Source organism: Klebsiella sp. BIGb0399, assembly GCF_003752615.1.
GTDB classification, from domain to species: domain Bacteria; phylum Pseudomonadota; class Gammaproteobacteria; order Enterobacterales; family Enterobacteriaceae; genus Klebsiella; species Klebsiella lignicola.
In genome coordinates this window covers 719,136-776,806 of the sequence record NZ_RKHT01000006.1, presented here as the reverse complement: position 1 = coordinate 776,806, position 57,671 = coordinate 719,136, and the positions used below count along the sequence as shown (strand labels likewise).

Here is a 57,671-nt window from a genome sequence, read left to right as displayed (position 1 = left end):
GGCCAATGCGCGGGTTGGCCAGAGTGCCTGATGGGCGCTCAGCGCGCCCCAGGCAAAAAAGAGGATGGTCAGCGCCAGGTAGCGTAAGACGACATAGCGGGAAAACGAGATCGCGATGGCCCCGAGGATACATCCCTGAATGGTGCTCAGCGTCGGCAGCACCGGCAGTACCAACAGCGGAAATATTCCGGCAATGACGCACCCTGCCAGCTGTGATAAACGCATGGAGACCTCCCTGTTAGCGGGAAGTATTGCGTGAATGCGGGAGAGCGTCAGCTGTCGTCCATCGGCTATGGATTGCGGTTTCCACAGAATTGGTCGGAGTGCTGCAAAGCGGAGAATAAACTGCGAGGAGCAGCAAATTGCGGGCATAAAAAAAGCACCAGTGAGGTGCTTTTTTTATCTTCGGAGTACGTGGTCGCCGTCTGGCGAGACTTACTCTTCGTAAATATTGGCGCGGTCGCGTAGTTCTTTCCCAGGCTTAAAGTGCGGAACGTACTTACCTTCCAGTTCGACTTTATCGCCAGTTTTCGGGTTACGCCCGGTGCGAGGTGCTCGATAGTGCAAAGAGAAGCTGCCGAAACCGCGGATTTCAATGCGCTCACCTTGAGCAAGCGTTGAGGCCATATGCTCCAGCATCTCTTTAACAGCATCTTCAACCGCTTTCGCAGGAATGTGAGATTGCTGGCTGGCAAGTCGTTCTATCAATTCGGACTTGGTCATTATTCCTCCGGTTTCCTTCAAGGCAAATTAGCTAACTGCTTTAAACAAGGGCGGCCGTAGCCGCCCTTTGTGCATGATTACAGGACGAATCCTGCAATCTGTCAAGTAAACTCGTCATAATTCAGGTTGTTGTAACCTGAATGACTAAGATTACTCGCCTTTAGCTGCTTTGAAAGCTTCAGCCATTGCGTTGTTAGAGAAGTTTGCATCTTCCTGTTTGTTAACAGTTGCGATTGCATCTTTCTCATCAGCTTCGTCTTTAGCACGAACAGACAGGCTGATTGCGCGGTTTTTACGATCAACGCCGGTGAACTTAGCTTCAACGTCGTCGCCAACGCTCAGAACCAGAGTTGCATCTTCAACGCGGTCGCGGGAAGCTTCAGAAGCGCGCAGGTAACCTTCAACGCCGTCAGCCAGTTCTACGGTTGCGCCTTTAGCGTCAACTGCAGTGACTTTACCGTTTACGATTGCGCCTTTCTTGTTCAGTGCAACCCAGTTGTTGAACGGATCTTCTGCGAGCTGTTTAACGCCCAGAGAGATACGCTCACGCTCTGCGTCAACCTGCAGAACAACTGCTGCGATTTCGTCGCCTTTTTTGTATTCACGTACTGCTTCTTCGCCTGCAACGTTCCAGGAGATGTCAGACAGGTGAACCAGGCCGTCGATGCCGCCGTCCAGGCCGATGAAGATACCGAAGTCAGTGATAGACTTGATTTTACCTTCAACACGGTCGCCCTTGTTGTGGGTTTCCGCAAACTGCTGCCACGGGTTGTTTTTGCACTGCTTCAGACCCAGGGAGATACGACGACGTTCTTCGTCGATATCCAGAACCATAACTTCCACTACGTCGCCAACGTTAACAACTTTGGACGGGTGGATGTTTTTGTTGGTCCAATCCATTTCGGATACGTGAACCAGGCCTTCAACGCCTTCTTCGATTTCAACGAAGCAGCCGTAGTCGGTCAGGTTGGTCACGCGACCGGTCAGTTTGGTACCTTCCGGATAACGCTTAGCGATAGCTACCCACGGATCTTCGCCCAGCTGTTTCAGGCCCAGAGATACACGAGTACGCTCGCGGTCGAACTTCAGCACTTTAACAGTGATTTCGTCGCCAACGTTTACGATTTCGCTCGGGTGCTTAACGCGTTTCCACGCCATGTCGGTGATGTGCAGCAGGCCGTCAACGCCGCCCAGATCAACGAATGCGCCGTAGTCAGTGAGGTTCTTAACGATACCTTTGACTTCCATGCCTTCCTGCAGGTTTTCCAGCAGCTGATCGCGTTCTGCACTGTTTTCGGATTCGATAACAGCACGACGGGAAACAACAACGTTGTTACGCTTCTGGTCCAGCTTGATTACTTTGAACTCAAGCTCTTTGCCTTCCAGGTGCAGCGTGTCGCGAACTGGACGAACGTCAACCAGGGAGCCTGGCAGGAACGCGCGAATACCATTCAGCTCAACAGTGAAGCCACCTTTAACTTTGCCGTTGATGACACCGACTACAGTTTCAGCTTCTTCGTAAGCTTTTTCCAGCGTGATCCAAGCTTCGTGACGTTTAGCTTTCTCACGGGACAGCAGGGTTTCACCGAAGCCGTCTTCTACTGCATCCAGAGCAACGTCAACTTCGTCACCAACCTGGATTTCCAGCTCGCCCTGGGCGTTTTTGAACTGCTCTGCCGGAATGGCAGACTCAGATTTCAGACCGGCGTCAACCAGTACGATATCTTTGTCGATAGCAACAACAACACCACGAACGATGGAACCCGGACGGGTTTCGATTGTTTTTAAGGATTCTTCAAATAGTTGAGCAAAAGATTCAGTCATGTTTAATCTTCAGGTTTCATATTTAACGTCCACCTGGCTCCGTGCCGGATGGGGTTGTTTAACATACCCGCTAACACTCCATTGCTGCGGGGGTACTGCTATAATTCGGAGGCCGTGTCGCTTAACGATCAGGCGACTGCCAGTTTTTCGCGCGCATAGTGTAGCGCTTTTTCAATTACTTGCTCAATGTTTAGTTCAGTAGAATCGAGAACTAACGCATCAGCAGCCGGGACAAGCGGCGCCACGCTGCGATTTCGGTCGCGATCGTCACGCTCTTTTATCTCGGACAAAAGACGTTCAAAGTTAACACTAAAGCCCTTATCCTGCAACTGCAGCATGCGCCGATGGGCGCGCTCTTCAGCGGATGCATCAAGGAAAATTTTCACTGGCGCATCGGGAAATACTACGGTTCCCATGTCGCGTCCGTCGGCAATCAGGCCCGGCAATTCGCGGAACGCACGCTGGCGACGCAATAAGGCTTCGCGCACGCGTGGAAACGCCGCCACTTTCGAGGCGGTATTGGCGACTTCCTGAGTACGGATCTCAGCGCTGACGTCTTCGCCTTCAAGCACCACTTCGAGACTGCCGTCAGTAGAGATAAAACGCACGTCCAGATGCGCGGCCAGCGGCACCAGCGCCTCTTCAGATTCAACATCTACATGGTGATGCAGCGCGGCGAGTGCCAGCACGCGATAGATGGCACCGGAATCCAGCAGATGCCAGCTCAGCGCTTCTGCCATTGCCTTGCACAATGTGCCCTTACCCGCACCGCCAGGCCCATCAATGGTGATTACCGGAATCGTTGCCGTCATCTTTTTCTCCTTCAGCAAGGCGCATAGAATGTAAACGCCGCGCATTATACGCATCTATACGCGGGAAAGTGAGCATTGCTTGCAAATTACGGACTACCAGAAAAGGATCGCAGAAGAATTGCGCAATTATAGCGGGCTGATGGAATATCAGCCCGGGAGATGACAATGTTTTACTTTTTGTTTTACGTCTTACCGAAGCGCATTACGCCAGGGTGCTGATTCGCGCCAGCTGCTCGAAGTAATCCGGGAAGGTTTTCGCCGTACACTTCGGGTCGAGAATCGTCACCGGCGTATCGGAAAGCGCCACCAGCGAGAAGCACATTGCCATACGGTGATCGTTATAGGTGCCAATCTCCGCAAACTGCAGCGTCAGCGGAGGCGTAATGCGGATGTAATCCTCGCCCTCTTCCACTTCAGCGCCCACTTTACGCAGTTCAGTTGCCATCGCAAACAGACGGTCGGTCTCTTTGACGCGCCAGTTATAGATATTACGCAGCGTGGTGGTCCCTTTTGCGAACAGCGCCGCGGTGGCGATGGTCATTGCCGCATCCGGAATATGGTTCATATCCATATCGATGGCGTTCAGTTCGCCGTGGGTACAGGCAATAAAATCGTCGCCCCAGGTAACGGTAGCGCCCATTTTTTCCAGCACGTCAGCAAAACGAATATCGCCCTGAACGCTGTTACGGCCAATACCGGTCACTTTCACCGTGCCGCCTTTAATCGCGCCTGCAGCGAGGAAGTACGATGCCGATGAGGCATCCCCTTCAACCAGGTAATCACCCGGCGACTGGTACTGCTGATTGCCTTTAACCACGAAACGCTGGTAGGCCTGGTTTTCGACCTCAACGCCGAAGGTTTTCATCAGATGCAGCGTGATATCGATATACGGTTTTGACACCAGTTCGCCTTTAATGGCGATAACAGTATCCTGCGGCGCCAGCGGAGCCGCCATCAGCAGCGCGGTCAGGAACTGGCTGGAGACGCTGCCGTCCACTTCCACCTGGCCGCCGGCAAAACCGCCGCGCAGACGCAGAGGCGGGTAGTTTTCCTGCTCCAGATAATCAATTTGTGCGCCGCCCTGGCGAAGGGCATCGACCAGGTGACCAATCGGGCGTTCTTTCATGCGCGGTTCGCCGGTCAGCACGATATCGTTGCTACCCAGACACAGCGCCGCCGCCAGCGGACGCATGGCGGTTCCGGCGTTACCGAGGAACAGCTCGAGGGCATTACCGGCCTGCAGCGGACCCGCGTTACCGACAACGTCACAACGGGTACGGTCAGAAGACAGGGTGTAATGAACTCCCAGGGCGCTCAGGGCATTCAGCATGTGGCGTACATCGTCGCTGTCCAGCAGGTTGGTCAGCACCGTGGTGCCACGGGCTAATGCCGCCAGCAGCAAAGCGCGGTTAGAGACACTTTTTGACCCAGGCAGGTTTACGGTGCCATCCACTCGCGCAATGGGTTGTAACGTCAGGGATTCCATCAAACTCAACTCTCAAACAAACAGAATAAAAACCCCGCAGACCGGCTGCGGGGATGAAAAGCAGAACGGTGATCAGCCGTGGCGGCGTTCAAAGTCCTGCATAAAGTCGGTCAGTGCCTTCACGCCCGCCAGCGGCATCGCGTTATAGATAGAAGCACGCATCCCGCCAACCACGCGGTGGCCTTTCAGCGCATGCAGACCTGCAGCGAAGGACTCTTCAAGGAACAGCTTATCCAGCGCGCTGTCAGCCAGCTGGAACGGCACGTTCATCCGCGAGCGGTTAGCCGCGGCGACGTCGTTACGATAGAAGCCGCTGTTATCGATGACACCGTAGAGTAAATCGGCTTTTTGCTGGTTGATGTTGTCCATAACGGCAACACCGCCCTGCTCTTTCAGCCATTTGAACACCAGGCCCGCCAGGTACCAGGCAAAGGTCGGCGGGGTGTTGAACATCGAGTCGTTGGCATCCAGCACGGAGTAGTCAAGGATCGAAGGACACGCGATGCTGGCTTTACCCAGCAGATCTTCACGCACAATCACCAGCGTCAGGCCTGCCGGACCGATGTTTTTCTGCGCGCCCGCGTAGATCACGCCGTAACGGCTGACATCGATAGGGGAAGACAGAATGGTGGAGGAGAAGTCCGCCGCAACAACCACGTCGTCGGCAAAATTGGGCGTTTCATTAATCGCGATGCCATCGATGGTTTCGTTCGGGCAATAGTGCAGGTAGGCTGCACCCGGCGTCAGTTGCCATTCGCTCATCGGTTTCACCGCGCGCAGGCCATCAACCGTCACTTTGGCGTCAATGCTGTTCGGTGAACAATATTTCTTCGCTTCTTTGATTGCGCTGGCGGCCCAGTAGCCGGCATCAACATAGTCAGCGGTGGTTTTATCACCGAGCAGGTTCAGCGGAACACCGGCGAACTGCCCGCGACCGCCGCCGTGGCAGAATAAAACTTTATAGTTGGAAGGGATATTGAGCAGATCGCGAAAATCCTGTTCCGCCGTCTCGGCCACCTGGATAAACTCTTTACCACGGTGGCTGATCTCCATCACCGACGTACCCAGCCCCTGCCAGTTGCACAGTTCTTGCTGCGCCAGTTTGAGAACTTCCGCCGGCAGCATTGCCGGGCCCGAACTAAAGTTATAGACCTGAGCCATTTCCCCTCACCACGTTGCTATGTTATTTGCTCGCGAACCGCCGCGGGCTATCAGTAATCCCTGTATCGGTGCACCACATCTATTCCACACGCGTCAAGATGACAGGTCCGGGCGTGACCAGGCGCTGAGAGTAGCAACCAGGGTAAGCAGACTGAGCCAGCAAAGAGGCGGTTGGAAAGAGGATGTATATATCGGTTTTATCATTCAGTGACACGCACCGCAATGGGTAAAACTGGCCGGGGGTGAAATGCGTTCCCCGTCACACAAAAGAATCTGCCATCTTGACGTCATAAAACCGACATAATTGCTGCCATTGCGCTGGAATTACCGCCTCTGCCTTCAACCCTGCTGCATTTATCCTTCCCCTGGAAATTGAGCCGATCGAACGATAAGAAAGCAGTGATGCATTCCTCTGCGCAACGAGATAGCGCCTGTCATCTAAAAGCCGTATCATTGCGCGCTTTACGTACGATAAAAGTGATCGCCATGACTCAAACATTTATACCCGGAAAAGACGCCGCCCTGGAAGACTCCATCGCGCGCTTCCAGCAAAAGTTGCTCGACCTCGGATTTGATATTGAAGAGGCCTCATGGCTGAATCCGGTACCGCACGTGTGGTCCGTCCATATCCGCGATAAAGCCTGCTCGCTGTGCTTCACCAACGGCAAAGGGGCAACTAAAAAAGCGGCGCTGGCCTCAGCGTTGGGCGAATATTTTGAACGCCTGTCCACCAACTACTTTTTCGCTGACTTCTGGTTAGGCGAAACCATCGCCAACGGGCCGTTCGTCCACTATCCGAATGAAAAATGGTTCCCGCTGACCGAAGATGACGAAGTGCCGGAAGGCCTGCTGGATCCGCGCCTGCGCGCCTTCTACGATCCTGACGATCAACTGACGGCCAGCATGCTGGTCGATCTGCAGTCCGGTAACGACGATCGCGGGGTATGCGGCCTGCCGTTCACCCGCCAGTCCGATGGCGAAACCGTCTATATTCCAATGAATATCGTCGGCAACTTGTATGTATCAAACGGGATGTCAGCGGGCAACACCGCGAATGAAGCCCGCGTCCAGGCGCTGTCAGAAGTCTTCGAGCGTCACATTAAAAACCGTATCATTGCCGAAAGCATCAGCCTGCCGGAAATCCCTGCCGAGGTGATGGCGCGCTATCCGGGCGTGGTGGAATCTATCGCCAAACTAGAAGCAGAAGGTTTCCCTATCTTTGCTTACGATGGCTCGCTGGGCGGCAAATATCCGGTTATCTGCGTGGTGCTGTTTAACCCGGCTAACGGCACCTGCTTCGCCTCTTTCGGTGCCCACCCGGACTTCGGTGTCGCCCTGGAGCGTACCGTTACCGAACTGCTGCAAGGCCGCAGCCTGAAGGACCTCGACGTCTTCACGCCGCCAACCTTCGATGACGAAGAAGTGGCCGAACATGCCAACCTTGAAACCCACTTCATTGATTCCAGCGGTTTGATCTCCTGGGATATGTTCAAGCAGGATGCCGACTATCCGTTTGTCGACTGGAGCTTCTCCGGTACGACGGAGCAAGAGTTCGCCACCCTGATGGCCATCTTCAAAGAAGAAGATAAAGACGTATATATCGCCGACTACGAGCACCTGAGCGTCTACGCCTGCCGTATCATCGTGCCGGGAATGTCCGACATTTATCCGGCAGAAGATCTGTGGCTGGCGAATAACAGCATGGGCAGCCATCTGCGCGACACAATCCTTTCGCTGCCAGGCAGTGAGTGGGAAAAAGAAGATTATCTGGCGCTGATCGAACAGCTGGACGACGAGGGGAACGATGACTTTACCCGCGTACGCGAGCTGCTGGGCCTGGCAACGGGTAAAGACAACGGCTGGTACACCCTACGTATTGGTGAACTGAAAGCTATGCTGGCACTGGCCGGCGGCGATCTGGACCAGGCGTTAATCTGGACTGAATGGACCATTGAATTCAATGCCTCCATCTTCAGTGCTGAACGCGCCAACTACTATCGCTGCCTGCAGACGCTGTTGCTGCTCAGTCAGGAAGACGAGCGTCAACCTCTGCAGTACCTGAATGCCTTTGTGCGCATGTACGGGGCTGACGCGGTTGAAGCCGCCAGCGCGGCGCTGAGCGGTGAAGCTCCGTTCTACGGCCTGCAGCCGGTTGATAGCGATCTCAAGGCCTTCCCGGCCCATCAGTCTTTACTGCAGGCATACGAAAAACTGCAGCGCGCAAAAGCGGCCTTCTGGCATAAATAAACGCTAGCGTGCAGGACATCAGCGGGGCCGTAAATGGCCCCGTTTTTACAGCTTCACAGGCAACCGCGCAGAATTGTGGACGCAACGTTAATTTGTCGTAAATTTTTTTCACGCTTTAAATTACGGTTGTTAATTTTAATAAAAGTACCCCATTTTAATTAACCGTCATCCGCCCCCAAAAATGAAAAAAATCAACATAAGTTGTAAATTTTAAAATTTATTTTTTCAATAAAAATCAAATATTTAATATCAATAAATCACAAAACCATACATATAAAGGGCTTATAGTTCCGGTAGGATATGATCTACATCAAATTCCCTTCTATAATGCTTTGTTAGTATCTCACCGCCAACTTTTATAAAGAGAGAGTTAGTGTGAAAGCTGACAACCCTTTTGATCTTTTACTCCCTGCTGCCATGGCGAAAGTTGCCGAAGAAGCAGGTGTCTATAAAGCGACAAAGCACCCGATGAAGACGTTTTATCTGGCGATTACCGCTGGTGTGTTCATCTCAATCGCTTTTGTCTTCTATATCACTGCGACAACCGGCACAGCCGCAATGCCTTTCGGGATTGCCAAGTTGATCGGTGGGGTCTGTTTCTCCCTGGGCCTGATTCTTTGTGTTATTTGCGGTGCTGACCTGTTTACCTCTACCGTACTTATCGTCGTGGCAAAAGCCAGCGGACGAATTACCTGGGGTCAACTGGCAAGAAACTGGCTCAACGTCTATGTTGGTAACCTGATAGGCGCATTGTTGTTTGTATTGCTCATGTGGTTGTCTGGCGAGTATATGGCCGCCAACGGTGGATGGGGCCTCAACGTCCTGCAAACCGCTGACCATAAAATGCATCATACATTTATTGAAGCCGTGTGCCTGGGTATCCTGGCGAACCTGATGGTCTGTCTGGCGGTGTGGATGAGCTACTCCGGTCGCAGCCTGATGGATAAAGCCATGATTATGGTATTACCCGTCGCCATGTTCGTTGCCAGCGGCTTTGAGCACAGTATCGCTAATATGTTTATGATCCCGATGGGTATCGTAATCCGCGACTTTGCAAGCCCGGAATTTTGGACCGCTATCGGTTCAGCTCCGGAAAATTTCTCTCACCTGACCGTCATGAACTTCATTACTGATAACCTGATTCCGGTAACTATCGGGAACATTATCGGCGGTGGTCTGCTGGTTGGGTTGACATACTGGGTCATTTACCTGCGTGGCGACGACCATCACTAAGGGTCGTTTCAGGCAGTAAATAAAAAATCCACTTAAGAAGGTAGGTGTTACATGTCCGAGCTTAATGAAAAGTTAGCCACAGCCTGGGAAGGTTTTGCGAAAGGTGACTGGCAGAAAGAAGTCAACGTACGTGACTTTATCCAGAAAAACTACACCCCGTATGAAGGTGACGAGTCCTTCCTGGCTGGCGCAACTGACGCGACAACCAAGCTGTGGGACAACGTAATGGAAGGTGTTAAACAGGAAAACCGCACTCACGCGCCTGTTGATTTCGACACTTCCCTTGCATCCACCATCACTTCTCATGACGCTGGCTACATTGAAAAAGCCCTCGAGAAAATCGTTGGTCTGCAAACTGAAGCTCCGCTGAAACGTGCGATTATCCCGTTCGGTGGCATCAAAATGGTTGAAGGTTCCTGCAAAGCGTACAATCGCGAACTGGACCCGATGCTGAAAAAAATCTTTACTGAATACCGTAAAACTCACAACCAGGGCGTTTTTGATGTTTACACCAAAGACATCCTGAACTGCCGTAAATCCGGTGTTCTAACCGGTCTGCCAGATGCGTATGGCCGTGGCCGTATCATCGGTGACTACCGTCGCGTTGCGCTGTACGGTATCGACTTCCTGATGAAAGACAAATACGCTCAGTTCCTGTCTCTGCAAGAAAGACTGGAAAATGGCGAAGATCTGGAAGCGACCATCCGTCTGCGTGAAGAGATCTCCGAGCAGTATCGTGCTCTGGGTCAGATCAAAGAAATGGCAGCAAAATATGGCTGCGATATCTCTGCGCCGGCAAAAACTGCACAAGAAGCAATCCAGTGGACCTACTTCGGTTACCTGGCTGCCGTTAAATCTCAGAACGGCGCGGCAATGTCCTTCGGTCGTACTTCCAGCTTCCTGGATATCTTCATCGAACGTGACCTGAAAGCCGGTAAAATCACCGAGCAAGACGCTCAGGAAATGATTGACCACCTGGTCATGAAACTGCGTATGGTTCGTTTCCTGCGTACTCCTGAATATGATGAACTGTTCTCCGGTGACCCGATTTGGGCAACTGAATCTATCGGTGGTATGGGCGTTGATGGCCGTACTCTGGTTACCAAAAACAGCTTCCGCTTCCTGAACACCCTGTACACCATGGGGCCGTCTCCGGAGCCGAACATCACTATTCTGTGGTCTGAAAAACTGCCACTGAGCTTCAAAAAATTCGCCGCGAAAGTGTCCATCGATACCTCTTCTCTGCAGTATGAGAACGATGACCTGATGCGTCCGGACTTCAACAACGACGACTATGCTATCGCTTGCTGCGTAAGCCCGATGGTTGTTGGTAAGCAAATGCAGTTCTTCGGTGCGCGTGCAAACCTCGCGAAAACCATGCTGTACGCTATCAACGGCGGCGTTGATGAAAAACTGAAAATGCAGGTTGGTCCTAAATCTGAACCGATCAAAGGCGACGTCCTGAACTTCGACGAAGTGATGGATCGCATGGATCACTTCATGGACTGGCTGGCTAAACAGTACGTCACCGCGCTGAACATCATCCACTACATGCATGATAAGTACAGCTACGAAGCTTCCCTGATGGCACTGCACGACCGTGATGTTGTTCGCACCATGGCATGTGGTATCGCAGGTCTGTCCGTTGCGGCTGACTCCCTGTCTGCTATCAAATATGCGAAAGTTAAACCGATTCGTGACGAAGACGGTCTGGCGATTGACTTCGAAATCGAAGGCGAATACCCGCAGTTTGGTAACAACGACTCTCGCGTTGATGACATGGCAGTTGACCTGGTTGAACGTTTCATGAAGAAAATTCAGAAACTGACCACCTATCGCAACGCTATCCCGACTCAGTCCGTTCTGACCATCACCTCTAACGTGGTTTATGGTAAGAAAACCGGTAACACCCCAGATGGTCGTCGCGCTGGCGCACCGTTCGGACCAGGTGCTAACCCGATGCACGGCCGTGACCAGAAAGGTGCTGTTGCCTCTCTGACCTCCGTTGCTAAACTGCCGTTTGCTTACGCAAAAGATGGTATTTCTTATACCTTCTCTATCGTTCCGAACGCACTGGGTAAAGACGACGAAGTTCGTAAAACCAACCTGGCTGGCCTGATGGATGGTTACTTCCACCACGAAGCGTCAATCGAAGGCGGTCAGCACCTGAACGTCAACGTTATGAACCGCGAAATGCTGCTCGACGCGATGGAAAACCCGGAAAAATATCCGCAGCTGACCATCCGTGTATCTGGCTACGCAGTACGTTTTAACTCCCTGACTAAAGAACAGCAGCAGGACGTTATTACCCGTACCTTCACTCAGACCATGTAATTGGTGCTACCCAATGGATTTCGGGTTGCATCGCGGCGGCAAGTGCACGAATCCCGATGAGCTTACTCAAGTAAGTGATTCGGGTGAGTGAACGAAGCCAACAAAGATACAGCCTGAAAGACGATGGGTACTGACTGAAATCGCAAAGTAAAAAGCGTATAATAAAGGCTCCACGTCAGTGGGGCCTTTTTAGCACCTACCCCTGTCTCTTTTGTCCGTTATCTATACTCAATGGATAACCGCCAAAACAGACTTAACACAGCCGGTTTGAGCTGTGCATCACAGGCCCCGGACGGGCCGAATCTGGAGATATCACCGCAATGTCAACTATTGGCCGTATTCACTCCTTTGAATCCTGTGGCACCGTCGATGGCCCAGGGATCCGCTTTATTACCTTCTTCCAGGGCTGCCTGATGCGCTGCCTGTATTGCCATAACCGTGACACCTGGGATACCCACGGCGGTACCGAAGTCACCGTCGAAAGCCTGATGAAAGAGGTGGTGACCTATCGCCACTTTATGAATGCTTCCGGCGGCGGCGTCACGGCATCCGGCGGTGAAGCCATTCTGCAGGCCGAGTTTGTGCGCGACTGGTTCCGCGCCTGTCAGAAAGAAGGCATTCATACCTGTCTGGATACTAACGGCTTCGTCCGCCGCTACGATCCGGTCATTGATGAACTGCTGGAAGTCACCGACCTGGTCATGCTCGACCTCAAGCAGATGAACGATGAGATCCACCAGAATCTGGTTGGCGTGTCGAACCATCGTACCCTGGAATTTGCCCGCTATCTGTCGAACAAAAATGTCAAAGTCTGGATCCGCTACGTCGTGGTGCCAGGCTGGTCAGATGATGATGACTCCGCCCATCGCCTAGGTGAGTTTACCCGCGACATGGGCAACGTCGAAAAAATCGAGCTGCTGCCTTATCACGAGTTAGGCAAACATAAATGGGTTGCGATGGGTGAAGAGTACAAGCTTGATGGCGTGCATCCGCCGAAGAAAGAGACGATGGATCGGGTGAAAGGCATTCTGGAGCAGTATGGCCACAAGGTGATGTACTAACTCCCCTGCCGTTTTAGCCATTTCCGGGGCTGCATCAACGTTGCCCCGGAAGCGCCCCTCTTCTTCCTTCTACTCTTGCCAGCAAACGTATAACGCCTACCGGCAATATTTCAGCTGTAATCAGGCGTGAGCCACCGGGGTCGGATGATGACCGGCTTTGCGCAGCAGCGTCAGCAGATAAATAAACGACACGCTGGCAATCATAATAAACAGCAGATTGTCGGAGAAGCTCTGCATCAGCATCGCGGTGAGGGTTGGCCCAAGCAGGCTCCCGATGGTATAGCTCATCAGCAACGCCTGGTTCATCGCCACCAGCTGATGGCGTTCGACTTTTTCACAGGCCCACGCCATCGCCACCGGATAGAGCGTGAAGCCCGAGGCGCCAAGAATGAATAACGCCGGCGCCATCGCGGCACCGCTCAGCATTGCCAGGCAGCCCAGAATGACGATAAAGACCTGTACCCGCAGCACCAGCAAACGGCCGTAGCGGTCAGCCATGCGGCCAATTGGCCATTGGCCAAGGATCCCTGCGCTGACCATTACCGCCATCCAGAAACCAATCCCGGCGTCACTCACGCCCTGATGGTTCAACCACAACGGCATCAGGCCATACAGCGACCCCAGCACGATCCCCGATATAATGCAGCCATTAACGCCATGGCGCGCCTGACGCAGTCTGAGCATCGGCCAGATACGAGCCGGCTCATGCGGTTCATCGCTTTGATTAACCACACGGGTAAACAGCAGAGGCAGGATCGCCGCCAGTGCCATCGCGGTGACCCACGGCAATACGCTCATCAGGTCCGTCGGCAGTTTGCTGACCATCAGCTGGCCCAGCACGGTCCCCACGTAGTAAACCATCATATAGGCGGCGAGCAGACGGCCGCGGCTACGCGACGTTCCGCTACACACCAGCGCACTTTCCACCACCACCCAAATCATCGCGCAGCCAACGCCGGCGATAAAACGCCAGCTTAGCCAGGTCCAGAAACCAATAGTGATCCCCAGCCCCACGCAGCCCACCGCAAAAATCAGGGAAGCCAGATAATAGCTCCGGTTAAACCCAAGACGCTTAATCACCCATCCAGCCAGCAGCGTACCGACCAGGTTACCGGTGAAATAGGATGAACCGACCATACCAACCTGCCATGTCGGCATATTTTCATGGGCGAGCCAAAGCGGGACGAGGGTGTTTAAAACCGCTATCGCCAGCGTCAAAAGAAGCAGGCCGCAGAGCAACATTTGCACCGGCCGGGTGTAGATGGACATGGGTATAACCGTGAGGAAGTTTAGATTTCGTGCGCATCATGCCACTGCAAAAAACATTGTCAATCCGCCAGAAATCAGGCGGGACGCGGTTTCACGAGCAACGATAGAAGTTTTTTATCCAGCGGAACGGCAACAGAATTATTCTTTATATTATTCCATTGTTTTTATTAATTTATTGGAAAATAACGGCGGGAATATCAGTAGAAAAATTTCATGAATCAATCGCACTTTTTAATTACGCCAGAGCAGGACGCCCTGGCGTAATAGCAATATCAGCTGGCGATCGCCATACCGACGGTCATATGCAGACCATAGAACACACCACGCCCGAGCATCTCACCAACCAGCACCAGTACGAATGCCAAGCTTAACAGCGGCACCGCCGGTTGATAGCCTTTAAGCAGCGGGATCACCCAGCATGCCAGCGCCAGCGCTAACGCCACCACACGCCAGGCCATCAGCGAGCCGTAATCCGGTACCAGCGCAGAAGCCTGCTGAATGGAGCTGTGGATCGTCGACAGCTCGCTGCCTTGCATCAGGGCGACGATGACGCTCGCCACCAGCGCCAGCAAGGTGATAACCGGCAGCAGACGCATTGCCCAGCCGTCAACGCCAGCGACGCGCAGCAGCAGATACCCAAGCAGCGGCCCCCCGATTAACAGCGTCAGGAAGAAGCTCAGCGGCGTCCAGACGCTATACCAGGTCGGGACGGTATCAATGGTGTTGTACACCCGCACCATCATCCAGACGAAGATAACGCCCAGCACCATCGTCGCCACCAGCCAGAGGTTACGCAAGCCGACCGGCAGCTTTTTCATCACTGCCAGCAGCCAGCCAATACCGCCTACGGCGAAGAAGAGCGCACCGCTCGCAATTTCGTTACTCAGTGACGAGGCACCGATGCGGTTAAGCGAGTTAAAGGCCCGCATGGGCGATCCCAGATGCATTGTGGAGGCGATAAAGCCAATCCCCATCAGCACCCATAAACCGAACATGCTCAGCACTACGCGCTGTTGCTGCTCGCGCGATAAATCACCTTTCATCAACGCCAGTGCCAGGACGATAAAACCCCCGGCGACGCACTGTCCAAAGACCGTGAAGATCATCAGCGGCCATTCATGCCATCCACTTCCCATCTCACACCTCCTTCGGGTTGGCCAGATAGCCGGTTGTATCACCGCACGGACGACTGTTAGCGTTCGGTTTGATGACAATACTGGGTTTCGTAAAATGAGCTGATGGCAGCGGAGCTACCGCAGCCAGCTCACCGTGTTTTTTACGCAGCTCTTCAATCGGACCAAAGTCCAGCGCGCGCAGCGGGCAGGATTCGACGCAGATCGGCTTTTTGCCGTCGGCGACACGTTCATAGCAGCCATCACACTTGGTCATGTGTCCTTTCGCCGCGTTGTACTGCGGCGCACCGTACGGACAGGCCATGTGGCAGTAGCGGCAGCCAATACACACATCTTCATCGACGACGACAAACCCGTCATCGCGCTTGTGCATGGCGCCACTCGGACAGACTTTGGTGCAGGCCGGATCTTCACAATGGTTACAGGCAATGGATAAGTAATAGGCAAAGACGTCCTGATGCCAGACGCCATTGTCCTCCTGCCAGTCGCCGCCCGCGTACTCATAAATACGGCGGAAGCTGACGTCAGGCGTTAAGTTTTTGAAGTCTTTACAAGCCAGCTCGCAGGTTTTACAACCGGTACAACGAGCAGAATCGATAAAAAATCCGTATTGAGTTGTCATCGGTTATTCCTTACAGCTTTTCGACCTGGACCAGGTTAGTGTGCGATGGATTGCCTTTCGCCAAAGGCGATGGCCGTTGGGTGGTGAGCACGTTGATGCTCCCCGCCTGATCCACACGTCCTGCGTCCGGGTTATACCAGGCGCCCTCGCCCAATGCGACCACGCCAGGCATCATGCGCGGCGTCACTTTGGCTTCGATATGCACTTCACCACGATCGTTGAAAATACGAATACGATCGCCGTTGGTGATGCCACGTTTCTTCGCATCGAGCGGGTTGATCCACATTTCCTGGCGACAGGCTGCCTTCAGCACATCAACGTTGCCATAGGTCGAGTGCACTCGTGATTTATAGTGAAAACCGGTTAACTGCAGCGGGAATTTCGCGATCAGCGGATCGTTATAGTTTTCAAAACCGGGGGTGTAAATCGGCAGCGGGTCGATCACATCGCCCTCAGGCAGCTCCCAGGTCGCGGCGATGTTGGCCAGCGCCTGCGAGTAGATCTCAATTTTGCCCGATGGGGTGGTCAGCGGATTGGCCTGCGGATCGTCACGGAAGGCTTTATAGGCAACGTGATGCCCTTCCGGGTCGCGCTGTTTGTAAATCCCCTGTTTGCGGAAGGTGTCGAAGTCCGGCAAATCCGGGATCGCCTTGCGGGACAGCTCATGCAGATGGCGCATCCACCCTTCCTGGGTACGGCCTTCGGTAAACTTCTGCTCCACGCCCATGCGTTTTGCCAGCTCGGCGGTCATGTCATAAATGGTCTTGCATTCAAACCGCGGTTTAATCACCTGGTCGGTGAAGATCACGTACGACATGTTGCCGCAGGAGGCATCCAGCGCGAAGTCCATCTGCTCGGAAGCGGTGCAGTCGGGCAGCAGAATATCGGCATATTTTGCCGATGAGGTCATGTGGCAGTCGATCACCACGATCATTTCGCACTTCTTGTCATCCTGCAGGATTTCATGCGTGCGGTTGATATCAGAGTGCTGGTTAATCAGGCAGTTGCCGGCATAGTTCCAGATCATTTTGATCGGCACATCCAGCTTGTCTTTGCCGCGGACACCGTCGCGCAGCGCGGTCATTTCCGGACCCCGTTCAATCGCGTCGGTCCACATAAACATTGAAATGCTGGTTTCAACCGGGTTTTCAAACGTTGGCATACGCTCAAACGGCAGGTCGTAGGAGCCTTCACGCGCGCCGCTGTTGCCGCCATTGATCCCGACGTTACCGGTCAGAATCGCCAGCATTGAAATCGCGCGGGTGGCAATTTCACCATTGGCATGACGCTGAGGTCCCCATCCCTGGCTGATATACGCCGGTTTGGCAGTCGCAATTTCGCGAGCCAGCTGCACGATACGATCGACCGGAATACCGGTGATCATCGAGGCCCACTGCGGGGTTTTGGCAATACCGTCGCTACCCTGGCCAAGAATATAGGCCTTGTAGTGGCCGTTAGCTGGCGCATCGGCAGGTAACGTTTTTTCGTCGTAGCCGACACAGTATTTATCGAGGAATGGCTGATCGACACGGTTTTCGGTAATCATGACCCAGGCCAGCGCGGAGATCAGCGCGGCATCGGTACCGGGACGAATCGGGATCCACTCATCTTCGCGGCCCGCACCGGTATCGGTATAACGCGGATCGACGATGATCATCCGGGCATTGGATTTCTGCCGCGCCTGTTCCAGATAGTAGGTCACCCCGCCACCGCTCATGCGCGTTTCGCCAGGGTTATTACCAAACAGCACCACTAGCTGGCTGTTTTCAATATCCGATGGACTGTTGCCATCGGCCCAGCCACCGTAGGTGTAATTCAGCCCCGCGGCAATTTGCGCCGACGAGTAATCACCATAATGGTTGAGATACCCGCCGCAGCAGTTCATCAGACGTGCGATGAGCGTTTTTCCCGGTGGCCAGGAACGGGTCATGGTGCCGCCGAGGGTGCCGGTGCCGTAGTTCAGATAGATTGACTCGTTTCCGTAGTCTTTAATCAGGCGCTGCATATTGCCGGCAATCGTATCGAAGGCTTCTTCCCAGCTAATGCGCTCGAATTTACCTTCACCACGCTTACCGACGCGCTTCATCGGGTATTTCAGACGATCGGGGTTATAGACCCGACGACGCATTGAACGCCCGCGCAGGCAGGCGCGCACCTGATGCAGGCCGTCATAGTTATCGTCACCGGTATTGTCGGTTTCAACGTATTTGATTTCACCATCAACCACATGCATCCGCAGCGGACAACGGCTACCACAGTTCACGGTACACGCGCTCCAGGTTACCGTCTCATTGACGGGGGCCAGCGCGTTGGCAGCGTGGGCAATACGTGTAAAGGGTAAAGTAAATGCACTGCTGGCCATTGCCAGACCGCCAATGGCCGTGGTTTTCATTAAACCACGCCGGCTTACTTCGGCAGCCAGTAAAGCATCGGGGGCTTTAATTTTCATGGATACTCGCTTTGATTGCTCACAGTTCACTGACAATCGCTATATAGATATTTATATAACGAAATAAGTTTATTATAGTTTTTTATGCTGGATTAACACTGAGGGAGTATGCGGGCATTCACCGGGGGGATTATTGCCCGGCATCAAGAAGGGGGTAAAAAAAAAGCGCCCGAAGGCGCTTTTGAGAGAGCGGTAAAATTTAGCCGATAAATTCAAGGCCGCGCATATAAGGGCGCAGAACTTCCGGAATTTCAATACGGCCATCTGGCTGCTGATAGTTTTCCATCACCGCCACCAGGGTACGACCTACCGCCAGTCCGGAGCCGTTCAGCGTGTGAACCAGACGCGTTTTCTTGTCTGATTTGCTGCGGCAACGAGCCTGCATACGGCGCGCCTGGAAGTCCCAGACGTTGGAGCAGGAGGAGATTTCACGGTAGGTGTTCTGCGCCGGCACCCAGACTTCGAGGTCATAGGTTTTACAGGCGCTGAAGCCCATGTCACCGGTGCACAACGCCACTTTACGGTACGGCAGACCCAGCAGCTGCAGAACTTTCTCCGCATGGCCGGTCATCTCTTCGAGCGCAGCCATGGAATCTTCCGGGCGTACGATCTGCACCATTTCAACTTTGTCGAACTGGTGCATACGGATCAGACCACGGGTATCACGACCGTAGGATCCCGCTTCAGAACGGAAGCACGGCGTGTGGGCGGTCATTTTGATCGGCAGATCGTCTTCGTCGATGATCGCATCGCGAACCAGGTTGGTCAGCGGCACTTCAGCCGTTGGGATCAACGCGTAATTACTACTGTCAGCTTCTTCTTCCAGCGGACGCGTGTGGAACAGATCGCCGGCGAATTTCGGCAGCTGACCGGTACCGTACAGCGTTTCCTGGTTGACCAGATACGGGACGTAGTTTTCGCTATAGCCATGCTGCTCGGTGTGCAGATCCAGCATGAACTGTGCCAGTGCACGATGCAGACGCGCCAGCTGCCCTTTCATGACCACAAAACGGGAACCGGTCAGCTTAACGGCTGCAGCAAAGTCCAGCCCACCGTGCATTTCGCCCAGGGTGACGTGATCGCGGACGTCGAAAGCGAACTCGCGAGGGGTGCCCCAGCGGCTGACTTCAACGTTGTCTTCTTCACTTTTACCCTGCGGAACGTCGTCGTGCGGCACGTTCGGAATGGTCAAGGCGATATCGCGGATTTCCGCCAGCAACACGTCCAGTTCGGCTTTCGCCGCATCCAGCTGTTCGCCAAGTTTGTTCACTTCCAGGCGTAATGGCTCGATATCTTCCCCGCGCGCTTTCGCCTGGCCAATGGATTTCGATCGGGAGTTACGCTCCGCCTGCAGGTTTTCAGTTTCAACCTGCAGAACTTTACGACGCTCTTCCAGAGCGCGCAGTTTATCTACATCCAGCTTAAAGCCCCGGCGTGCCAGTTTTTCAGCGACTGCGTCTGGCTCGGTACGCAGCAGATTGGGATCGAGCATGCTTATCCTGTGCTTATCGAATTAATAAAAGAAAAAGTGGCCGCAGACTACGACCACCGGAATATCTTGATAACCTTACCGCAACGTCTCAGTTAGCGGTAGCGTTTTATGGGGCTATTTTGATCCTGTTCGGTAAGCCAGGCGAGCTTTTCGCCAATTTTACCCTCCAGCCCCCGATTTGTAGGCTGATAATAACGGGTTTGGGCCATTTCCTGCGGGAAATAGGCTTCTCCGGCGGCATAAGCGTTCGGCTCATCATGGGCGTAACGATACTCTTGCCCATACCCCATGTCCTTCATCAGACGGGTTGGCGCGTTGCGCAGATGCACCGGTACATCGTAGTCGGGACGCTCGCGGGCATCGGCCATAGCGGCTTTAAAGGCAGTATAAACTGCGTTGCTTTTCGGGGCACAGGCCAGGTACACAATCGCCTGGGCAATGGCGCGCTCACCTTCTGCCGGCCCCACGCGAGTAAAGCAATCCCAGGCAGCAATCGCCACCTGCATGCCGCGCGGATCGGCATTGCCAACGTCTTCCGATGCAATCGCTAACAGACGACGGGCAACATACAGCGGATCGCCACCGGCGGTAATAATTCGCGCGTACCAGTACAGCGCGGCATCCGGTGAACTGCCGCGTACAGACTTATGCAGCGCGGAGATCAAATCGTAGAAACGGTCGCCTTTATTATCAAAGCGGGCGCTGCGCTCACCGGCAATTTCGGTCAGGAGTGCCGCTTGTAGCACCCGGTTACCGGAGGCGTCGGTCTCGGCCATATCGGCCATCATCTCAAGCGTATTGAGCGCCCGCCGCGCATCGCCGTTCACCAGCCCGGCAATCGCCTGGCGGGTCTCGTCCGGCAGAACGATGTTTTGCCCACCGTAACCGCGCTCCTTATCGTTCATCGCCTGGGTTAATACCTGCTCAATATCATCGCTGGTTAACGATTTCAGCAGATAGACACGCGCCCGGGATAACAGTGCGGAATTGAGTTCAAAAGAGGGGTTTTCCGTCGTCGCACCGATAAAGGTGATGGTGCCGTCTTCAATATGCGGCAGAAACGCATCCTGCTGGCTTTTATTGAAACGATGGACTTCGTCGACAAACAGAATGGTGCGGCGTCCGGCATTGCGGTTTTGCCTGGCACGCTCGATCGCTTCGCGGATCTCTTTCACCCCGGAGGTCACCGCCGACAGGCGTTCGACGTCGGCGCTGGCATAGCGAGCAATCACTTCAGCCAGGGTGGTTTTCCCGGTGCCTGGCGGCCCCCACAGGATCATCGAATGCAGATGCCCGGCTTCAATCGCTCGCGGCAAGGGTTTCCCCGGCGCCAGCAGATGCTGCTGGCCGATGTACTGCGCTAAATTTTCTGGCCGCATACGGGCGGCCAGAGGTTGAAACGCATTGTCGGAAAAATCGAGCGACAGATTGCTCACATTCGCCTCTATTTACGTTGATCGTCCACTGTCACCCCGTTCGGCGGTGTAAACGTGAACTTAGATGCATCGATCGCACCATTTTGCTGTGCTTTCAGCTGGTAGCTGCTGCGCTGGTCATCCTGCTCTACCGCGCTGAACTGGTGAATGGTGCCGTCACGGCCCACATTGATTGTGAACTGCTTCAGGTTGCCGCTACCGCTTTTCGGGGTCAGAACAAAATCATCGCCATTTTGCTTGATATTGTACTGCTGCCAGTCGTTCGCCTGGTTACGGGCAATCAGCATAAACGGCGTGTTGCTGGTGGCGTCTTTCAGCCAGGTCACCGTCGCCTGCTCAACAAACGGGTTATAGAACCACAGCGTTTTGCCGTCGGAGACCAGGATACTTTCATCTGGCTGAGTCATGTGCCAGTTAAAGAGATTAGGGCGTTTCACCCACAGGTCGCCCTGCCCGTCCTGAACCGCATTACCGCTACCATCCGTCACTTTTTGCGTGAAGCTGGCGTGGAAACTGCTCACCTTATCGAGGCGGCCTTTCAAATCACTGGCGGCATCCGCCCAAACCTGGCTGACCATAAAGCCAGACAGTAATGCACAGGTGATTGCGAGTTTTTTCATTGTTATTCCTTAATGTGCGTCACTCCCGACGCGGGAGCCTCTTCTGCCCCTAATTTAGGACCGCCTGAGGCGGCGGGACAGAAGACAATGCTGATTTTGCGCTTATTTACCCAACTTTGCACTTACTCGAAGGGAGGCGGCGCCAGCACTTCACGGTTGCCGTTATGGCCCTGTTCGCTGACGATACCCTGCGCTTCCATTTGCTCGATGATACGGGCTGCGCGGTTGTAACCGATACGGAACTGACGCTGCACGCCGGAAATCGACGCTTTACGCTTTTCAGTCACGAAGTTCACCGCCTGATCGAACAACGGATCCAGCTCTTCCGATCCGTCAAAACCACCGCCGCCGCCTTCGCTTTCGCTATCCGACGTGATGCCGTCGACATACTGCGGACGTCCGCGAGCTTTCCAGTCCTGGACTACCGCGTGAACTTCCTGGTCGCGTACAAACGCGCCATGCACACGAACCGGCATGGTGGAGTTCGGCCCGGAGTAGAGCATATCCCCCATGCCCAGCAGCGATTCGGCCCCACCCTGATCGAGGATGGTACGCGAGTCAATTTTACTCGACACGGTGAAGGCGATACGCGTCGGGATGTTCGCTTTGATCAGGCCCGTGATCACATCGACGGACGGACGCTGCGTTGCCAGCACCAGGTGAATACCCGCGGCACGCGCTTTCTGCGCCAGACGTGCGATCAGTTCTTCTACCTTCTTGCCGACGGTCATCATCAGGTCGGCGAATTCATCCACCAGAACCACGATATACGGCAGCTTTTCAAGCACCGGATGCACGGCATCCATGCTGTCGCCCGGTTTCCAGTACGGATCCGGGATCGGACGTCCCATCCGCGCCGCTTCGGCGATTTTCTCGTTGTAACCCGCGAGGTTACGCACGCCGAGCGCCGACATCAGCTTGTAGCGACGTTCCATCTCGTTCACGCTCCAGCGCAAGGCGTTGGCGGCGTCTTTCATGTCCGTGACCACTTCGGTTAACAGATGCGGGATACCTTCATAGACCGACAGTTCAAGCATTTTCGGGTCGATCATGATGAAACGCACATCTTCCGGCTGCGCTTTATAGAGCATGCTGAGGATCATAGCGTTCACACCGACCGATTTACCGGAACCGGTGGTACCGGCAACCAGCAGGTGCGGCATTTTCGCCAGATCGGCCACCACCGGATCGCCGGCGATATCTTTCCCCAACACCACGGTCAGCGGCGATGGGTTATCGCGGAATTTCGTGCAGTCCAGCACTTCACGCAGGTAGACGGTCTGACGCTTTTTATTCGGCAGCTCCAGGCCAACGTACGGTTTGCCCGGAATGACTTCCACGACGCGAACCGCGACGGTAGAGAGCGATCGCGCCAGATCCCGTGACAGGTTTGAAATACGCGCGGCCTTCACGCCAGGCGCCAGATTCAGCTCGAAGCGAGTGATCACCGGACCCGGAGAGTAGTTCACAACATCGGCCTTGATGCGGAAATCGGCCAGACGGGCTTCCACCAGACGCGCCATTTGCTCAAGTGCAAACGTATCAACCGGTTCGATCTCGGCTGGCGGTGGCGTCAGCAGATCCAGAGAAGGCAGCGGCGTCGTCGGACGCGGCACCGGATGGCTGTTGCCATTACGCATCAGCAGCGGGTGAATCAGGCTCTCCTGCGGCGGCTGAGCGGTGCTCTGCGAAGGCGCATGTGCCTGCTGCTGCGGCTGATAGCTTTGGGCTGCAGGATGAACCTGCGGCGCCATCTGCGGATGCTGCACCGGCTGGTGTACCTGCTGTTGATGCACTGGCTGCTGATGCACCGGTTGAGAAACCTGAGGCTGCATCGCTGGCGGCGGCGTCACCGGCTGCTGGTAGTGCTGCTGATTATGCTGCTGTACCGGCGGCTGCGCTTCTGGCGTCGGGGTAAACAGCGGCGCTTTCGGCGTGTCGTCAACCAGCGCTTTCATCGGTGAAAAATCATAATCTGCCGGGGTGAACGGCGTCGCGCCCTGCGGCTGTTCGCTGCTATAACGCTGCTGCTGAGAAGCCGCAAACTGGCGGGCCAGCTCGGCTTCAGCAGCACCGTCATCGTCGTCTTCATCCGATGCGTAGACTTCCCCGTAGCGCTGCTGCTGGGTCGCGGCAAACTGGCGAGCCAGCTCGTCCTGCTCCAACGCATCGACTTCTTCGTCCGTTAACGGTTCATCATCATAATTCTGGTCGAACTCGGCTTTACGGGCCTGTTCTTCAGCCATGCGCTGCGACGGGAGTTTAATGCCGTAGGATGCCAGCTCACGGCGTGTCGGAACGCGGACATGGTTAGGACGCGGCAGTTTTGGACCAATCCCTTCTTTCACCTGCACGCGCGGCCCACCGGATGCCGGACTGAACAGCGGTGCGGCAGAAGATGCCACAGAAGCAGCGGCTACCGTTGCCGCCGTGGCTGCCGGGCCGGTGGCCTGATGCACGCCGGCAGCAAGTGCGCTGACAGCCGCAGCTTCAGCGGCAGGTGCCGGGGCCGGCGCTGACGTTATCGGCCGAGTGGCGACCGGGCTGGCCGGCTCAGGAATCGGCTGATACCAGGCGGCCAGCTGTTCGCGCTCACGCGCCCGCTTCTCTTCGACTTCTTCGAAATAGTACATCGGCGGACGCTGCGGTTTCACATCCTCCTGCGGCGCTTCAGGCTCAACCGCAGGCGCAGAAGAAACCGGCGGCTCTGGCTGATACGCCGGCTGCTGTACCGGTGCCTGCTCAGGCTGATAGGCCTGATGCTGCGGATAAGTCGGCTCCGGCTGATACACCGGCTGCTGTACCGGTGCCTGCTCAGGCTGGTAGGCCTGATGCTGCGGGTACGTCGGTTCTGGCTGATACACCGGCTGCTGTATCGGCGCCTGCTCAGGCTGGTAGGCCTGATGCTGCGGGTAAGTCGGCTCCGGCTGATACACCGGCTGCTGTACCGGCGCCTGCTCAGGCTGATAGACCTGATGCTGCGGATAAGTCGGCTCCGGCTGATACACCGGCTGCTGTACCGGCGCCTGCTCAGGCTGATAAGCCTGATGCTGCGGGTAAGTCGGATCTGGCTGATAAACCGGCGGCTGTACCGCTTCCGGTTGATACGCCGTTTGCGGCGCAAGGCCGGCCTCTGACTCGGCCCACGCCTGCGGTGCCGCGGTCGCGGCGGCTGCAGAGGTCAGCGGGTCGGCAATATTGTGGCCATTCAGCAACGGGTCGTACGGGTCAAAATCACCAGGACGCGTTGCGCTGGCGCCAGAGAACAGGACATCGTCAGCATCTGCCGGACGTGCTGCGCTGGAACCGGAGAAGAGCACATCATCAGCCGCAACGGGAGCGCCCTTCGCGCTGAACTGCACCTCTTCTTCGGCATCGTCCATGCGCTTGCCGGAGAACAGCGCAGCATCGGTCTTGCGCCCCATCGGGTTAGAGAATTTTTCTGCCAGACGCTGCCGACGCGCTAAGGCGCTGCGTAAAATACGTGCGCGGCGCGACCCTTGCGGTTTCGCGTCGTCGTCGACGTCATCTTCATCATCTTCGTATTCGTCCTCATCCACCCAGGTGTCGTCGCGACGGGTACGGTTGCTGGCGAAGGTAAGGATAGAAAGGATAGCGCCGCCGAGTTTTTCGGCGATGCTCACCCATGACCAGCCGGTAAACAGCGTTAAACCCGCCGCCCAGATACACAGCAGTGCGATCGTGCCGCCGCTGCTGTGCAGCAACGGTTGCAGGGTGGTGCTCAGCAAGCTGCCGATAACGCCACCGGACGCGAAATACCAGATATCATCGGCATTGATTGACGCCAGACCGCAGGAGGTGAGGATCAGCGCCAGTGCGCCAATCAGCCGTAACGAGACGGCGAAATAGTCGATGTACTCGTCGTTCGTCTGGTTACGCCAGGCAAACCAGCATCCGCCGATGATGATCACCGGAATGGTGTAAGCCATCACGCCAAAGATGAAAAATAGCGTATCGGCAAGCCAGGCGCCGGGTATGCCGCCTATGTTGTGAATGGGTTCGTGCCAGGCCGTTTGTGACCAGCTAGGATCCGAGGGATTAAAGCTCAGTAATGCTGCCATCAGCCAGATGGCAAACAGAGAGCAAAGGATGAGTAACGCCTCAAGGAGTCGGCGCCCGCTGCTTAACTTTGTCAGTTTGACTTCTTTGTCTTCGGTGTATTCCTGGCTCAAAAAAGGCTCTCCAGGTATCAGGCTGTTTCCTGCCTGCTGCTAAAACGGACAACAGTGCCGGGTCTCCCCGGCACTGTTGCTGTATGGATTAACAGGAGTGTAATCAAACTGCGACGAGTTTGCACCTGTTCCGTGTTAGCGCGTCTTAATAACCAGACGATTGCTTTGCTTGACTTCTTCCATTACCACATAGGTACGGGTGTCGTTTACACCCGGCAGGCGCAGCAGGGTTTCGCCCAGTAATTTGCGATACGCTGACATATCCGGTACACGGGTTTTCAACAGATAGTCGAAATCACCGGAAACCAGATGACACTCTTGAATTTCTTCAAGTTTTTGCACAGCGGAGTTAAATTGCTCAAACACATCCGGCGCGCCACGATTCAGAGTAATCTCAACAAATACCAGAAGTGATGCATCCAGATAATGCGGGTTGAGCAGCGCCGTATAGCCCTGAATAAAACCCTGTCTTTCCAGTCGACGCACGCGCTCAAGGCAAGGCGTCGGTGAAAGTCCCACCCGTTTAGAAAGCTCGACGTTTGAAATACGCCCGTCTTTTTGCAGCTCATTCAAAATATTACGATCGATGCGGTCGAGATCTTTGCCAGGGCGCTTCTTGCTATCTACCATTATTATTGTCTCTCTGTATTCCTTCCCTACTCCTGTTCCGACTCAGAGCCTTCACTGCCCGAGTCCATCCTGTTATTACCCTTTACGACATTGAGTAACCCAGGGGTACGTGAGAAGCCCGTTGCCTGACGGCAGTCACCAACATCACGCATGGCGTCTGTCCACACCATGCGTAGATTTCGCTAACCCGGATAAAAATGGCATTTGCGTGCATGAAAATTCGCCACACGCGAAACACTTTTTTTTCTTCCATGAATGTTTTCGCAAAAGCACAGGGGATTGTCAAAGCAAAACATCGATTTTTAGTACAAGATGCCAGATATTCATTATACCCCCCCGTTGATTCTCATGTTTTCATCTTATAATTGTCCCGCTGACAGTAGAATTAGTTATATTCCTCGTTCGTAAAATCACCAATTCATCGGCTACTTCTATTGCACACATCGTTAACAAAATCGCTGTGCTCTTTTTTTACGACAACAAATTCCCTACAATCCAGCCCAATGTATGCCAATAAATTATGGGGATCTCATGGGCACGACCAAACACAGTAAACTGCTTATTCTTGGTTCTGGACCTGCGGGATATACCGCTGCCGTCTACGCAGCGCGCGCAAACCTGCAACCAGTGCTGATTACCGGCATGGAAAAAGGGGGTCAGTTGACCACCACGACAGAAGTGGAAAACTGGCCTGGCGATCCGAACGATCTGACCGGCCCGCTGCTGATGGAACGTATGCATGAGCATGCAACAAAGTTTGATACCGAAATTATTTTCGACCATATCAACAGCGTCGATCTGCAGAACCGCCCTTTCCGTCTGGTGGGTGACAGCGGTGAATACACCTGTGACGCCTTAATTATCGCCACCGGCGCGTCTGCACGTTATCTGGGACTGCCATCGGAAGAAGCGTTCAAAGGCCGCGGCGTATCCGCCTGTGCAACCTGTGACGGTTTCTTCTACCGTAACCAGAAAGTCGCCGTGATCGGCGGCGGCAACACCGCGGTTGAAGAAGCGCTGTATCTGTCTAACATCGCCTCCGAAGTCCATCTGATTCACCGTCGTGATTCGTTCCGCGCCGAAAAAATCCTCATTAATCGCCTGATGGATAAAGTGGCAAACGGCAACATCGTGCTGCACACCCATCGTACCCTGGAAGAGGTTACCGGCGATCAAATGGGCGTGAGCGGTCTGCGCCTGCGCGACACACAAAATAGCGACAATATCGAGTCTCTGGACGTTGCCGGTCTGTTTGTTGCTATCGGCCACAGCCCTAACACCGCCATCTTTGAAGGTCAGCTGGCGCTGGAAAACGGCTATATCAAAGTACAGTCTGGGATCCACGGCAACGCCACCCAGACCAGCGTTCCGGGCGTCTTCGCCGCAGGCGATGTGATGGACCACATCTATCGTCAGGCGATCACCTCTGCCGGTACCGGATGCATGGCGGCACTGGATGCCGAGCGTTATCTTGATGGTTTAGCCGACGCGTGCAAATAATCTTTACAAGTCAGTAACAAAGGTAAAGAAGGCGACGAAAAGTCGCCTTTATTTTTTCCTCGTTGTAACATTGCCCAGCCTAAAAACCTCATAACTACACCTGCAAAGTGCGCAATGAATAAAACCCGTCAGCAAGAGTTAACACGTTGGTTAAAAAATCAAAGCATTCTCTCCCGTCGCTGGTTGATGATTTCCCGTGCCTTGGGGGTCATTAGCGGTCTGCTGATCGTCGGCCAGGCCTGGCTGCTGGCGCGGATCCTTCATCGTATGATCATGGAGAATATTCCGGCAACGGCGCTGGTGCTGCCGTTTATTGTGCTGGCATTAATTTTTATTCTCCGTGCCTGGGTGGTGTGGTTCCGCGAACGAGTGGGGTTCATGGCCGGACAGCATATTCGTTGCGAAATCCGCCGCCAGGTGCTCGATCGCTTACAGCAGGCGGGCCCGGCATGGATTCAGGGCAAACCAGCAGGAAGCTGGGCGACGCTCATTCTTGAGCAAATCGATGATATGCACGACTACTACGCGCGCTATCTGCCGCAGATGACGCTGGCGGCCTGCGTACCGTTGCTGATTGTCCTGACTATTTTCCCGATTAACTGGGCAGCCGCACTGATTCTGCTTGGTACCGCACCGCTGATCCCGCTGTTTATGGCGATGGTCGGCATGGGCGCGGCTGATGCCAACCGCCGTAACTTTCTGGCGCTGGCCCGGTTAAGCGGCCATTTCCTCGACCGCCTGCGCGGCATGGAGACGCTGCGACTGTTTCACCGCGGTGAAGCAGAAACCGACAATATTCGTGAAGCATCCCAGGATTTCCGCCAGCGGACGATGGAAGTGTTACGCCTCGCCTTTCTCTCGTCGGGCGTGCTGGAGTTTTTCACCTCCCTCTCTATTGCGCTGGTGGCGGTCTATTTCGGCTTCTCCTATCTCGGCGAGCTGAATTTCGGCCATTATGGCGTCGGGGTGACCTTGATGTCGGGTTTCCTGACCCTGATCCTGGCGCCGGAGTTTTTCCAGCCGCTGCGTGATTTGGGCACCTTCTACCACGCCAAAGCGCAGGCCATTGGCGCCGCGGACAGCCTGAAGACGTTTATGGAAACGCCGCTGGCACAGGATAAAAAAGGTGAAAAAGTGCTCAGTGACAATGAGCTGATTCGCCTTGAAGCGCATGATTTGTTGATTAAGTCCCCGGAAGGAAAAACGCTGGCGGGTCCGCTCAACTTTACGCTTCCAGCCGGCAAGCGCGTGGTACTGGTGGGCCAAAGTGGTTCGGGGAAAAGCTCACTCCTCAACACCCTAACCGGTTTTCTTCCTTACGAAGGTTCGCTGCTGGTCAACGGTATTGAACTGCGCGACCTCGACGCCAGCCGCTGGCATCGCCTGCTCAGTTGGGTGGGCCAGAACCCTCAACTCCCGGCGGCAACCCTGCGTGAAAACGTGCTGCTGGCCTGGCCAGAAGCCACCGACGCACAGCTTCAGCTAGCGCTGGATAAAGCCTGGGTCAGTGAATTTGTCTCTCAGCTGCCGCAAGGCATTCACACGCCGGTCGGCGATCAGGCCGGTCGCCTGTCCGTCGGCCAGGCACAGCGCATTGCCGTGGCGCGCGCGCTGCTGGTGCCCTGCCGTCTGCTGCTATTAGATGAACCTGCAGCCAGCCTCGATGCCCATAGCGAGCAGCGGGTGATGCAGGCGTTGTTTAACGCCTCGTCGCAACAAACCACGCTGATGGTCACCCACCAGTTGGAAGGTCTCGCCGATTGGGATGCGATTTGGGTGATGCGGGATGGTCAGATTGTCGAACAGGGTACCTATGCTCAGCTGGCCGCCGCCGAGGGTCATTTTGCGACCCTGCTAGCCCACCGTCAGGAGGAGATTTAAATGCGTGCATTACTGCCTTATCTGGCGTTGTACAAGCGGCATATCTGGCTGCTGACGATCGGCGTAGTCCTGGCGATTATCACCCTGCTGGCCAGCATTGGCCTGCTGACGCTTTCGGGCTGGTTCTTATCCGCCAGTGCCGTAGTGGGAGTCGCCGGCATCTACAGCTTCAACTATATGCTCCCGGCCGCAGGCGTGCGTGGTGCGGCAATTCTGCGTACCGCCGGTCGCTATTTTGAGCGTCTTGTCAGCCATGACGCCACCTTCCGCGTGCTGCAACATCTGCGGGTATTCACCTTCAGCAAACTGCTGCCGCTCTCCCCTGCCGGGCTGGCGCGTTTTCGTCAGGGTGAACTCCTTAACCGGGTGGTTGCCGACGTCGATACGCTGGACCACCTCTACTTGCGGGTGATCTCCCCGCTGGTTGGCGCGCTGGTTGTCATTCTGGTGGTTACCGCTGGCCTGAGTATTCTCGACGTCACGCTGGCGCTGACTCTGGGCGGGATCATGCTGTTAACGCTGGTTATTTTGCCGCCGCTGTTTTATCGCGCCGGAAAACCGACGGGTGAACATATCACCCAGCAGCGCGGACAATATCGCCAGCAGTTGACCTCCTGGTTACAAGGCCAGGCAGAGCTGATGCTGTTCAGCGCCAGTGACCGCTACCGGGCGCAGATGGAAAAGACCGAACAGCGCTGGCAGGAAGCACAACGTCGCCAGGCGGATCTCACTGCCCTGTCGCAGGCGCTGATGCTGCTGATTGGCGGTATCGCGGTGATTGCCATGCTGTGGCTGGCCTCTGCCGGGGTTGGCGGAAACAGCCAGCCTGGCGCGCTGATCGCCCTGTTTGTTTTTTGCGCCCTGGCCGCATTTGAAGCGCTGGCCCCGGTCACCGGCGCGTTTCAGCATCTTGGTCAGGTCATTGCTTCCGCTCGTCGGATCACGCAAATTACCGAACAACAGCCAGAAGTCACTTTCGTGCCTGGTGCGGAACAAGCGCCTGAGCGGGTTGCGCTGACCCTGGATAAGGTCACCTTTAGCTATCCGCAACAGCCGGCTCCGGCACTGGATACCGTCTCGTTGCAGGTCAAGGCAGGCGAGCATATCGCGATTCTGGGGCGTACCGGCTGCGGCAAATCGACACTGTTGCAACTTCTGACCCGCGCCTGGGATCCGGCGCAGGGTGAGATCCTGCTTAACGGTCAACCGTTAACGCACATCAATGAAGCTTCCCTGCGTCGGGCGATGAGCGTTGTTCCTCAGCGGGTGCATCTGTTCAGCGCCACGCTGCGCGACAACCTGCTGCTGGCCGCCCCTGGCGCCAGCGATGCTCAGCTCACCAGCACCCTGGAACGCGTGGGTCTGGAGAAACTGCTGGAAGACAGCGGCCTCAATGCCTGGTTGGGTGAAGGCGGTCGTCAACTTTCCGGCGGCGAGCTACGCCGGCTGGCCATCGCCCGTGCCCTGCTGCATGATGCGCCGCTGATGCTGCTTGATGAGCCCACCGAAGGGCTTGATGCGACAACAGAAAGCCAAATCCTTGATTTACTGAGTGACGTGATGCGTGAAAAAACCGTCCTGATGGTTACCCACCGTCTGCGCGGACTGGCACGTTTTAATCAGATAATTATCATGGACAACGGGAAGATTATTGAGCAAGGTAATCACGCAGAACTGCTGGCGAAACAAGGGCGTTATTACCAGTTTAAACAGCGTCTGTAGACGGGATATTTCCCCTCGTTTTGCGTATATACTTTAGGCGTTTCAGGGCACCGACATGGTGCCCTTGTGCCAGCCGTTAGCCTGAAACGACAACGGTGGTGGCTAGCTGAAACGCCACGAGTCTATTGGACAATTGCCTGGTGCGTATTGAGGTTAAAATGCGTCTGGTTCAGCTCTCCCGTCAGTCCATTGCCTTCCCTTCCCCGGAAGGCGCCCTGCGCGAACCGAATGGCCTGCTGGCGCTCGGCGGCGATCTCAGCCCGTCACGCCTGTTGATGGCCTATCAGCACGGCATTTTCCCCTGGTTCTCTCCGGGCGATCCTATTTTATGGTGGTCTCCCGATCCCCGCGCGGTCCTGTGGCCAGAACAGTTTCACCTCAGCCGCAGCATGAAGCGTTTTCACCAACGCTCTCCCTATCGCGTCACGCTCAACCATGCATTTGGCCAGGTCATTGAAGGTTGCGCCGAGAACCGTGACGAAGGCACGTGGATCACCCCCGGCATCGTTAAGGCCTATCACCAGCTCCATGAGCTGGGCCATGCGCACTCGATTGAAGTCTGGCAAGACGACACCCTGGTGGGCGGCATGTATGGCGTGGCTCAGGGGGCGTTGTTTTGTGGTGAGTCGATGTTCAGCCATGCAGAAAATGCCTCAAAAACGGCGTTACTGATTTTCTGCCAGTCATTTAGCCGCGACGGCGGTAAATTGATTGACTGCCAGGTGCTGAATAATCATACGGCATCGCTGGGGGCCGTCGAAATCCCCCGCCGTGATTACCTTGACCGTCTGGCCGAATTGCGTACCCGCCGCCTGCCTGCGCGGTTTTGGGTACCGAGGGTGCTATTTGCCGGCCACGAGTAAATGTTTTCAGCACATTTTTCACCATGATGGTATAATTGCGCCGTAGAGTAGCTTCTGCCTGTTGCCCCGCCGCCGTTTGGGAATCATAAGAGTCAGATAACGCCCATCGTTCTGTCACTCCCCCTTTACGTTTGCGCCTGTCATACGGCTTTTCCGTGTGGATTACGGGCAATGCGCCAAAACTACTTCAGAAATTTATATCCTGAACAATTTAGGATGCGTCGGGTTGGCAACGTTAAGCCCCTGGCAGCATCAATAACTATGTGACCGCGTAAGCGAAGACAGCCAGAAAGATAAACGTCTATACCCTAAATAATTTGATTTGCAGGCAGACGGCGACGCAGGGAATCCGCAGAAGCTTACCGAAGAAAGTGACTGTGGTGAACGAGGACAGCCAATGCTCATGCAATTTGAAGTATGCCGGGTATAACGTAAAACTTTACTTACTCGCTGAACTTCGGCATTATCTTGCCGGTTCAAAACTACGGTAGTGATACCCCAGAGGACTAGATGGCCAAAGAAGACAATATTGAAATGCAGGGCACCGTACTTGACACGTTGCCTAACACAATGTTCCGCGTAGAACTGGAAAACGGTCACGTGGTAACTGCGCATATTTCCGGTAAAATGCGTAAGAACTACATCCGCATTCTGACGGGCGACAAAGTGACTGTTGAGCTGACCCCGTACGACCTGAGCAAAGGCCGCATTGTCTTCCGTAGTCGCTGATAGTTTTCCGCCCTCGTGGCGTCAGATGCTGAAGGCCGGGATAATTCCCGGCCTTTTCATTTCTGCATCCGACTAAAACCGCATCAATTCCCCCGACCGTAAACTCACGCGCACCGGAATACCCGCCTGTCGATTACGCCGCTTTGTTGCAGTAAAACAGCGGTGTAGAGACAAAACTAATGAGCCAGGACCCATTTCTCACCTTGGTGAGCGAAAACGTGATCTCTTTATCGGGCTGGTAAAAAAAAGCGGGATAGTGTTTGGCCAACAGCGTATCGGGTACATCATCCACAGGAATCAGGCGCAAATCTTTGCTTTTCGCATGATACATGCCGTTCTCCAGCTGATAGTCAAAGATGATGTTTCTGCTAATCACATTTCTCTTCCCATCGCTTTCAATCCTGCCATGGACCTTAAGTACACCCTTACCGTTTTCCATCGAAAAGTGATAGCCAGAGGTTATGGTGTCACCATGGTGAATGAGTTGATGATGTACATTGCAAGTAATCCCCTGAGCAGATACCGCAGCAGGCGACAGCAGAAACATTAAAAAAGACAACGCAATCAGGTATTTTTTCATTTTAAATAAAGTATATGAGTGACGGATTCACAAAATGACGAACTTTCCTTCCCACAAGAGAAGTAACTTAATCGTGGTGAGGTGGAGAAGTATGAGATGTAGTAATTTCTCTCTCCATCGCAGGTGTTTTTTTGCTCAATCATAAACTGCGTGGGAGTGCTGTTGTCGACGTTTTTGGTGTTGTAGCGATAACAGGCTGGGTAATTTTTAATTTGGACGAACCCTTCTATCCCCTCAGCCGGAGTCAGGGTAACCAAATAGATCAAAACTGCCAGCACTGTCGCAAAAGAAGCCATGACGAATGCTTTTACTTTCGATACGGGTGCTTTTTCCTTTCTGACAACCGGATTTGATACGCAAAGTAAGTCATCGTGTGTTTTATCTTCGTCACTGACGTCACGAGGTGATTCATCCTCCTGCCCAAGGAGGCTAATGTTAACCCCTGAATCTATTTTGACTCCCACTTTTCTGAGTGTAACCACTAACTCATAAGTGTAATCCAGCTCTTTTAGATTTTTTCTAAGATTAACAAAGCACTGATAATATGCTGCCGTGGTGACTGAAGCACTGACATCCTTTCCCCAACCGTACAAAACCAGTTCATTTTGAGGAATCACCGTTCCCTGATGCATAATGAGCAGTTCAAGGCAGCGAGAGACGTTGCCGTGCATTACTTTTCCCTTTCCGCTCGCCACCGACAGGAGTTTTTGTTCTGCTGGCGAAAAGATAATTTGATCATCAATTAAATACTGCTTAACCATCAGCTGCGCCTGTTATGAAATAATCATGTTGAATTATTGTTGCTTTTAAAACTCAGCGTAAAATAGACTTGTTTGTATGCACTACCTTATAAAAAAAACAAGCCTGTTTCCATACGCCATTCCTTGTTCAGGCTGCAAAAATCAATTTTTCAGATTTTCATTAAAACGAAACCAACACAACAAAAAGAAACTAAAAATCAACATGCCATTCTTATGGGTTTATTTTTCTGCATTATCTGATAAATACACATTACGCGTCACTTTTGGCACTTTGATTTCCGGACTTCAAAACCCTGACCAGCAGCCTATCAAACTGAATACGCATGGCTTTTATTTGTTTTGTTTATTTTATTTTATTTTACCGTTCAATAGTCAGCACCTGTTGCTTTGGAAGCATTGATTCCTTTAACCGACTTTCATCCCTGTCCAGTAAAACTGCATAATTATCATGAATAACTGCAAAAGGAGCCTTGATGAATCGCAGAATGGACGTTCTGACAGCATTTGCCATTATGATAGCCGGTCTGGCAGGCAGAAATGCGCTGGCTTCCTGTCAAATAGGTGAACCCGCAGAAGGTAAACCCTCACTAACTGCCCCGGCCATCAGCGTAGTACCCCTGGCCGCCTCGATATCAGCCCCGGCAGACCTGCCGGTAGGGACGGTGTTATATCGCGGCGCTTTCCAGGCAATATGGCGGGTAAGCATTATTTGTACGCAGAGTGGAGCATTTTACAGACAGCTAAAGGTCATCGATTCTGGAGCTGATATCGGTTCCGTGGATGATTTTAACGTTCCAGCGACGCTGATACCTTCAGGTTCACGAGTCTATACCACCTCATTACCCGGAGTAGGAGTAGCATTTAACACCGGTGCCCAAGGGAATGATCTTGTATCTGCTGCATCCTGTTCAGATTCCATAAATTGCTCTTTCGTGGGCGCTGTCAGCACAGGTGAGGTCATTGGTGCAGAATATACTCTGAGTGTGTTGCTCATTAAAACCGCCAGTGGGCCGGTAACCCCAGGGATGATTAACGGAGAATCGCTGCCGTCCTTTGAACGACTCTACGGCCAGGCCGATAGCATGGTTGTTGTGCAAAAGTCGTCTCTGAAAGGTTCCGTTACGGTGACAGCACCAACCTGTACGACACCGGATGTTAAGGTCATGATGGGGACATGGGACGCGTCCCAGTTTGCGGGAAAAGGCTCGGGTACGGAGTGGCAGGATGCGTCAATTCGCATGACCGGATGCGGCCAGTTTCATGGTTATTATGCCGGGCATACTCAGGTCAATGGCGGCGCAGTTTCCTCGAATGGACCCGCTACGCAGAATCAATATACCTTCAAACTGACACCGCTCACGACGATTATAGACAATACCAGTGGCATTATGGCCGTTGATGCCGGGGAGTCGTCTGCTGGTGGCGTGGGGATCCAGATAGGAATAGGTTCATTGACCAGCGCGGCATCAAATTTCATACGGTTCAATCGTGGATATTCAGCAAATTTGCCTGTAAATGGCTTTACCAGTATGTCAATTCCACTGGCCGCTCGCTATGTTCAGACCGGCGAGCGTATCACCGGGGGAACGGCGAACGGGAAAGTTACTTTCACGGTTCAGTACAAGTAATAAAAAGCGGCAGGCCCTGCGCCAAAGAGCCTAACCTCACAAAAAAACAACCTGCCAGATAAATATTGTAAAAGACAACCTGCGCTTACCCTCTCCCCCTTACCCAACCCGGTACATTCTAAAAATGTCACTATCCTGAATAACTGGGGAAATAGTACCCAGTGAAGTAGCGCAGGTACGCCTCGGGTCAATATCTGAATATTCCCTTCCAGCAGAGAAACAAACATTACTCTCATCAATAATGAAATTAGTAATGAAGCCCAGCATAAATAAACACGCCCACTCTTCCTGCGCCGTTAAGCTTCTAACCTTTATAAATCCTTATTAATAATCTGATAAATATATAACCAATGCCATCACTATCATTTTGATTGTTATTTTCTAATGAATCAATAGCCACTATCCGCATGTATTTTATAAACTTTTACTTGTTTTGTTTGTTTTGCTTTTCGCTTAATAGTCAGCACCTGTTACTTTTAGAACCATTGATTCCATCTACCGATTTTCATTCCTTGCGGACATGACAGCATAATTGCCACGAAATAAATTCAGAAAGGGAGAGAGTATATCCATCTATTCAGCCCCCTCTCACACATTAAATTACAAACACCCCGGGTTATTTCGGATTAAACACAACCTAAAACAAGGAAAGCAGTATGAAAAAAACAATCCTCTCTCTGGCTATTACAGCAATGGTCGGATTCACCGCCCAGACGATGGCTAACACCGGTACCATCACCTTTGAAGGTACTGTAACAGCAAACACCTGTACGCCTTCCATCAGTGGCGGGGCCGCAAGCAATACCGTGACCCTGCCAACCGCGTCTGCAGGTTCATTAAATGCTGCCGCCAAAACCGCGGGTGAAACTCAGTTTACCATGGCGTTGAGCGGTTGCACCGGTACTCTGGAAACTGCTTCAGCCTTCTTTGAAGCCGGCACCAACGTCAACGCCGATGGTCGCCTGATCAACACCGGCGATGCTGAAAACGTGGACGTTCAGCTGTTAGACGGTACTACCGGGAACGTGATTAAAGCCGGTAGCACGGAGCAGATTACCGATGCTGGCTATCTCTCTGTTAAAGGCGGTACCGCCACTCTGCCGTATACCGCCCGTTACTATGCAACCGGCGTGGCGAAGGCTGGTGCCGTGTCCGCAAGCGTAGTTTACAACCTTCAGTACAAATAAGTTCTCCCTCAGGCGGGCCTGTCCCGCCTCTTTATTCTACGGTCATGGAGTACCGCAGATGGCAATACGTTCCTCAGTTTTTCCCCTTATGGCCGTAGGGCTTTCCACCATGCTCTGCACATCAGCCTTGGCGGCTACGACCATTTCATCCACTCGGGTCATCTATCCGCAGTCCGAACGTGAGGTGACGGTACAGATAAGTAACCAGGGCAAAGAACCTGTTCTGCTGCAGAGCTGGATTGATGATGGCCATGCTGATGTTTCTCCGGACCTGATGAAGGTTCCGTTTGTATTGACGCCCCCCGTTAACCGCATTGATTCCGGCAAAAGCCAGTCAGTACGTATTCGTTACACCGGCAGCGGTTTAGCGGCGGACCGTGAATCGCTGCTGTGGTTTAACGCGCTGGAAGTCCCGCCAAAACTTAAAGGCGAAGAAAGTAAAAGCTTCCTGCAGATGGCGTTTCGTACCCGGATAAAACTACTTTTCCGCCCTGCCGGTCTGCAAGGGACCCCGGAAGCGGCCGCCAGTACTCTGCGCTGGAAAAGTTCGGGTAACCGTCTGACCGCCACCAACGACACCCCCTGGAATATCAATCTGGTGGATGTCGTTGGTGGCGGTCAGACGGTTACCAACGACACCCCCTGGAATATCAATCTGGTGGATGTCGAAACCACGCTTGATGGCCGCAGGGTTGTGACAGAAGCCGATACCGTACCGCCGTTTAGCCATCGAACATTTACCGCCAAGGGCAGCCAGGCCGGCACAGTGAGCAGCTGGCGAAGCGTCAATGATTACGGGGCGATACGCCAGCATTCGCCAAAATAGATTACCGCAACAGGCTCAGGACAACAGGGCCGTAACATAACAATAAAAGAGACAAGGAGCCGGAGGATGGCGGAGAAGAACCCAGCCCAAAAGCCCAGGCGCGACAACACTCATTTTCCCGCACTGCATCCACTTCTGGCAGCCATTACCTTAGCGCTGTCATCTTTTGCTAGTGCGGACGACACGATGGAGTTTGACCCATCGTTTTTGAATCTTCAGAATCCCGATCAGCTTGACCTGACGCGTTTTCGTTACGGCGCCGCAGCGATGCCAGGCGTACACGAAACCGAAATCTGGCTGAACGGTGAATTTTTTAGCAAGGAAAATATTACCTTCCGGGCGCTTCCGGACGGCGGCACCCTACTCTGTGCGCCGGAAAGTCTGCTGCGGTCCCTGCCCCTGGCTGACGATACCCTTAAACCAGCAGAAACGGGTGATTGTCAGAACCTGGCAACCCGACTGCCTGATGCCACCCGCGATTATGACAGCGGCCGTCAGCGACTGAACCTGACGCTGCCACAGATCCTCGTGCAGCGTACGGCCCGCGGCACGGTGCCCTACGCCCAGTGGGACCAGGGCGTGACGGCGGCGATACTGGGTTATAACCTCGGAGCCTGGCGCACATCGTCCTATGGCCGCGATTATCAGCAGGCCTACGGGCTGATAAATGCCGGGTTCAACCTTGGCGGCTGGTATCTGCGGCACAATGGCAGCTACAGCTGGCAGGAGCATCAGTCAGGCCAATACGACGCCATCAATACCTACCTACAGCGTGACATCCCCTTCCTGCGGGGTCGACTGCTGATGGGTGAGAGTAACACCCAGGGCCAACTGTTCGACACCGTTCCATTTACCGGCGTGTCGCTGACCAGCGATGACCGAATGCTCCCAGAATCCCTGCGCGGTTATGCGCCGGAAATACGTGGCATAGCCCGGACAAACGCGCTGGTGAGCGTCAGTCAGAATGGCCAGGTTATCTATGAAACCACCGTCACACCGGGCGAATTTGTCATTAATGATCTCTACCCGACGGGATATGGCGGCTCGCTGAATGTCACCGTAAAAGAGGCTGACGGCCAGCAGCAACGATTCGAAGTACCCTACGCGGCAGTCGCCCAGCTGCTGCGCCCGGGAAGCTGGCGCTACAGCTTTACCGCAGGGAAACTGCGTAACGATGTACTCAACAACAAACCGGGCTTCGGTGAAATCACCTGGCAGCAGGGGCTGACCAATCAACTTACCGCTTATACCGGCGCGCAGATGGCGCCTGACTATTATGCCGCCCAGGGTGGTCTGGCGGTTGGCACGATCATTGGTGCCGTGTCGGCGGATGCCACGCACACGAACTTTAAGGCCCCGAGAGGAGAAAACATGCAGGGGCAGAGCTATCGTCTGAGCTACAGCAAATATATCCCCGAAACAGGCAGCAACTTTTCTTTAGCCACCTACCGTTTTTCGACCCAGAGCTATCTCAGTATTCAGGATGCGATGCAGCTGCGTGAGCGGGCTACCACACCAGACCGTCTTATTCGTCCGCGCAACCGGGCCACCCTGACCTTTAACCAACGGCTGGGTGAGCGCTTAGGGCAGGTCTATCTGAGCGGATCCGTGCAGAACTATTGGGGGCGCGAGGGCCACGACCAGCAATACCAACTGGGGTATAACATCAGTACTGGCAAGCTCTCCTGGGGGCTGTCGGCAACCCGCGGGCGTAACAGCAGCGGCAAATTTGAAAACACCTGGCTGCTGAGTCTCAATATGCCGCTGGGGGATAATAGCAAACGGAATACGCCGTACCTGCGCAGCAGTCTGACCCGTGACGCCCAGGGAAAATACGGTGAGCAACTGTCGCTGTTCGGCAGCGCAGGCGAAAATCAGCAGTTTAGTTACGGGGTCGATACCAGTCATCACAGTGCCAACGGCAATGCCGGTACGCTGTCAGGCCAGTATCGAGGCCCGTGGTCGTCGCTATCTGCCACCGCCAGCAAGGGCCGACACTACATCAGTACTTCGTTAGGGTTGAACGGTACCCTGGTTGCCCACAGCGGTGGACTCAGCGCCACATCTTATACCAGCGATACCTTTGCCATCGTTGAAGCAAAAGGCGCGGAAGGCGCCGGTATCAGCTCCTTGCCTGGAATTCGGGTAGACAGCCGGGGCTATGCGCTGGTCCCCAACCTTAATCCTTACCAGTTCAATGATGTCAGCGTTGATCTTAAAGGCGCCGCGGATGGCGTCGAGTTAAGTACCACCCGACAAAAAGTGGCTCCTTATTCCGGGGCGGTAGTGAAGCTGGAGTACGGCGTCCGCCAGGGAAATACCCTGATACTGAATCTGACACAGCACAACGGGCAACCAGTACCATTTGGCGCACAAGCTACCGACAGTGAGGGGACACTTGCGGGCTACGTCGGCCAGGCTGGCCAGCTGTACGCCCTGGTAGGACCTCTGCAAGGGAACATAACGCTTAAGTGGGGAGAAGGCCGCAGCGAACAATGTCAGGTTGATTATCGGATACCGGAAAGCGGAACGGGAAACGTTGTCACTCAACAGATAACGGCGCAGTGCCGCTCGCTGGTCACAATGGTGTCAATCCCGACAGTTCTGCCGCTGGAAGGATAACAATAACGACGATGTAGAACTCACCCCGTACCAGGCGCTGGCACTCCCGGAAGCTGACCAGTAAGAATATTTTCAGCCGGTATCAATAAAAAAGGGTCCATGTTTACCATGGACCCTTTTGCCGATAACCACACGGTAGAACTTAGTGTGCCGTTTCCGGTTTATGTTTCTGCGCGCTCTGGAAGTTATAGGTCAACGCACCTTTGTCTTTATCCAGCGCGACGGTCACCTGCCCACCATCAACCAGCGAACCAAACAGCAGCTCGTTAGCCAGCGGTTTTTTCAGGTTATCCTGGATAACACGCGCCATTGGACGTGCGCCCATTGCCCGGTCGTAGCCTTTTTCTGCCAGCCAGTCTCGTGCTTCCTGGCTCACTTCCAGCGAGACGCCTTTCTGATCCAGCTGAACCTGCAGCTCGACGATAAACTTATCCACCACCTGATGGATCACCGTCGTAGAGAGATGATCGAACCAGATAATGTTGTCGAGACGGTTGCGGAATTCCGGCGTAAAGATCTTTTTGATCTCATCCATCGCATCCGGGCTGTTATCCTGCTGGATAAGGCCGATCGATTTACGTTCGGTCTCACGCACCCCGGCGTTGGTGGTCATCACCAGCACCACGTTACGGAAGTCCGCCTTACGGCCGTTATTGTCGGTCAGCGTGCCGTTATCCATCACCTGCAGCAGCAGGTTAAAGACGTCCGGGTGCGCTTTTTCGATCTCATCAAGCAGCAGCACCGCATGCGGATGCTTAATCACCGCATCGGTCAGCAACCCGCCCTGATCGAAACCGACGTAGCCCGGAGGCGCGCCAATCAGGCGGCTGACGGTATGACGTTCCATATATTCGGACATATCAAAACGCAGCAGCTCAATACCCAGCGCTTTCGCCAGCTGCACGGTCACCTCGGTTTTCCCGACCCCGGTCGGCCCGGCGAAGAGGAATGAACCAACAGGTTTGTGCTCGTGGCCCAGGCCCGCACGCGCCATCTTGATGGCCTCAGTCAAGGCTTCAATCGCTTTACCCTGACCAAAGACCAGCATTTTCAGACGGTCGCCGAGATTTTTCAGCGTATCGCGATCGCTCTGCGAGACGCTCTTCTCAGGAATACGGGCAATGCGTGCCACCACCGACTCGATATCCGCCACGTTGACGGTTTTCTTACGCTTGCTGGCTGGCATTAAACGCGCCCGCGCCCCGGCCTCGTCGATCACGTCGATAGCCTTGTCCGGCAGATGGCGGTCGTTAATGTATTTCACCGCCAGCTCGACCGCCGCACGTACCGCTTTCGCGGTGTAACGCACATCGTGGTGCGCTTCGTACTTCGGTTTCAGGCCGTTGATGATCTGCACCGTCTCTTCCACAGAAGGTTCGGTAATATCAATCTTCTGGAAGCGACGCGCCAGAGCACGGTCTTTTTCGAAGATGTTGCTGAACTCCTGGTAAGTGGTTGAGCCCATCACCCGAATTTTGCCGCTGGAGAGCAGCGGTTTAATCAGGTTGGCCGCATCGACCTGGCCACCAGAAGCCGCACCCGCACCGATAATGGTGTGGATTTCGTCAATAAACAGAATGCTGTTGGTATCCTGTTCAAGCTGTTTAAGCAGCGCTTTGAAACGTTTTTCAAAATCACCGCGGTATTTTGTCCCCGCCAGCAGAGAGCCAATATCCAGCGAGTAGATGGTGCAATCGGCCATAATCTCTGGCACGTCGCCTTGCACAATACGCCAGGCAAGCCCTTCGGCAATGGCGGTTTTACCGACCCCGGATTCGCCCACCAGCAGCGGGTTATTTTTCCGGCGACGGCACAGAACCTGAATCGCACGCTCCAGCTCTTTTTCGCGGCCGATCAACGGATCGATTCCGCCGACGCGAGCAAGCTGATTGAGATTGGTGGTGAAGTTTTCCATACGATCCTCCCCGCCTGCTTGCTCTTCATTGCTGGGCTGGCTTCCGCTGTTATCGGAAGGCTGGCTCGGCTCGTCTTTGCGTGTACCGTGAGAAATGAAGTTAACGATGTCGAGACGGCTGACTTCGTGTTTACGCAGCAGATAGGCCGCCTGCGATTCCTGTTCGCTGAAAATCGCGACCAGAACGTTGGCGCCGGTGACTTCACTGCGGCCAGAGGATTGGACGTGGAAGACCGCGCGTTGCAGCACACGCTGGAAACTCAGCGTCGGCTGAGTGTCGCGCTCTTCTTCCGTGGCGGGCAGTACGGGTGTGGTCTGTTCGATGAAGGCTTCGAGTTCCTGACGCAGCGCCACCAGGTCCACGGAGCAGGCTTCTAACGCCTCGCGGGCCGAAGGGTTGCTGAGCAGCGCCAGCAACAAGTGCTCGACGGTCATGAACTCATGACGGTGCTCGCGCGCTCTGGCGAAAGCCATATTTAAACTGAGTTCCAGTTCTTGATTGAGCATAGGCACCTCCCCCAATTTTCATGCCTGTCTTCAGGCTTTCTCTAGCGTACACAGCAATGGATGCTCGTTCTCCTTCGCGTATTCGTTCACCATCGCGACTTTGGTTTCCGCGACTTCTGCAGTAAATACACCACAAATCGCTTTACCTTGATAGTGAACCGTCAGCATCAGTTGCGTTGCACGTTCTACATCATAAGAAAAGAATTTTTGTAACACGTCAATAACAAACTCCATTGGAGTGTAGTCATCATTGAGCAATATCACTTTATACATAGATGGTGGTTTAAGTTCATTACGAACTTCGTCTTCTACCAGCTGATCGAAATCCAGCCAATCTCTCTTACTCATCGTCAATGTTCATCAATGGTTGCTGTTGCCAACAGGCGGCGGCCTGTTGATGACCAGTGGCTATGCACATCACAAATCTACAATAGATCATAGATAACTATCATCTATTACTTCCATCCGCGATGTCTGTCACATTCCCCGGCAATAGCGTTAACTGCTTCAAATTTTGACGCATTTTTCGCCTTCCACTACCGTCAATCGCTTGACGCATTTCCGTATTTCTCTAAATTGTACTAGCGAGAGTTGGCGAGCATTTGAACAACTCGTCACTCCACTACCGGTTCATTCCATCTTACTTATAAAGAATTACGAAGGATGTCGAAGTATGGAAATGGGTACTGTTAAGTGGTTCAACAATGCCAAAGGGTTCGGTTTTATCTGCCCTGAGGGCGGCGGCGAAGACATTTTCGCCCATTACTCCACCATCCAGATGGATGGTTACAGAACGCTAAAAGCCGGACAAGCCGTTCGGTTTGATGTTCACCAGGGGCCGAAAGGCAATCACGCCAGCGTGATTGTTCCTGTGGAAGCCGAAGTGGCTGCATAACGCTTTCGCTTCATTGTGTACATCCCGCCAGTAAAATGCCAGTCCTTCTGACTGGCATTTTTTTGTTTCTACTCGCGGGCCAGCGCATCCACCGGATCAAGTCGCGCGGCATTGCGAGCCGGAAGCCAGCCAAACAGTACGCCGGTCAACGTCGAACATAAAAAGGCGGTGACCAGCGCCAGCGGCGAAAAACCGATCTCCCAGCCGGGCAAAAACAGCTGCAGAATGAAGGCGATCATCAACGATAACGTCACGCCCAGCGCGCCGCCGACCAGGCAGACCAACACCGCTTCGATCAAAAACTGCTGCAGCACATCGCTGGCCCGCGCCCCGACCGCCATCCGAATACCAATTTCACGGGTCCGCTCGGTCACCGATACCAGCATGATGTTCATGACTCCGATACCGCCCACCACCAGCGCAATCACCGCCACCAGGGTCAGAAACAGCTGTAATGTATGTGTGGTCCGCTCCGCCGTTTTCAAGATGCTGTCCATATTCCAGGTAAAAACATCTTTTTTGCCGTGACGGAGCTCCAGCAGACGCAGCAGCTGCTGTTCGGCGGTCGCACTGTCATAGCCTTCACGTACGCGCACGGTAATGGAGTTCAGCCACGATTGTCCCATCACTCTGCCGGCCATGGTGGAGTACGGCAGCCACACCCGCAGAATTTTACTGCTGCCAAACATCGACTGCTTCTCATCCGCTACACCAACGATGGTGGCTGGCATATTGCCCACCAGAATGATTTCGCCGACGACACGTGCTTTATGCGGGAACAACTGACGACGGGTGTTGCTATCCAGCACCACCACCTGCGCCCGGCTGTTAAGCTGCAGCTCGTTGAAGGTGTTGCCTTCGCTGAAGGTCATGCCGTAAACGTTAAAATACTGTGGCCCTACCCCTTCCGCGCTGGCGGCAACGTCAACGTTGTCGGCACGCAGGCGCAGGCTTTTTGACACCGCCGGCGTCGCAGAGCTCACCCAGGGCTGCTTTTGAATTGCCAGCAGGTCGTCATACTTCAGCGCCTGCTGGTAGCGAGGGTCGTCATCGCCGAAATCTTTGCCGGGATAGACATCAATGGTGTTGGTGCCAATGGCGCGAATATCGGCCAGCACCATCTGCTTCGCCGCATCCCCGACCACCACAATCGACACCACAGACGCGATACCGATGATAATGCCGAGCATGGTCAGCAGCGTGCGCATTTTGTTCGCCGCCATCGCCCGCCAGGCCATCACCAGCGCCTCACGAAATCCGCTGGTGAACTGGCGCCACGGAGAAGGCTCCGCCCGCTTCGCCTGACGCAGCACGCCGCCGGTTGTTTCCTTCGCAGGCGGGTTACGCACAATTTCGCCATCGTGGATCTCGATGATCCGTTCAGCCTGCGCCGCGACTAACGGATCGTGGGTGACGATGATCACCGTATGTCCCTGGGATTTCAGCTGATGGAGGATCGCCATCACCTCTTCCCCCGAGCGGCTGTCCAGCGCGCCGGTGGGTTCATCGGCCAGAATCACCTCGCCGCCGTTCATGAGCGCCCGGGCAATACTGACGCGCTGCTGCTGGCCGCCGGAGAGCTGCGAAGGCTGATACTCCGCCCGATCGCCAAGGCCCAGCCGCACCAGCAGCTCGCGCGCCCGCTCCAGACGCGCCCGCCGTTCCGTACCGGCGTAAACCGCCGGAACTTCAACGTTCTGTGCCGCCGTCAGGTGCGACAGCAGATGGTAACGCTGGAAGATAAAACCAAAATGCTCCCGACGCAGCCGGGCCAGTTCGTCACCGCTCAGCAACGCAACGTCCGTCCCGGCCACGCGATAGGTGCCGCTGGTCGGTTTATCGAGGCAGCCGAGGATATTCATTAAGGTCGATTTACCCGAGCCGGAGGCCCCGACGATGGCGACCATTTCACCGGCGGCAATGTTCAGCGTGACGCCTTTCAACACCTCCACGCTGCCGTCACCGGAAAGGTAGCTGCGACGGATATCACGCAGTTCCAGCAATGCCGTCATTTTGCGGTCCCGGCATGGCTTTCGCCGGTGATCACTTCATCACCCTCATCCAGCCCTTTCACCACCGCAACATCGGTATCGTTGCGCGCGCCAATCGTCACTTCACGCTCTTTGACCTCGCCGGTACGCAGCAGACGCACGTTGTACCGGTTATCGCCGACGGCATCGCCCAGCGCGCTAAGCGGGATGGTGATGACATTTTTCACTTCCGCCATCTGGATATGCACCTGAGCCGTCATCTCCAGACGCAGAATGCCCTGCGGGTTCGGCACTTCAAAGCGGGCGTAGTAAAAAATAGCGTCATTGACCTTTTCCGGGGTCGGCAGGATATCTTTCAGGCGTCCTTCATAACGGGTCAGCGGATCGCCAAGCACCGTAAACCACGCTTTCTGCCCGGGACGAAGGTGAATCACATCGGCTTCAGAGACCTGGGCTTTCACCAGCATGGTACTGAGGTCAGCCAGCGTCAGGATGTTCGGCGCCTGCTGCGCAGCGATCACCGTTTGCCCTTGCAGGGTGGTAATTTGAGTCACTTCGCCGGACATCGGCGCCAGGATGCGCGTGTAGTCGAGGTTGGTTTTTGCGGTATCTAAGGTTGCCTGATTGCGCTTAATCTGCGCCTCGATGGTGCCGATTTGCGCCTCTTTCACCGCCAAATCCGTGGCCGCGGTATCGAGCTCCTGGCGTGATACCAGTTGACGCTGGGCCAGCTGCTGCTGACGCGCTAAGGTGACCGCCGCCAGTTTGCGCTCTGCGCGCGCCTGATTGAGCTGGGCGCGAAGCTCCATCAGCGTGGCGTCGACTTCTTTAATTTGGTTTTCTGCCTGCTTGGGATCAATCACCCCCAGCAGCTGATCTTTCTGGACTTTGTCGCCGATATTCACCCGCAGCGTTTTCAACTGCCCGCTCACCTGTGCCCCGACATCGACCTTACGCAGGGCGTCCAGCTTACCGGTCGCCAGCACGCTCTGCTGTAAATCCCCCTGGCGCACCACCAGCGTCTGATACTGCGGTAACGGCGCATTCAGTATCCGCCATCCCCAAACGGCCACGGCCAGTACGACGACGGCCAGCAGCCACCAGAGTTTCCTGCGCTTTCCATTAAGCTTCATAACTATTCCTGATGTATTTACCCGCAGAGCAAGATGCCAATTCTATCCGCAGCGCGCGCAAACATAACGCGGAATTTGGCTAAAGCGGATAATTCCGTGCGTTAGCGCCAGGCCTAATGGGCCAGGCGCTTAGTCGGCGCGACCCCGCGCCAGCCACAGCACACGGGAAAACATTTTTTTCAACAGCGTAGGCACCGACTCGATGCCGCGACGCCCGGCTTCCATTGCCACTTCAATCGCCAGATCCGGTTTCGACGAGCGATGAATCGCTTTGGTGATCACCCGGCGCATGTTCATCGGCACGTTCGGCGGCAGTTGCGCTACCCGATGATAAACATCGTTAAAGCCCTGGCGGTACATAAAGTGTTCCATATCCAGCGCCGGCAGCACGGTCAGATGGTCGCGTTCCAGATCGCGATCGTCGTTGAGCAGGCTGCGCACCGTGGCGGCATATTTTTTCCCGGCTTCGTCGCCATCGACCAACACGTGCCACTGAATGCCCATCCGGCGGGCAAACTTAATCAGCGGCTTAAGGCCCGACTGGGCAAACTCAATGACCTTGACCCCTTCGGCGTCGAAATGGTGCCCGCACTGCCGGGCCAGTTCGTTGATCACCCAGGTCTCGGTCTCCCCTTCCACCAGCAGCCAACAGCGGGCAAACAGCGATGAGGCGCGATTAAAGCGGATATGAAACGCAATGCGTCGGCTGTCTTCGGCGTTCATGCCACCCGGTCCGAGCCGCCAGGCCGAGACGCGCGAGGACTCGCGCACCAGTCGACAAACGTGCTCCACCGGCGTTAGCGACAGCAGTTCACCGGAATTGGTGGTGGTGACCTGCTGCAACGGCAGCAAATTCAGGAGATGCCAGGCCACCGACAGCATGATCGGATGCAGGCGGGTTTCCGGGTCTTCGATCAGCAATAAAGGGCGCGCATCGCGGTCAAGCCGTACCGTCCCTTTGGCCTGTAACAAGGTTGAAAACAGCCCCAGCAGAATCACCCGATGGCTGCGGCCGCCGGGTTTATCAATCATCCGGTTGATAATGTCCAGATAACGCCAGCTGCGTTGTTCATCATGGGAGTGCCGGCGCATCAGCCGGTGGCGGGACTGGGCGCTGCTCTGCTCGGCAAAGTAGTGTTCCAGTAGCTGCACCATGGCCGATAACCCCTGGCGAATCTGGCTGTCGGTTAAGTTTTGCGGGTGATTCACCAGCTCGCGGGAGAGAAAGTCCAGCTGTCGGGCGGTTATCTCAATTTGCGGCGAATGCGGCACGCTGTCGTTATGAATGCGGCGCATAAAACGCGCATCGCGCAGGCGCAACACCGGCATCAGCCGCACCAGATGCCGCACCATCTCATCGATATCGTCCAGCTCCAGCGCTTCGCCTTTGCCGTTGATAAAGCTGCGCAGCGTCATCACGCTACCATCTTCCGTCAACTCACCTTCCAGCCGATAGAAAATACGCTGGTAGCCATCTTCGCAGGGCACCCAGCAGTCGTTAAGCGGACGGAAACGGCGCACCCGGTGGTGGCCCGGTTCGTTCTCACGGAAGGTTAAAATAATATGCAGATGGTGCTCACGTCCCTGCACATCACCCGGCGGGAACCAAAAATCATCGCGCACAAAATGGTACAGCTCGAATTCTGGCGACAACAGTAGCGTCAGCGCATCCAGCAGGCTGGATTTACCCCAGGCATTTTCGCCGATCAGAACGTTATTTTGCTCCAGCATCAACGATAACCGATTGATACCGCGAAAACCGACGATCTCTACCCGCTCAAGATGCATATCCCCTCCGCTCAGTAGCCACTTTCTCCTTCAGTTATCAGCAGTATAGCGACACATGCCTGAACATGACACTGTTCACCAGCATCGCGGTGCGACGTAAAGTCCATAATAGGACCGGGATATGATTATTCACCATGCTATCCGCTTTAAAAATAATTCATGCTGTAAAGTGGTTATCTTTATTATTTTTGTTCTACACTTTTCTTGAATGACCACTGGCAAAAGGATTACGATCACATTGCCCTAAATCAAATTATATTTAGTTATTTGGCTAGCCGCAGGATGACGATTGTTCATAGAATAGCGTCGCTTTATTTTTATCTTCATCCTTTGCGTCGATAAATAAAGATCGGCACGAAAATTCGTGCTCGTTTACATTATTTTTTTGAGGTGGTTATGTTTAGAAAATTAGCAGCGGAATGCTTTGGGACATTCTGGCTTGTGTTTGGCGGTTGCGGTAGCGCCGTTCTCGCAGCAGCCTTCCCGGAACTGGGAATTGGTTTTGCCGGCGTCGCACTGGCCTTCGGTTTAACTGTATTAACCATGGCGTATGCTGTTGGTCATATTTCCGGCGGCCACTTCAACCCGGCGGTCACCTTAGGTCTGTGGGCCGGCGGTCGTTTCCCGGCGAAAGACGTGATTGGTTATATTATCGCTCAGGTGGTTGGCGGTATCATTGCGGCAGCCGTCCTGTATGTCGTTGCCAGCGGTAAAGCCGGCTTTGATGTTGCTGCCAGCGGTTTCGCTTCGAACGGCTTCGGCGAGCACTCACCGGGCGGTTACTCCATGCTTTCCGCGATTGTTATCGAAATCGTCCTGACCTGCGGCTTCCTGCTGGTCATTCATGGCGCAACGGATAAAAACGCACCGGCTGGCTTCGCACCTATCGCGATTGGTCTGGCACTGACTCTAATCCACCTGATCAGCATTCCGGTCACCAACACCTCCGTTAACCCGGCACGTAGCACCGCGGTCGCTATTTTCCAGGGCGGTTGGGCGCTGCAGCAGCTGTGGCTGTTCTGGGTGATGCCAATCATCGGCGGTATTCTGGGTGGCGTACTGTATCGTACTCTGCTGGAAAAACGCGATTAATCACCAGTTTGATTTCCTGAGAGGCCCGGCAATGCCGGGCTTTTCTTTTTTTTGACGCATCTTTACTCGGTTCGGTGATTTGGGTAGTGTCAGTGGCGCTATTCTCACTCTGCAAGGACCAGACCGTTCATGTTTTCGGGATTATTAATCATTCTTCTGCCGCTGGTTATCGGCTACCTTATTCCTCTGCGTCACCCCTCGGCACTGAAGCTGATTACACGGTTGTTGAGCTGGATTGTTTACGTCATCCTCTTTTTCATGGGGATCAGCCTCGCCTTCCTCGACAATTTATCCAGCAACCTGCTGTCGATACTCCATTATGCTGCGGTCAGCGTCGTGGTGATCCTGCTGTGCAATATTGCGGCGCTGCTGTGGCTGGAACAGAAAATGCCGTGGCGCCACCCGCACCGCCAGGGGAAATTACCGTCCCGGGTCGCAATGGCAATGGAATCCCTGCAACTGTGCGGCGTGGTGTTTATTGGTTTCCTCATTGGTCTGAGCGGTTTGTCATTTTTACAGCACGCTGTCGAGGCCAGCGAATATACGCTGATCTTCCTGCTGTTCCTGATTGGTATTCAGCTGCGAAATAATGGAATGACCCTGCGCCAGATAGTGCTTAACCGGCGCGGAATGATTGTGGCGGTGGTGGTGGCGGCCAGCTCAATGATCGCAGGGGTCATTAACGCCTTTATTCTCGACCTGCCGCTGAAGACCGGCCTGGCAATGGCCTCCGGCTTCGGCTGGTATTCACTCTCCGGGATCCTGTTAACCGAATCCTACGGCCCGGTGATCGGCAGCGCGGCTTTCTTTAACGACCTCGCCCGCGAACTGCTGGCTATTATGCTAATCCCCGGTCTGGTACGTCGCAGTCGCTCAACGGCATTAGGGCTGTGCGGTGCCACCTCAATGGACTTCACCCTGCCGGTACTGCAACGTTCCGCAGGCGTCGATATCGTCCCTGCCGCCATCGTTCACGGGTTTGTACTAAGCCTGCTGGTGCCGGTGCTGATCGCCCTTTTCTCCGCCTGATCTCGTATTGCTCGCGGCTGACCACGCCTGTTATCCCCTGGATAGACGGCGTGGTTTTCAGACCACCGCGATGACTTTCCGCCGCCAGACCCCGGCAAATTTGCGTTAAATCAATCTCCCTTTAAATTGCATTAGAAATACCTTTTATCCCTTCGGTGACAGGCATAACCTTAAACATGTATCTAAAATATAACTTTAAAAGGTGTGACCATGTTTTGTGTGCAATGTGAACAAACCATCCGTACTCCGGCAGGGAACGGCTGCTCTTACGCGCAGGGTATGTGCGGAAAAACAGCAGAAACCTCCGATCTCCAGGATCTGCTGATTGCCTCTTTGCAAGGCCTGTCCGCATGGGCGTTGAAGGCGCGTGAATATGGCATCATCGATCATGATATTGATAACTTTGCCCCACGGGCATTTTTCTCCACCCTGACCAACGTCAACTTCGATTCCCCGCGAATCATTGGCTATGCGCGCGAAGCTATCGCCATGCGTGACGCGCTCAAGGCGCAGTGCCAGCAGATTGCGCCCGGTGCCAGCGTCGACAACCCGATGGCCGATCTGCAGTTGGTCAGCGACGACCTCGGCGACCTGCAGCGTCAGGCGGCGGAATTTACCCCGAACAAAGACAAAGCGGCGATTGGCGAGAACATTCTCGGCCTGCGCCTGCTGTGCCTGTACGGCCTGAAAGGCGCGGCAGCCTATATGGAACACGCCCACGTGCTCGGCCAGTATGACAACGACATCTACGCTCAGTACCACAAAATCATGGCATGGCTCGGCACCTGGCCTGCCGATCTGGAGGCGCTGCTGGCGTGTTCGATGGAAATCGGCCAGATGAACTTCAAAGTGATGAGCATTCTGGATGCCGGTGAAACCACCAAATACGGCCACCCGACCCCGACTCAGGTCAACGTGAAAGCGACGGAAGGTAAGTGCATCCTGATCTCCGGCCATGACCTGAAAGATCTGTACAACCTACTGGAACAGACCGAAGGCACCGGCGTTAACGTCTACACCCACGGCGAGATGCTGCCGGCTCACGGTTACCCGGAACTGCGCAAATTCAAACATCTGATCGGTAACTACGGCAGCGGCTGGCAGAACCAGCAGGTGGAGTTCGCCCGCTTCCCTGGACCTATCGTGATGACCTCCAACTGCATCATCGACCCTACCGTAGGGGCATACGATGACCGTATCTGGACCCGCAGCATCGTCGGCTGGCCGGGCGTGAGCCACCTTGAAGGCGACGACTTCGCACCGGTTATCACTCAGGCACAGCAGATGGCAGGCTTCCCGTACAGCGAAATTCCGCACCTGATTACCGTCGGCTTTGGCCGTCAGACGTTGCTCGGTGCAGCAGACACGCTGATTGACCTGGTGAGCCGCGAAAAACTGCGCCACATCTTCCTGGTCGGCGGCTGCGACGGCGCGCGCGGCGAACGTAACTACTTTACCGATTTCGCCACCAGCGTCCCTGACGACTGCCTGATCCTGACCCTGGCCTGCGGTAAATACCGCTTCAATAAACTGGATTTCGGCGATATCGAAGGGCTGCCGCGTCTGGTGGATGCCGGTCAGTGCAACGACGCCTACTCGGCGATTATTCTGGCGGTCACCCTGGCCGAAAAACTGGGCTGCGGCGTCAACGACCTGCCGCTGTCGCTGGTGCTCTCCTGGTTTGAGCAGAAAGCCATTGTCATCCTGCTGACCCTGCTGTCTCTGGGCGTGAAGAATATCGTCACCGGGCCAACCGCGCCGGGCTTCTTCACCCCGGACCTGCTGGCCATTCTCAATGAGAAATTTGGTCTGCGTTCGGTCACCACCGTCGAACAAGATATGCAGCAGTTGCTGAGCGCGTAAGGAGTTAAGCCATGACCATGCCAACCCATCAATGCCCGTGGCGGATGCAGGTTCATCATATCCAGCAGGAGACGCCGGATGTGTGGACCCTCTCGCTGCTGTGCCACGACTACTATCCGTATCGTGCCGGGCAGTACGCTCTGGTCAGCGTGCGCCAGTCGGCGGACACCCTGCGCGCCTACACCCTCTCTTCAACGCCGGGGGTGAGCGAATATATTACGCTGACCGTTCGCCGTATTGATGACGGTACCGGCTCACAGTGGCTGACCCGCGACCTGAAGCGCGGCGACTACCTCTGGCTGTCCGATGCGATGGGTGATTTTACCTGTGATGATAAAGCGGATGACAAGTTCCTGATGCTGGCGGCCGGCTGTGGCGTAACGCCGATCATGTCAATGCGTCGCTGGCTGGCAGCCTATCGCCCGCAGGCCGATGTACAGGTGATTTATAATGTCCGCTCGCCGCAGGATGTGATTTTTGCCGACGAATGGCGTCAGTATCCGCTGACGCTGGTGGCGGAAAACAACGCCCCCCACGGTTTTGTCGCCGGTCGCCTGACGACGGAGTTACTGCAAAGCGTGCCGGATCTCGCTTCACGTACCGTGATGACCTGCGGACCGGCGCCTTACATGGAGTGGGTTGAGCGGGAAGTGAAAGCGCTGGGTGTAACTCGGTTTTATAAAGAGAAGTTCTTTACGCCGGTAGCGGAAGCGGCCAGCGAAGGGCTGACGTTTACGAAGCTCCAGCCGGCGATGTCGTTTTATGCACCGGTTGGCACCACGCTGCTGGAAGCAATGGAAAGCAACCGCGTCCCGGTTGTCGCCGCCTGCCGCGCGGGCGTTTGCGGCTGCTGCAAAACCAAAGTGGTCTCCGGGGATTACACGGTCAACAGCACCATGACGCTGAGCGACGCGGAAATCGCCGAGGGCTACGTGCTGGCCTGCTCCTGCCACCCGCAGGGTGACCTGGTCCTGGCGTAATCCTGTGTTCTTATCCGGCCTGTGCCCGCCGCGGCAGGCCGGATATGTTGTTTACATCACATCCGGCGATTTTTAGCGCCAGACCGAATTTCCCGCCAGCGAATAGCGCCCCGCCCCAAGACAGGCAATCGCCAGGGCACCAATAAAGAAATAGACCAGGCTCTCAATCGCCCAGGCCCCTACCGCATCCAGCATAAAGGTTTTGCCGGTTCCCACCATCAGCCATGCCACCACCATGGTAAAGGCCAGCACCAGCGCCGCCGGACGCGTCAGGATCCCAAGGATCAGCAGGCACGGCACCACCACTTCTCCCACCAGCACGCCGTACGCAATAAATCCCGGTAATCCTTTGGCGACCAGCATCGCGCTGATCCCGCCCACGCCATCAAACAGCTTATGCAACCCGTGAAAAAGCATCAGTCCGCCGACGGCAAGTCGTAACAAGAGTTTGCCGGCATCCTCATGCGATAGCATTTTATTAACAGTATTTAACAGTGATTTAACCATTTGAAATGATTCCTGTTTACCCTTTTTCGTGTTCACAGAGTATGCGGAATTTGTGCGGAATAACACCAGCGGAAAATGAGGGGGATCAGGGCGCAGAACGGTCAGTTTCATCTAAGCTTGTAAGCGTTATCACAAAAAGGAGATGGAGAACCATGAAACAGACCGTGGCGGCATACATAGCAAAAACGCTGGAACAGGCAGGCGTCAAACGTATTTGGGGCGTCACCGGCGACTCCCTCAACGGGCTGAGCGACAGTCTCAATCGAATGGGCACCATCGCCTGGATGCCTACCCGTCATGAAGAAGTTGCCGCTTTTGCCGCGGGTGCGGAAGCGCAGCTCACCGGCGAACTGGCGGTGTGCGCTGGCTCCTGCGGTCCTGGCAACCTCCATCTGATCAACGGCCTCTTTGACTGCCATCGCAACCACGTCCCGGTGCTGGCGATCGCCGCCCATATTCCCTCCAGTGAAATCGGCAGCGGCTATTTCCAGGAAACCCATCCGCAGGAACTGTTTCGCGAATGCAGCCATTATTGCGAGCTGGTCTCGACGCCAGAGCAGATCCCGCAGGTGCTGGCCATCGCCATGCGCAAAGCGGTGATCAATCGCGGCGTTTCGGTGGTGGTGTTACCCGGCGATGTTGCTCTGAAAGCGGCGCCGGAAAGCGCCAGCACCCACTGGTACCCGGCACCGCTTCCGCGGGTTGTCCCTGCGGAAGAGGAGATCAAAAAGCTGGCCCAGGTGCTGCGCTACTCCAGTAACATCGCGCTGATGTGCGGCAGCGGCTGCGCCGGGGCCCACGCCGAACTGCTGGCGCTGGCGGAAAAATTAAAAGCCCCGATTGTCCACGCCCTGCGCGGCAAAGAACACGTTGAGTACGATAACCCCTATGATGTCGGGATGACCGGGCTGATTGGTTTCTCCTCCGGCTTCCATACCATGATGAACGCCGATACCCTGCTGCTGCTCGGTACACAGTTCCCTTATCGCCCCTTCTACCCCACCGACGCCAAAATTATCCAGATCGATATCAACCCCGGCAGCATCGGCGCCCACAGTAAGATCGATATGGCGCTGGTCGGCGATATTAAATCTACCCTCAGCGCGCTGCTGCCGCACCTGGAGGAGAAAACCGACCGTCAGTTCCTCAATACCGCCCTTGAGCACTATCGCGACGCGCGTAAGGGCCTCGACGATCTGGCGAAGCCGAGCGAAAAAGCGATCCATCCGCAGTACCTGGCGCAGCAGATCAGCCATTTCGCCGCCGACGACGCCATTTTCACCTGCGATGTCGGGACGCCCACCGTCTGGGCCGCGCGCTATCTGAAAATGAACGGCAAGCGCCGGCTGATCGGCTCATTTACCCACGGCTCGATGGCCAATGCGATGCCGCAGGCGATTGGGGCCAAAGCCACGGCGCCGGAACGGCAGGTGGTGGCCATGTGCGGCGATGGCGGTTTCAGCATGTTGATGGGCGACTTCCTCTCGCTGGCGCAAATGAAGCTGCCGGTGAAAATTGTCATCTTCAACAACAGCGTGCTGGGCTTCGTGGCGATGGAAATGAAGGCCGGAGGCTACCTGACCGACGGCACCGAGCTGCACGACACCAACTTCGCGCGCATTGCCGAGGCCTGCGGGATCACCGGGATCCGCGTTGAGAAAGCCAGCGAGGTTGATGCGGCCTTGCAGACCGCCTTCAGCACCGATGGCCCGGTGCTGGTCGATGTCGTCGTCGCCAAAGAAGAGCTGGCGATCCCGCCGCAGATCAAACTGGAACAGGCCAAAGGTTTCAGTCTGTATATGCTGCGCGCCATCATCAGCGGACGCGGTGATGAAGTGATCGAACTGGCGAAAACCAACTGGCTCAGGTAAAACAGTCTTTTGGTTTATCCCCACCATCATGCCTGACATCGTCATGTGGTCAGCCTGATAACGCCGACGACAGCCGCAAGGGTGTCGTCGGTGTCAATTGAGGCGCCCGCAGCGAATCCCTGCAGGATGACGCACCCAGAAGGAAATGCCGTGATAGATTTACGCAGTGATACCGTAACCCGCCCAGGACTCGCCATGCGAGAAGCGATGATGGCCGCACCGGTCGGAGACGATGTTTATGGCGACGACCCAACCGTCAATGAACTCCAGCGTTATGCCGCCGAACTTGCCGGCAAAGAGGCCGCGCTGTTCCTGCCAACCGGTACCCAGGCCAACCTCGTCGGCCTGCTCAGCCACTGTCAGCGTGGCGAGGAGTATATCGTCGGCCAGGGCGCGCATAACTACCTGTATGAAGCGGGCGGCGCGGCGGTTCTCGGCAGCATTCAGCCGCAGCCCATTGACGCCGCGGCCGACGGCTCGTTACCGCTGGATAAAGTCGCAGCGAAAATTAAGCCCGACGATATCCACTTTGCTCCGACCCGTCTGCTCAGCCTGGAAAACACCCATAACGGGAAAGTGCTGCCGCGCGACTACCTTAAATCCGCCTGGGAATTCACCCGCGAACACAACCTCGCGTTGCACGTCGACGGTGCGCGAATCTTCAACGCGGTGGTTGAATACGGCTGTGAACTGCGCGACATCACGCAATATTGTGACTCCTTTACCATCTGCCTCTCCAAAGGACTGGGCACGCCGGTCGGTTCACTGCTGGTAGGGAGCCATGACTATATTCGTCGCGCCACCCGCTGGCGGAAAATGGTCGGCGGCGGTATGCGTCAGGCCGGTATTCTGGCGGCGGCGGGCCTGTATGCCCTGCAAAACAACGTGCAACGGCTCAAAGAAGATCATGACAACGCGGCGTGGATGGCCGGGCAGCTCAGCGCCATTGGTGCCGACGTCACTCGCCATGACACCAACATGCTGTTTGTCCGCGTGGGCGAAGAGCATGCGCAGGCGTTAGGCGCGTTTATGCAGGAACGTGGTGTCCTGATTAACGCCTCGCCGGTGGTGCGTCT

Annotated in this window: 43 protein-coding genes (2 of these 43 cut by a window edge); 20 read left to right on the top strand and 23 right to left on the bottom strand. The window is 54.8% G+C overall.

Annotation, left to right across the window (positions count from 1 at the left end):
* The 6 genes from EDF82_RS14280 to serC all read right to left on the bottom strand — a co-directional run.
* On the bottom strand, window positions 1-225 hold the beginning of the coding sequence (locus tag EDF82_RS14280; protein ID WP_123756170.1) for a ComEC family protein. Its footprint begins 2,040 nt before the window's first position; the window shows 225 of its 2,265 coding nt (coding positions 1-225); the start codon lies at window positions 223-225; its stop codon lies beyond the left edge, outside the window.
* Between the two features lie 210 nt (window positions 226-435).
* Complete coding sequence (gene ihfB / locus EDF82_RS14275; RefSeq protein WP_004100704.1) at window positions 436-723, bottom strand: integration host factor subunit beta; 288 nt, start codon at window positions 721-723, stop codon at window positions 436-438.
* A 150-nt stretch (window positions 724-873) separates the two neighbouring features.
* Window positions 874-2,547: a 30S ribosomal protein S1 gene (gene rpsA, locus EDF82_RS14270; RefSeq protein ID WP_004860074.1), complete on the bottom strand. Its 1,674-nt coding sequence runs from the start codon at window positions 2,545-2,547 to the stop codon at window positions 874-876.
* Window positions 2,548-2,675: 128 nt separating this feature from the next.
* Window positions 2,676-3,359 carry a (d)CMP kinase gene (gene cmk, locus EDF82_RS14265; RefSeq protein ID WP_123756169.1) on the bottom strand — a complete coding sequence of 228 codons (684 nt, stop codon included), beginning with the start codon at window positions 3,357-3,359 and terminating at the stop codon, window positions 2,676-2,678.
* Window positions 3,360-3,561: 202 nt separating this feature from the next.
* A complete protein-coding gene (aroA, locus tag EDF82_RS14260; protein WP_123756168.1) occupies window positions 3,562-4,845 on the bottom strand; it encodes a 3-phosphoshikimate 1-carboxyvinyltransferase in 1,284 nt (427 codons plus the stop codon).
* A gap of 72 nt (window positions 4,846-4,917) precedes the next feature.
* Window positions 4,918-6,006 (bottom strand): 3-phosphoserine/phosphohydroxythreonine transaminase, encoded by a 1,089-nt coding sequence (gene serC, locus EDF82_RS14255; protein ID WP_123756167.1) that lies wholly within the window; start codon window positions 6,004-6,006, stop codon window positions 4,918-4,920.
* A gap of 486 nt (window positions 6,007-6,492) precedes the next feature.
* Between serC and ycaO the strand changes: the two genes are divergently transcribed.
* The 4 genes from ycaO to pflA all read left to right on the top strand — a co-directional run bounded on the left by ycaO (window position 6,493) and on the right by pflA (window position 12,881).
* Window positions 6,493-8,253 (top strand): 30S ribosomal protein S12 methylthiotransferase accessory factor YcaO, encoded by a 1,761-nt coding sequence (gene ycaO, locus EDF82_RS14250; protein WP_123756249.1) that lies wholly within the window; start codon window positions 6,493-6,495, stop codon window positions 8,251-8,253.
* Window positions 8,254-8,628: 375 nt separating this feature from the next.
* On the top strand, window positions 8,629-9,486 hold the full coding sequence (gene focA, locus EDF82_RS14245) for a formate transporter FocA (protein ID WP_123756166.1): 858 nt from the start codon (window positions 8,629-8,631) through the stop codon (window positions 9,484-9,486).
* Between the two features lie 51 nt (window positions 9,487-9,537).
* Window positions 9,538-11,820, top strand: coding sequence for a formate C-acetyltransferase (pflB, locus tag EDF82_RS14240; protein ID WP_123756165.1), 2,283 nt, complete (start codon window positions 9,538-9,540; stop codon window positions 11,818-11,820).
* A 320-nt stretch (window positions 11,821-12,140) separates the two neighbouring features.
* Window positions 12,141-12,881 carry a pyruvate formate lyase 1-activating protein gene (gene pflA, locus EDF82_RS14235; protein WP_123756164.1) on the top strand — a complete coding sequence of 247 codons (741 nt, stop codon included), beginning with the start codon at window positions 12,141-12,143 and terminating at the stop codon, window positions 12,879-12,881.
* A gap of 120 nt (window positions 12,882-13,001) precedes the next feature.
* Here pflA and EDF82_RS14230 read toward each other — a convergent pair whose 3' ends face one another.
* The 9 genes from EDF82_RS14230 to lrp form a co-directional block, all read right to left on the bottom strand.
* Window positions 13,002-14,150, bottom strand: a complete 1,149-nt coding sequence (locus EDF82_RS14230) for an MFS transporter (RefSeq protein WP_123756163.1) — start codon at window positions 14,148-14,150, stop codon at window positions 13,002-13,004.
* A 272-nt stretch (window positions 14,151-14,422) separates the two neighbouring features.
* A complete protein-coding gene (locus EDF82_RS14225; protein WP_123756162.1) occupies window positions 14,423-15,286 on the bottom strand; it encodes a dimethyl sulfoxide reductase anchor subunit family protein in 864 nt (287 codons plus the stop codon).
* 1 nt (window position 15,287) lies between these two features.
* Window positions 15,288-15,905: a DMSO/selenate family reductase complex B subunit gene (locus EDF82_RS14220; RefSeq protein WP_123756161.1), complete on the bottom strand. Its 618-nt coding sequence runs from the start codon at window positions 15,903-15,905 to the stop codon at window positions 15,288-15,290.
* Between the two features lie 10 nt (window positions 15,906-15,915).
* Window positions 15,916-18,354: a dimethylsulfoxide reductase subunit A gene (dmsA, locus tag EDF82_RS14215; protein WP_123756160.1), complete on the bottom strand. Its 2,439-nt coding sequence runs from the start codon at window positions 18,352-18,354 to the stop codon at window positions 15,916-15,918.
* Window positions 18,355-18,553: 199 nt separating this feature from the next.
* Complete coding sequence (gene serS / locus EDF82_RS14210) at window positions 18,554-19,846, bottom strand: serine--tRNA ligase (RefSeq protein WP_123756159.1); 1,293 nt, start codon at window positions 19,844-19,846, stop codon at window positions 18,554-18,556.
* A gap of 92 nt (window positions 19,847-19,938) precedes the next feature.
* On the bottom strand, window positions 19,939-21,282 hold the full coding sequence (locus EDF82_RS14205; RefSeq protein WP_123756158.1) for a replication-associated recombination protein A: 1,344 nt from the start codon (window positions 21,280-21,282) through the stop codon (window positions 19,939-19,941).
* 8 nt (window positions 21,283-21,290) lie between these two features.
* A complete protein-coding gene (gene lolA / locus EDF82_RS14200) occupies window positions 21,291-21,902 on the bottom strand; it encodes an outer membrane lipoprotein chaperone LolA (protein WP_123756157.1) in 612 nt (203 codons plus the stop codon).
* 122 nt (window positions 21,903-22,024) lie between these two features.
* Window positions 22,025-26,095, bottom strand: coding sequence for a DNA translocase FtsK (gene ftsK, locus EDF82_RS14195; RefSeq protein WP_123756156.1), 4,071 nt, complete (start codon window positions 26,093-26,095; stop codon window positions 22,025-22,027).
* Between the two features lie 135 nt (window positions 26,096-26,230).
* Entirely contained in the window at window positions 26,231-26,725 is a 495-nt protein-coding gene (gene lrp, locus EDF82_RS14190; protein ID WP_002439523.1) for a leucine-responsive transcriptional regulator Lrp, read from the bottom strand.
* A 531-nt stretch (window positions 26,726-27,256) separates the two neighbouring features.
* On the opposite strand from lrp, the gene trxB reads away from it, so the two are divergent.
* The 5 genes from trxB to infA all read left to right on the top strand — a co-directional run bounded on the left by trxB (window position 27,257) and on the right by infA (window position 33,420).
* Entirely contained in the window at window positions 27,257-28,225 is a 969-nt protein-coding gene (gene trxB / locus EDF82_RS14185; protein ID WP_123756155.1) for a thioredoxin-disulfide reductase, read from the top strand.
* A 114-nt stretch (window positions 28,226-28,339) separates the two neighbouring features.
* On the top strand, window positions 28,340-30,106 hold the full coding sequence (cydD, locus tag EDF82_RS14180) for a cysteine/glutathione ABC transporter permease/ATP-binding protein CydD (RefSeq protein ID WP_123756154.1): 1,767 nt from the start codon (window positions 28,340-28,342) through the stop codon (window positions 30,104-30,106).
* Window positions 30,107-31,828: a cysteine/glutathione ABC transporter ATP-binding protein/permease CydC gene (gene cydC / locus EDF82_RS14175; RefSeq protein ID WP_123756153.1), complete on the top strand. Its 1,722-nt coding sequence runs from the start codon at window positions 30,107-30,109 to the stop codon at window positions 31,826-31,828.
* Between the two features lie 158 nt (window positions 31,829-31,986).
* On the top strand, window positions 31,987-32,691 hold the full coding sequence (gene aat, locus EDF82_RS14170; RefSeq protein WP_123756152.1) for a leucyl/phenylalanyl-tRNA--protein transferase: 705 nt from the start codon (window positions 31,987-31,989) through the stop codon (window positions 32,689-32,691).
* Window positions 32,692-33,201: 510 nt separating this feature from the next.
* On the top strand, window positions 33,202-33,420 hold the full coding sequence (gene infA / locus EDF82_RS14165; RefSeq protein WP_002211347.1) for a translation initiation factor IF-1: 219 nt from the start codon (window positions 33,202-33,204) through the stop codon (window positions 33,418-33,420).
* Window positions 33,421-33,553: 133 nt separating this feature from the next.
* Here the strand turns inward: infA and EDF82_RS14160 are convergent, their stop codons facing one another.
* Together EDF82_RS14160 and EDF82_RS25300 are read right to left on the bottom strand one after the other, a co-directional pair.
* Window positions 33,554-34,000 (bottom strand): hypothetical protein, encoded by a 447-nt coding sequence (locus tag EDF82_RS14160; protein ID WP_123756151.1) that lies wholly within the window; start codon window positions 33,998-34,000, stop codon window positions 33,554-33,556.
* A complete protein-coding gene (locus EDF82_RS25300; protein ID WP_123756150.1) occupies window positions 33,997-34,761 on the bottom strand; it encodes a hypothetical protein in 765 nt (254 codons plus the stop codon). Before EDF82_RS25300 ends, EDF82_RS14160 begins: the two co-directional genes overlap by 4 nt.
* A 473-nt stretch (window positions 34,762-35,234) precedes the next feature.
* Between EDF82_RS25300 and EDF82_RS14150 the strand changes: the two genes are divergently transcribed.
* The 4 genes from EDF82_RS14150 (at window position 35,235) to EDF82_RS14135 (ending at window position 41,024) form a co-directional block, all read left to right on the top strand.
* Window positions 35,235-36,389, top strand: coding sequence for a fimbrial protein (locus EDF82_RS14150; RefSeq protein WP_123756149.1), 1,155 nt, complete (start codon window positions 35,235-35,237; stop codon window positions 36,387-36,389).
* A gap of 656 nt (window positions 36,390-37,045) precedes the next feature.
* Window positions 37,046-37,576: a fimbrial protein gene (locus EDF82_RS14145; RefSeq protein ID WP_123756148.1), complete on the top strand. Its 531-nt coding sequence runs from the start codon at window positions 37,046-37,048 to the stop codon at window positions 37,574-37,576.
* A gap of 109 nt (window positions 37,577-37,685) precedes the next feature.
* Window positions 37,686-38,402, top strand: a complete 717-nt coding sequence (locus tag EDF82_RS14140) for a molecular chaperone (protein ID WP_227540129.1) — start codon at window positions 37,686-37,688, stop codon at window positions 38,400-38,402.
* Between the two features lie 186 nt (window positions 38,403-38,588).
* Window positions 38,589-41,024, top strand: a complete 2,436-nt coding sequence (locus EDF82_RS14135) for a fimbria/pilus outer membrane usher protein (protein WP_227540128.1) — start codon at window positions 38,589-38,591, stop codon at window positions 41,022-41,024.
* A gap of 142 nt (window positions 41,025-41,166) precedes the next feature.
* Here the strand turns inward: EDF82_RS14135 and clpA are convergent, their stop codons facing one another.
* Complete coding sequence (gene clpA / locus EDF82_RS14130; protein ID WP_123756145.1) at window positions 41,167-43,446, bottom strand: ATP-dependent Clp protease ATP-binding subunit ClpA; 2,280 nt, start codon at window positions 43,444-43,446, stop codon at window positions 41,167-41,169.
* Window positions 43,447-43,476: 30 nt separating this feature from the next.
* Complete coding sequence (gene clpS / locus EDF82_RS14125) at window positions 43,477-43,794, bottom strand: ATP-dependent Clp protease adapter ClpS (protein WP_004860017.1); 318 nt, start codon at window positions 43,792-43,794, stop codon at window positions 43,477-43,479.
* Window positions 43,795-44,119: 325 nt separating this feature from the next.
* On the opposite strand from clpS, the gene cspD reads away from it, so the two are divergent.
* A complete protein-coding gene (cspD, locus tag EDF82_RS14120; RefSeq protein ID WP_123756144.1) occupies window positions 44,120-44,341 on the top strand; it encodes a cold shock-like protein CspD in 222 nt (73 codons plus the stop codon).
* Window positions 44,342-44,409: 68 nt separating this feature from the next.
* Here cspD and macB read toward each other — a convergent pair whose 3' ends face one another.
* The 3 genes from macB to EDF82_RS14105 all read right to left on the bottom strand — a co-directional run bounded on the left by macB (window position 44,410) and on the right by EDF82_RS14105 (window position 49,253).
* Window positions 44,410-46,353 carry a macrolide ABC transporter ATP-binding protein/permease MacB gene (macB, locus tag EDF82_RS14115; protein ID WP_123756143.1) on the bottom strand — a complete coding sequence of 648 codons (1,944 nt, stop codon included), beginning with the start codon at window positions 46,351-46,353 and terminating at the stop codon, window positions 44,410-44,412.
* A complete protein-coding gene (gene macA / locus EDF82_RS14110) occupies window positions 46,350-47,465 on the bottom strand; it encodes a macrolide transporter subunit MacA (protein ID WP_123756142.1) in 1,116 nt (371 codons plus the stop codon). Before macA ends, macB begins: the two co-directional genes overlap by 4 nt.
* A gap of 129 nt (window positions 47,466-47,594) precedes the next feature.
* On the bottom strand, window positions 47,595-49,253 hold the full coding sequence (locus EDF82_RS14105) for an ATP-dependent endonuclease (RefSeq protein WP_123756141.1): 1,659 nt from the start codon (window positions 49,251-49,253) through the stop codon (window positions 47,595-47,597).
* A gap of 396 nt (window positions 49,254-49,649) precedes the next feature.
* Here EDF82_RS14105 and aqpZ point away from each other — a divergent pair, with 396 nt between their 5' ends.
* From aqpZ to hcr, 4 genes are all read left to right on the top strand, one after another.
* Window positions 49,650-50,345, top strand: a complete 696-nt coding sequence (gene aqpZ, locus EDF82_RS14100) for an aquaporin Z (protein WP_123756140.1) — start codon at window positions 49,650-49,652, stop codon at window positions 50,343-50,345.
* A gap of 129 nt (window positions 50,346-50,474) precedes the next feature.
* Window positions 50,475-51,374 carry a lysine exporter LysO family protein gene (locus EDF82_RS14095; RefSeq protein WP_123756139.1) on the top strand — a complete coding sequence of 300 codons (900 nt, stop codon included), beginning with the start codon at window positions 50,475-50,477 and terminating at the stop codon, window positions 51,372-51,374.
* 210 nt (window positions 51,375-51,584) lie between these two features.
* Window positions 51,585-53,237, top strand: coding sequence for a hydroxylamine reductase (gene hcp / locus EDF82_RS14090; RefSeq protein WP_123756138.1), 1,653 nt, complete (start codon window positions 51,585-51,587; stop codon window positions 53,235-53,237).
* 11 nt (window positions 53,238-53,248) lie between these two features.
* Window positions 53,249-54,217 carry an NADH oxidoreductase gene (gene hcr / locus EDF82_RS14085; protein ID WP_123756137.1) on the top strand — a complete coding sequence of 323 codons (969 nt, stop codon included), beginning with the start codon at window positions 53,249-53,251 and terminating at the stop codon, window positions 54,215-54,217.
* 72 nt (window positions 54,218-54,289) lie between these two features.
* Here the strand turns inward: hcr and EDF82_RS14080 are convergent, their stop codons facing one another.
* Entirely contained in the window at window positions 54,290-54,724 is a 435-nt protein-coding gene (locus EDF82_RS14080) for a DoxX family protein (RefSeq protein WP_123756136.1), read from the bottom strand.
* Between the two features lie 152 nt (window positions 54,725-54,876).
* Between EDF82_RS14080 and poxB the strand changes: the two genes are divergently transcribed.
* Window positions 54,877-56,595 (top strand): ubiquinone-dependent pyruvate dehydrogenase, encoded by a 1,719-nt coding sequence (gene poxB / locus EDF82_RS14075; protein WP_123756135.1) that lies wholly within the window; start codon window positions 54,877-54,879, stop codon window positions 56,593-56,595.
* A 150-nt stretch (window positions 56,596-56,745) separates the two neighbouring features.
* Window positions 56,746-57,671: the 5' portion of a low-specificity L-threonine aldolase gene (gene ltaE / locus EDF82_RS14070; RefSeq protein ID WP_123756134.1), read on the top strand. The gene runs 76 nt beyond the window's last position; 926 of the gene's 1,002 nt are visible here — the first part of the coding sequence; the start codon lies at window positions 56,746-56,748; its stop codon lies off the right edge, out of view.

Excerpts from the sequence above, each read along its gene's own strand:
- ihfB (WP_004100704.1), bottom strand. The coding sequence starts at position 723 with ATGACCAAGTCCGAATTGATAGAACGACTTGCCAGCCAGCAATCTCAC.
- rpsA (WP_004860074.1), bottom strand. The coding sequence starts at position 2,547 with ATGACTGAATCTTTTGCTCAACTATTTGAAGAATCCTTAAAAACAATC.
- cmk (WP_123756169.1), bottom strand. The coding sequence starts at position 3,359 with ATGACGGCAACGATTCCGGTAATCACCATTGATGGGCCTGGCGGTGCG.
- aroA (WP_123756168.1), bottom strand. The coding sequence starts at position 4,845 with ATGGAATCCCTGACGTTACAACCCATTGCGCGAGTGGATGGCACCGTA.
- serC (WP_123756167.1), bottom strand. The coding sequence starts at position 6,006 with ATGGCTCAGGTCTATAACTTTAGTTCGGGCCCGGCAATGCTGCCGGCG.
- ycaO (WP_123756249.1), top strand. The coding sequence starts at position 6,493 with ATGACTCAAACATTTATACCCGGAAAAGACGCCGCCCTGGAAGACTCC.
- pflB (WP_123756165.1), top strand. The coding sequence starts at position 9,538 with ATGTCCGAGCTTAATGAAAAGTTAGCCACAGCCTGGGAAGGTTTTGCG.
- pflA (WP_123756164.1), top strand. The coding sequence starts at position 12,141 with ATGTCAACTATTGGCCGTATTCACTCCTTTGAATCCTGTGGCACCGTC.
- EDF82_RS14230 (WP_123756163.1), bottom strand. The coding sequence starts at position 14,150 with ATGTCCATCTACACCCGGCCGGTGCAAATGTTGCTCTGCGGCCTGCTT.
- EDF82_RS14225 (WP_123756162.1), bottom strand. The coding sequence starts at position 15,286 with ATGGGAAGTGGATGGCATGAATGGCCGCTGATGATCTTCACGGTCTTT.
- EDF82_RS14220 (WP_123756161.1), bottom strand. The coding sequence starts at position 15,905 with ATGACAACTCAATACGGATTTTTTATCGATTCTGCTCGTTGTACCGGT.
- dmsA (WP_123756160.1), bottom strand. The coding sequence starts at position 18,354 with ATGAAAATTAAAGCCCCCGATGCTTTACTGGCTGCCGAAGTAAGCCGG.
- serS (WP_123756159.1), bottom strand. The coding sequence starts at position 19,846 with ATGCTCGATCCCAATCTGCTGCGTACCGAGCCAGACGCAGTCGCTGAA.
- lolA (WP_123756157.1), bottom strand. The coding sequence starts at position 21,902 with ATGAAAAAACTCGCAATCACCTGTGCATTACTGTCTGGCTTTATGGTC.
- lrp (WP_002439523.1), bottom strand. The coding sequence starts at position 26,725 with ATGGTAGATAGCAAGAAGCGCCCTGGCAAAGATCTCGACCGCATCGAT.
- trxB (WP_123756155.1), top strand. The coding sequence starts at position 27,257 with ATGGGCACGACCAAACACAGTAAACTGCTTATTCTTGGTTCTGGACCT.
- cydD (WP_123756154.1), top strand. The coding sequence starts at position 28,340 with ATGAATAAAACCCGTCAGCAAGAGTTAACACGTTGGTTAAAAAATCAA.
- cydC (WP_123756153.1), top strand. The coding sequence starts at position 30,107 with ATGCGTGCATTACTGCCTTATCTGGCGTTGTACAAGCGGCATATCTGG.
- aat (WP_123756152.1), top strand. The coding sequence starts at position 31,987 with ATGCGTCTGGTTCAGCTCTCCCGTCAGTCCATTGCCTTCCCTTCCCCG.
- infA (WP_002211347.1), top strand. The coding sequence starts at position 33,202 with ATGGCCAAAGAAGACAATATTGAAATGCAGGGCACCGTACTTGACACG.
- EDF82_RS14160 (WP_123756151.1), bottom strand. The coding sequence starts at position 34,000 with ATGAAAAAATACCTGATTGCGTTGTCTTTTTTAATGTTTCTGCTGTCG.
- EDF82_RS25300 (WP_123756150.1), bottom strand. The coding sequence starts at position 34,761 with ATGGTTAAGCAGTATTTAATTGATGATCAAATTATCTTTTCGCCAGCA.
- EDF82_RS14150 (WP_123756149.1), top strand. The coding sequence starts at position 35,235 with ATGAATCGCAGAATGGACGTTCTGACAGCATTTGCCATTATGATAGCC.
- EDF82_RS14145 (WP_123756148.1), top strand. The coding sequence starts at position 37,046 with ATGAAAAAAACAATCCTCTCTCTGGCTATTACAGCAATGGTCGGATTC.
- EDF82_RS14140 (WP_227540129.1), top strand. The coding sequence starts at position 37,686 with ATGCTCTGCACATCAGCCTTGGCGGCTACGACCATTTCATCCACTCGG.
- EDF82_RS14135 (WP_227540128.1), top strand. The coding sequence starts at position 38,589 with ATGGAGTTTGACCCATCGTTTTTGAATCTTCAGAATCCCGATCAGCTT.
- clpA (WP_123756145.1), bottom strand. The coding sequence starts at position 43,446 with ATGCTCAATCAAGAACTGGAACTCAGTTTAAATATGGCTTTCGCCAGA.
- clpS (WP_004860017.1), bottom strand. The coding sequence starts at position 43,794 with ATGAGTAAGAGAGATTGGCTGGATTTCGATCAGCTGGTAGAAGACGAA.
- cspD (WP_123756144.1), top strand. The coding sequence starts at position 44,120 with ATGGAAATGGGTACTGTTAAGTGGTTCAACAATGCCAAAGGGTTCGGT.
- macB (WP_123756143.1), bottom strand. The coding sequence starts at position 46,353 with ATGACGGCATTGCTGGAACTGCGTGATATCCGTCGCAGCTACCTTTCC.
- macA (WP_123756142.1), bottom strand. The coding sequence starts at position 47,465 with ATGAAGCTTAATGGAAAGCGCAGGAAACTCTGGTGGCTGCTGGCCGTC.
- EDF82_RS14105 (WP_123756141.1), bottom strand. The coding sequence starts at position 49,253 with ATGCATCTTGAGCGGGTAGAGATCGTCGGTTTTCGCGGTATCAATCGG.
- aqpZ (WP_123756140.1), top strand. The coding sequence starts at position 49,650 with ATGTTTAGAAAATTAGCAGCGGAATGCTTTGGGACATTCTGGCTTGTG.
- EDF82_RS14095 (WP_123756139.1), top strand. The coding sequence starts at position 50,475 with ATGTTTTCGGGATTATTAATCATTCTTCTGCCGCTGGTTATCGGCTAC.
- hcp (WP_123756138.1), top strand. The coding sequence starts at position 51,585 with ATGTTTTGTGTGCAATGTGAACAAACCATCCGTACTCCGGCAGGGAAC.
- hcr (WP_123756137.1), top strand. The coding sequence starts at position 53,249 with ATGACCATGCCAACCCATCAATGCCCGTGGCGGATGCAGGTTCATCAT.
- EDF82_RS14080 (WP_123756136.1), bottom strand. The coding sequence starts at position 54,724 with ATGGTTAAATCACTGTTAAATACTGTTAATAAAATGCTATCGCATGAG.
- poxB (WP_123756135.1), top strand. The coding sequence starts at position 54,877 with ATGAAACAGACCGTGGCGGCATACATAGCAAAAACGCTGGAACAGGCA.